Below are 50,785 nucleotides of genomic sequence, written 5' to 3'. Positions count from 1 at the left end.
AAAAGGATGTGGGATTTCTAAGACAACTAGGATGTTGGCTTAGAAGCAGCCACTCATTAAAAGAGTGCGTAATAGCTCACTAGTCAAGAGATCCTGCGCCGAAAATGTCCGGGGCTCAAACTTACCACCGAAGCTACGGGTTCACGCTTATGCGTGAGCGGTAGAGGAGCGTCGTAATCGGGCTGAAGTCGTACCGTAAGGAGCGGTGGACTGATTACGAGTGAGAATGTTGGCATTAGTAGCGAGATGTAGGCGAGAATCCTACAGGCCGAATATCTAAGGTTTCCTGAGTAAAGTTTGTCTTCTCAGGGTTAGTCGGGACCTAAGGCGAGGCCGAAAGGCGTAGTCGATGGACAATTGGTTGATATTCCAATACCACTACAATCGTTATTATCGATGGTGTGACGGAGAAGGATAGGATGTGCTAGCTATTGGATGCTAGTCTAAGCGTTTAGGGAGTTGGGATTGGCAAATCCGTTCCAACAATTCTGAGGCGTGATGGGGAAGGTTCTACGGAACCGAAGTATCTGATTCCATGCTTCCAAGAAAAGCATCTAGAGAGAGAAGTAGTGCCCGTACCGCAAACCGACACAGGTAGATGAGGAGAGAATCCTAAGGCCGACGGAAGAATTGCAGTTAAGGAACTAGGCAAATTGACCCCGTAACTTCGGGAGAAGGGGTGCCTGAGAAATCAGGCCGCAGAGAATAGGCACAAGCAACTGTTTAACAAAAACACAGGTCTCTGCTAAAGCGAAAGCTGATGTATAGGGGCTGACGCCTGCCCGGTGCTGGAAGGTTAAGGGGAACACTTAGCAAAGTTTTGCGAAGGTGTGAACTTAAGCCCCAGTAAACGGCGGCCGTAACTATAACGGTCCTAAGGTAGCGAAATTCCTTGTCAGGTAAGTTCTGACCCGCACGAATGGCGTAATGACTTGTGCACTGTCTCAACTGCAAATCCGGCGAAGTTGTAGTGCGAGTGAAGATGCTCGCTACCCGCGATTGGACGGAAAGACCCCGTAGAGCTTTACTGTAGCTTAGCATTGAATTTCGGTATTGTCTGTACAGGATAGGTGGGAGACTGGGAAACTAGGGCGTCAGCCTTAGTGGAGTCGTTGTTGGGATACCACCCTGATAGTATTGAAGTTCTAACTGGATGCCATGAAACTGGTGACAGGACATTGTTAGGTGGGCAGTTTGACTGGGGCGGTCGCCTCCTAAAATGTAACGGAGGCGCCCAAAGGTTCCCTCAGAACGGTCGGAAATCGTTCGAAGAGTGTAAAGGCAGAAGGGAGCCTGACTGCGACACCTACAAGTGGAGCAGGGACGAAAGTCGGGCTTAGTGATCCGGTGGTACCTCGTGGGAGGGCCATCGCTCAACGGATAAAAGCTACCTCGGGGATAACAGGCTGATCTCCCCCAAGAGTTCACATCGACGGGGAGGTTTGGCACCTCGATGTCGGCTCGTCGCATCCTGGGGCTGAAGTAGGTCCCAAGGGTTGGGCTGTTCGCCCATTAAAGCGGCACGCGAGCTGGGTTCAGAACGTCGTGAGACAGTTCGGTCCCTATCCGTCGCGGGCGTAGGAAATTTGAGAGGAGCTGTCCTTAGTACGAGAGGACCGGGATGGACTGACCTATGGTGTACCAGTTGTTTCGCCAGAAGCATAGCTGGGTAGCTAAGTCGGGAAGGGATAAACGCTGAAAGCATCTAAGTGTGAAGCCCACCTCAAGATGAGATTTCCCATAGCATAAGCTAGTAAGACCCCTTGAAGACTACAAGGTTGATAGGTCAGAGGTGTAAGTGCGGCAACGTATTTAGCTGACTGATACTAATAGGTCGAGGGCTTGACCAATATAGTCAAGTTGTAAATACATTAAAGAAACTGTGTGCAATTTTGAAAGAACAAAGTTTTTTCAAAGGAATAATTACAGTAGTAGATTCATGTAAATGTAGTATAAGCGTAAACTAAGAGTCTTTTTTCAAAGGAAACTCGACTCACATTCGTTCGCTGAGTGCTAATTTACACGAAATCGAAGATTTCTGTAAATTATGCATCTCGTGATGATGGCATAGAGGTAACACTCCTTCCCATTCCGAACAGGAAAGTTAAGGTCTATAGCGCCGATGGTACTGCATGGGAGACTGTGTGGCAGAGTAGGACGTTGCGAGGTAAGATGGCTCGATAGCTCAGTCGGTAGAGCAGAGGACTGAAAATCCTCGTGTCACTGGTTCGATTCCAGTTCGAGCCACCATAATACGGCTCAGTAGCTCAGTTGGTTAGAGTGCCGGCCTGTCACGCCGGAGGTCGAGGGTTCGAGCCCCTTCTGAGTCGCCAATTTAAATAAAACTTAATATGGCTCCTTGGTCAAGCGGTTAAGACACCACCCTTTCACGGTGGTAACAGGGGTTCGATTCCCCTAGGAGTCACCAAGTTGAAAAATAAGTTCTAGTTTATCTAGAACTTATTTTTTTTCATATAACAAAATATTTGAAGATTAAAGCATTTGTTAGCCAACAAAGTGATTAACATGAATAATCGGATAAATTATTAAAATTTCTAGACTTTTGACCTTGCATAAATGATATATTCAATGCTAAAATCCAAGTTGATATATATTATAAAAGTTGATTTTAGCAAAATTTTAAAAAATTACGTTAAACAATATTATATATTGCAAAAATAATTCTTCATCATAATTCTAAAAATATTGCAAGAATTTTAGCTGTAATTGTGAATTGCAACATATATATTAATTATACTTTATTATGTAATCCGAATTCTATATTTAGATACAATGTTAAAACAACTGATAGTGGTAGTGTATATAAATATAGGTGACAGTATATGTAATATAAACGAAAGAGTTAGGAGGCAGGTCTATGACTAATAAGGAAAAGATTAGAATAAAGTTGAAAGAACTTTCTCTTAAAATAGATGGAAGCATGGAATACGGAATAAATGCTCTTACTATAGCAGATAAACTTGGGCTTCAAAGAAATTTAGTAAGTCATGTATTAAATGAGCTGACTAAAGAGGAAGAAGCAATAAAAGTAAATAAGAGACCTGTCTACTTTATAAGCAAGGAAGTGTATGAAGAAGACAGTGATAGATTTATGCTGATTTCTGATTATATTAAAGAAGTTAGCTATTCAAATACTAATAATGATATAGATAATTTTAAGGAACTTATAGGGGCAAGCAGCAGCTTAAAGGATGTCGTTCAGCAGTGTAAATCAGCAGTTTCATATCCACCAAATGGGTTACCGTTTTTACTTATTGGAAGTTCAGGAGTTGGAAAAAGTTTTTTAGCACAAAAGGTATATGATTATGCGAGAAATTGCAGCTATATAAAAGAAGAAGCTCCTTTTGAAATATTTAATTGTGCGGAATATGCAAATAACCCAGAGTTATTTTCAGCTATACTTTTTGGATCGGCCAAAGGTGCTTATACAGGTGCTGATAGTGATAGAATAGGTCTTATAGAAAAAGCAAATGGAGGTTATCTATTTCTAGATGAAATTCATAGATTACCACCAGAAGGTCAAGAAAAATTATTCTTATTTTTAGATAAGGGGATATTTAGAAGGCTTGGTGAAACGGAGAAAAAAAGACACGCAAATGTAAGGTTGATTTTTGCGACTACAGAGAATCCTGAGAATAAATTTCTTCAGACATTTTTAAGGCGTATACCTCTAATTGTAAAGATACCAAGCTTTAAAGAGAGACCCTTAAAGGAAAAGCTAGATCTTATAGATAATTTTTATAAGAGAGAAGCCTTAAATATAAATAGGGATATTATTGTTAATAGTCAGGTTATAAATATACTGATTAATAGCAATGCTCATGGCAATATTGGTAAACTTATAAATGCTATAAAGCTCAGCTGCGCCAATGCCTTAAATAATACTCAGGAGAAAAGAACAAAAGTATTAAAAGTAAAAATAAATAATCTTCCAAAGGATATAATAGAGCAGGACGAGGATATTAGTTTAAATAACTTAAATATAAATGACCTGTTTATAAGCTGTTCGGAAAAAAATGGTCGAGATTATTTAAATACTCATATAAATAAGGCATCAGGAATTACAGAAGAATTAAATGAAGCTATCAAGGAATTAGAAAAAGGCAAAATAACAGAGGAAGAGTTTTTTATTAATGGAACTAAAATATTTAATGATTTAATTGATCATATAGTTTTTAATGAGAAATATAGAAACTCAAAAAATGTTATTTATAGGTCAATAGAAAAAACAGTTGAAAGTACTTTGCATTTTATGAATTTAAATTATGGAATCGATTATTTAACAAATAGTTCAGAAATTATGGCTAATCTTATAACATATTTTGTTGAATTTCAAAACGAAGATTATATTAAAGAAGAGATTTCATTAATCAAACAATTGAGTAAAAAGTTCCATAAGGAGTATAAGCTGGTTTTAAAGCTAATTGAAGATATTCATAATAACTTAGATTTAGAAATAAATAAATCAGTAGAAATTTATTTACTAATATATATAAGATCATTGGATAAATCCATTCAAAATAATGTTAATGCAATAATAATAGCTCATGGCCATTCAACTGCAAGCAGTATTGCAGGCGTGGCTAACAGGCTGTTTGGTAAATATATTTTTGAGCCATTTGATATGCCTATAGAAAGCTCACCTTTAGATGTAAGTAATAAGATCTTAGAATATGTAAAAACAATAGATACTTCAAAGGGACTTTTAATACTTGTAGATATGGGTTCGCTTGAGACTATTTATATATTATTAGAAAAAGAAATATACGGAGATATAGCTATAGTAGATAATGTTTCTACTAAATTAGTTTTAGATATAGGAAGCAGGATTCTTAGCTTACAGCCCTTAAAACAAATTGCAGAAGAAGCATCTAAGAAAAATGTAAGTAAAGTAAATTATATAGAATCTAGTAAAAAGAAATCAGATGTAATAATAACAACTTGTATAACTGGTATTGGAACAGCAAGTAAAATAAAAGATTTGTTAAATAATTGTTTTAACGAAGATGAAGTAAAGGTTGTCGCTTATGATTATGAGAGTTTAAAAGAAAATGGAAAGAAGATTTTGTATTTAAACAATATAATGTAAAACTCATAATTGGTACAAATGATCCAAAGATAGAGAATATTCCTTTTATATCACTAGAAAACCTTATAATGAAAAAAGCTGATTCAGTACTATCTAATACCTTAAAGGGAATTGTAGATGATAACATTATTGAAAAGATAAATAAAGAAGCTGTCAAGTTATTTACATTAGAAAATGTTTTAAATTATCTTACAATATTAAACCCAGATAAAATAGTAGATCAAGTAGAAGATGCTCTTACTAATTTAGAAAGAAGCCTAGGCTTTAAATTAGAAAATGATTTAAAGATAAGTTTATATATACACATAAGCTGCATGATAGAGAGATTAGTAATAAAAGATCCTATTATGAATTACAGAGATTGTGAGGATTTCGAACAGTGTCATGTACACTTTATAAAAATGACGAGAAAAGCTTTTAGTGTAATAGAAAATTTCTATAGAGTAGAGATTCCTATATCAGAAATAGGTTTTATATATGACAGTATTAAAAATAAAGTTAAAAACTTTGATCTTTAATAAAGTTTTTAGAAACATTAGAAAATAAGCAAACTTGAGGCTTTATTCTGTATTAATATATAAAATGAATAAAAGGATAGATGCATTCTTATAGAAAAGCCCCATGTTAAGTAGTAATATGTACACTACTTGGCATGGGGCTTGCTTTATATATAAGCATAAAGATTAAGGAGGAATTAAATATGCCAAATATATTAATGACAAGAATTGATAACAGATTAGTTCATGGACAAGTAGGTGTTACTTGGACGACATCCCTAGGAGCTAATTTACTAGTAGTTGTAGATGATACTGCAGCATCAGATCCAGTACAACAACAATTAATGTCAATGACAGCAGAATCTTCAGGGGTTGGAATCAGATTTTTCACTATTCAAAAAACTATAGATGTTATACACAAAGCATCTCCAAGCCAAAAGATTTTTATAGTATGTAAAACACCAGAGGTAGCAAGAAAATTAGTTGATGGTGGAGTGCCTATAAAAGAATTAAATGTTGGAAATATGCACTTTTCAGATGGTAAGAGAGCTATTACTAAAAAGGTTTATGTAGATGATAAAGATATAGAAGATCTAAAATATATTGAATCAAAGGGTGTAAAAGTATTCGCACAAGATACACCTGGAGATATTAAAACAAATATTGAATAAATGGAGGAATTATAATGCATAGTATAACGTTATTACAAGGTGTCCTTCTTGCAATTATGGCAATGATAGTTGGATTTGATTTCTGGTTAGAGGGATTATATATATTTAGACCAATAATAGTATGTACATTAACAGGAGCTATTTTAGGAGATATAACAACGGGACTTATCGCAGGAGGACTTACTGAATTAGCATTCGCTGGACTTACTCCTGTAGGAGGAACACAGCCTCCTAACCCAATACTAGCAGGTATTATGACAACAGTTATTGCGTATACAACCGGAGCAGACGTTAAAGCAACAATAGGACTAGCACTACCATTTAGTTTCTTAATGCAATATGTAATTCTTTTTTACTATTCAGCATTTTCAGTATTTATGAATAAAGCTGATAAGTATGCAGAAGAAGGAGATACTACAGCATTTACAAGATTGAATATAACAACAACTCTTATAGTTGGAATAACTTATGGTGTGATTGTATTCCTTTGTACATATGTTGCCCAAGAACCAATGAGAACTTTAGTTGAAAGTATGCCAGAATGGTTAAAACACGGATTCGAAATAGCAGGTGGAATCTTACCAGCAGTTGGATTTGGATTATTACTTAGAGTAATGCTTAAGATAGAATATGTTCCATTCCTTATTATAGGATTTTTAGTAGCTTCATTTGTACAATTTACAAATTTATTACCAGTAGCATTAATAGGAGCAGCTTTTGCTTTATATGGATATGTAAATGACAAAAATAAAGCTCAAGTTGTAAATGTAGTAAATTCAAATCAAGGGGGAGAAGATTATGAAGACGGAATCTAATAACCAATTAACCAAGAAAGATCTTAGAAAACTTGCATTTAGATCAGTTTTGCTACAAGCAAGTTTCAACTATGAAAGAATGCAGGCAGCTGGATGGACTTGTGCTTTACTACCTTTCTTAAAGAAGATTCATAACAATGATAAAGAGAAAGTATCACAATCTATGAAGGATAACTTAGAATTTATAAATACTAATCCAACTTTGGTAGGATTTCTTATGGGATTAGTTTTATCGCTAGAAGAAAATAGTGAAGATAGAAGTCTTATAAAATGTTTGAAGGTTGCTTTATTTGGACCGCTAGCAGGTATTGGAGATGCACTTCTTTGGTTTACTCTATTACCAATAGTCGCAGGAATCAGCGCATCATTTGCAAGTCAAGGCAGTATTGTGGGACCTATACTATTCTTTGGTGTTTATGTATGCGTATTCTTATCTCGTATAATATGGACAAGTGCAGGGTATAAGCTAGGAGTAAAAGCTATTGATATTTTAAAGGAAAATTCAAAATCTATTTCTAAAGCAGCAACAACTCTTGGAGTTACTGTAATTGGTGGGTTAATAGCATCTTATGTGCATATCACTTTACTTCCAAGCATTTCAATAAGTGCAGATCATGCTATATCATTACAAACTGATTTTGTTGATAAAATATTACCTAATATACTACCTATGGGATATACATTACTTATGTTTTATTTCTTAAAGAAGAAAAATGTTAATCCAACTATCCTAATTTTAGTTACCTTTGCATTAGCAATATTGCTATCATTATTGGGGGTATTATAATGAAGACTAATATAATCATAACTGGACATGGAAATTATGGCACAGGAGTTGAAAGTTCTATAAGGCTTTTAGCTGGGCACAATGAAGGCGTTGAATTTATTGATTTCTTAGAAGAAGATACAGATGTAACTTTGAAGGACAAGGTAATTAATGCCTTAGCTAATAATAAAGCAGATCAAAATTTATTTGTCTGTGATATTTTAGGAGGGACACCTTTTAAAGTATGCGTTGAACTTTCTTATGAAAAAGAAAATATGGAAGTTGTAGCCGGATGTAATATAGGTGCAATACTAGAAGGAATTTTACTGAAAGATTCTATGGAAATTGCTGAATTAGCAGATAGTGTTGTAAATAGTACTAAGGATACAGCAGTAAGATTTACAAAAATTAATTCAGGAAATTCAGCAGATAATAATGACTCATCTATGGATGATGGGATATAAAATGATAAAGAAGAATTAAGAACTTTAGAATGATGACTGTTACAAAATCAAATGAAATAGATTATGTAACAGTCCTATTTTATAGACATGACTTTTATTATTAAGCTTTTTTGAAAGATATATTTTAACAAATGATAAGATTAAAAAGTTGTGAAGGATTAGATCTATAAATGCAGAAAAATAGATTGAGATTAAGGAGTGATTATTAATGAGAATTTTAGGAATACAAGAAGATGAATTAAAGAGAATTGATGGATATAATACAGCTTTAGAAATGGAAAGACAATTAGAATTATGGGAAGAGGGAATAGAAACAATAAAAAGGAATACAGATAAAATAGGAGCTTTTCTAAATAAGATAGAAGAAGTAGAAGGACTTAAGATATACCTAGTTGGAGCAGGAAGCTCTGCAAAAGCGGCTGCAATAACAGAAAATTATTTAAGAAGAATTACTAAAAAGGAAGTTATATCAATAGCTTCAACAACTTTCATAGAAAATGAAGATAGTTATATTTTGGATAATTCACCAGTGCTTTTAGTATCATTAGGAGGATCAGGAAATACAATTGAGGGTTTAGAAGCAGTTGAAATTTTCAAGAAAAAAGGAATTGAATTATATCAACTACTTATAATTTGTAATGGAAAAGGGGAAATTATAAGTAAATATGGAAAAGATAAAAATAGTTTATATATTCCTATTCCTCCAAGGACGAAGGATAAAAGTATTGCTGCAACGGGAGAATTCACACTTCTTATAGAGTATCTTCTTTTAATTTTTGACATTAATAATTATGATTATTATGAAGAGATGTTTAAAAATATTATTGAAGATGCTGGCAGATTTTTAAAAGAAGATATTTATAAATCTCATGCTGTAAGTAATAAAATATATGATACAGTAGCAGCACTTGGAACTGGAGCTTTGAATCCATTAGCATCAGAAATGTGTTTAAAGATAAGTGAATTATCAACGGGGCTTCAACGTACAGAATTCCACTCAATGTTAGAATTTAGACATGGCCCAAAGCTTGCAATGAATTCAAAGTGTTTAATATCATTTTTCTTTAGCAATGATTCTCAGAGTATAAAATACGAATTAGATGTTTTAAAGGAATGTTATAGTAATAAAATAAATAGTACTATAGTTGCTATTTCTATGGATTATGATGAAGAAATAGATAAAAATTGTGATTATTATTTCTACTTCAACAAAAATAATTTTAAATATAGTGATGATAGTCATATAGTATTTCAGTATTCACTATATCTTCAAAGCTTTGCAATACTAAATGCTATTAGAAGAGGTTCTAAGACAGATTTAATTTGTGAGTCAGGAATAGTTAACAAAGTAGCACAAGGTGTGGTAATATATAAAAGATAATTAATAAACATATCTTGAGGTGTATTAAAATGGTTGGTATAATAGCAATTTCACATGGAAGCTATGCGAAAGCACTAATAAATTCAGTTGAGATGATATATGGTAAGCAGGAAAAAATAAGAACTATCTGTCTTGAAGTCGATAAAAGTATAGAAAGTCTTAAAGATAAGATAGATAGGACTATTGAAGAGCTAAATGTGGATGAAGTTTTAATGCTTGTAGACATCTTAGGCGGGACACCATATAATGCGGCATGCTTATTTATGGACAGAAAAAATGTAAATATAATTACAGGTATGAATATGCCAATGATTTTAGAAATAATACCATATATGGTTCAGGATTTAGAGAAAATATCTTCTTTAGCTGAACATTTTGGTCAAAACGGTGTAATTAATATAAGGCAGCGTTACAATGATATACAAAAGTAAAATGAAAGGAGCGGTATAGTGCTAAAAATAGTTAGATTAGATGATAGGCTGGTACATGGTCAATTAATAAATAATTGGTGCACTTATGAAGATGTAACGGAAATAATAGTTGTTAATAAAGAAGTTGCAGAAAATGATATAAGAAAAACTTTTATAGAATTATCCGTTCCTGAAGATATAAAAATAATATTTTGTGACACTTTAAAGGCTTTAGAACTTTATGAAGAGGAATGTGAGTATGAAGATGTAATAATGGTCTTTGGAAATCCTTTTGAAGTTCTTGAGTTTATAGAAGGTGGAGGTAAGATAAAAAGTCTAAACTTAGGCGGAATGTCATTTAAGAAAGATAAAGAAAAAATAAATACCAATCTTTATTTAGATGATAAGGAGATAGAGGCATTGAAGAAAATTGCAGATTCTGAGGTGGAAATAGAGATAAGGATTCTACCAACAGATAAGAAGACAGAGTTTTTTAATACTCTAAAAGCAAGGAGAAGGTAATAATGTCATTAACACAAGCCTTACTTATATTTTTATTTGCTTCAATATGTGGTATTGGATCTGCTTCAGAGGAATTTCAAACTCATAGGCCCTTGGTTACGGCTACGCTTATTGGAATCGCTTTAGGAGATATAAAGACAGGAGTTATAATTGGAGCCCAGGTAGAATTAATTGCTCTTGGGTGGATGACTATTGGGGTTGCAACTCCACCAGATTCAACTTTATCTTCCATAGTGGCAGTCATACTTTGTGTGCTTGGAAAACAAAGTATAGGAGTAGCAATAGGGATTGCAATTCCATTAGCTGTTGTAGGACAAATGCTTTTTATACTGCAAAAAGGAACTATAGATGTTGGTATAATGCATTGGGCAGAAAAGGGTGTAGATAAGGGTGAGCTTTGGAAGGTGACAGCAGCACATTTTATAACAGCCATTCCAAGTGCTTTAAGGATGGCTATTCCAGCAATGTTAGTTGCATTATTTGCTGATGCAAATATATTGAATAGTATTTTAAATTATGTTCCAGAGGCAATAACTAAAGGACTTCAGGTGTCTAGTGGCTTTTTAGTTGTAGTTGGATATGCAATGATTCTTAGAATTTTAAATGTAAAAGAAATGATTGCATTTTTCTTAATGGGATTTTTAGTAATGACATTTTCTCAGATGACCTTAGTTGGATTAACTTTTATGGGAATTAGCTTAGCACTAATATATTTACAAATTTCAAATATGATTGAAAAAGCAAGTAATAAGACTAGAACAAAGAGAGAGCAATTTATTGAAAATGAAGAAAACATCATAAAAGTTAAAGTTACTAAAAAGGATTTAATGAGAGTTTTTTGGAGAAGTCAATTTTATCAAATATCTTGGAACTATGAACGGCTTCAAAATCTTTGTTATTGTTATTGCATGATGCCTATTCTAAAAAAACTATATAGAACCAAGGAGGAGTTACAAAAAGCTGTAAAGGTTCACTTAGAGTACTTTAATTGCCAGCCATTTATTTCAAATGTAATACTTGGAGCTAATATTGCAGTTGAAGAAAGTATGCAGGAAAAAGTAGATCAATCAGGAATAGTTCAGATTAAAATAGCACTAGCCGGGCCGCTTGCAGGTATAGGAGATCCAATTATATGGGGAATTATAAGACCTGTAATAGCAGCGGTATGTGCCGGAATATCACTTAGTGGAAATGTCGCAGGGCCAATCTTATTTTTTATAATGATTAATATTGTGAGATTAATAATACGATATAATGGACTTATGATAGCTTATAGAGAAGGAACGAGTATAATTAATAAACTTAAAGGTGCGGTGCCAAAGTATAGAAGTGCCTTAGTAGTACTTACTTATACTGTAATAGGAGGATTAGTTGCAAAGTGGACTATAATAAAAGTACCATTCGTCCTTTATACTTTAACGCAAGGAAGTTCATTAACATCCTATACAATTCAGGAGCAGTTAGATAACATAATGCCTAATATACTACCATTGATGCTGACTTTTCTGATTTATTGGTTACTCCAGAAAAAAGTATCTCCTCTTATATGTATGGTTGGTTTAATGATATTTGGAGTTATAGGATACTCAATAGGTATTTTAGGTATATAGGGTTTGATAAAAGTATGTTTATTCTTTGTTTCAAACTAAAAATTAAGAAATCCTCGATAGTAATTTCGAGGATTTCTTAATTTTAGATTTAATTCAACATTCAATTTCAAGATTTTTGTTGTATATGGTAAATTGATTTTTTCCATTTTCTTTAGAACTGTATAATGCTATATCTGATTTATGAATTAAAGATTCTAAAGTATCTCCATGTTTAGGGTAAAAGGCAACACCGATGCTCGCAGATACAGTTATTTCAGTATTATTGCCAATATATGTAGCATTAAGATTATTGCATAAAATACTAATTTTATCTTTTATAAATGAAATAGAATGACTTGGTTTAAATACACAAAATTCATCTCCGCCAAACCGTGAAATAATAACATCTGTACCGTTAAAGACGTCACAAATTTTATTTGCGGTATCCTTTAGCACTTCATCACCAACCATATGTCCTAAATTATCATTTATAGATTTAAAATTATCTAAATCTATAAAAATCAGCATACAGTTATCATTTTTGTTATCTATAATATAATTTTTAACTTTTTCATAGAATGTAGATTTATTATATATTTGTGTGAGCTGATCATATTCAGATCTTAGCTTTAGCAGAGAATGTTCTTTTACGATATGATCGATATCAGTAATTTTGCCTATCACTCTGACAATCTTATTCTCTCTTTGTATATAGTTTAGTTTTAGCTCACACCAAAGATAGTCCCCATTACTCTTCATTAGTCGGATTTCTTTTATAATTGACTGTTTGTTTAAAGCTTTCATGTCATCGGTGATTTTATTAATTAATATCTTATCATCAGGATGTATTTTCAATTCATTTAAAAAACCTTTATTATAATCTTGAATATTTAATGTCCATCCAAAGGTTTCTTCAAACTTAGAGGAACTTAAGATTTTTTTCTCAGTTATGTCAAAATCAAATATAATATCATTTAATTGTTCAACAACTATAAAATATCTTTCGCGTTCTAAATCTAAGTCTTTTAAATATTTTGACTGTTCCCTTGCTTTTATGACAAGGCAGTAAAAAGCATCTAATAATGATATACAAATAATACCTAAAATAATGAATATGAAAGTTTTGTAATTATTATAAATATAGCTAGTAAAATTTATGAAAGTGTATAAAGGGGCGTCTTCGCTTATACTGTTTTTTACTGCAGCAAAAGCCGTAGTATTGAAAGTAAAATTAATTATGGCTATAAAATTATATATAAAAAGTAGTTTGTTTTTTCTTATATTCAAATCATTCACCACTTGATTATTAATTGAATATTGTTATCAATTAGTCTACTAATTCATTTTATATAATATTTTTATAAAAATCAATAAAAATCCAAATTATATTCAACTTGGATTTTTGTGTAAGCTAAATAATATAAACTACATTGTATCTTAATACGAGGAATTAGCTGTAAAGTTAGGAGATATTTAATTTGTTTGCTATAATAATTCTATATCTAATACAAGATTGAGTGAAAATAATATATATTTGCGTAAAAGAAAGGTAAAACTAATAATCGATTTAAAGGTTATTAAGAAAGATATTTTAAGTAATGCGTGGAAGTGAAGGAGGAGTTATTATGTCGAAAGAACATCTTGTTTGGTTAAAAAGTTATTTAGAGGAAAATTATAATAAATCTATACTTGAAAATTTTCTTGATCCTCAAATTGTTGAAGTCATAGAGGGAAAAGTTATATACGAAATGAAAATTATAGATAGGCATTGTAATATATATGGATACATACACGGAGGAACCTTGGCTTCAATTGCAGATGTTGTAATGGGAGTTTCTTGCACAACTCTAGGAAAGCGTATAGTAACTACGGATTTAAGTATTAGCTATATAAAAAACGTAAATGCAGGAAGCACAATTACGGCAGTGGGTAAGGTTGTCAGCGATGGTGAAAATATAATGAGATGTACATGCAAAATATTTGATGAGCATGAGAAGATCCTTGTGCAGGCTCAGGCTTCATATTTTGTTATTGGAAGTTTTGATGAGGTAAACCCACCAAAAGTTAAATGATTATCTTTAATAAGCTAAATAAGAATGCTAGTTACGAAATTTTTGTTAAGTAACTAGCAGTTTTGCTTTTGTTCTTTTTTAAATACCACCTTTTCTACAGCAGTATTTGTATTTGATAAATTAGGGGAAGCATTAATGAATTAAGCTTTCCATAACTTATATATAGCTAAAAAAATAAATTTGAAAGAAGTAAGAAAGTTAAACTGATTCCAATAAACCTTTTTTACAATTAAAAAAGGAAAAAAATTAAGAATATAAGAAGTTACAGTGTTACTTTCTTATATTTTTAACTTTTTATGAGAAGAATTTTAAGTTGTACGGTTGATTGATAGTAAAATAATGGAATATAATGTAAGTATTAAGTTAAAATAATGAGACACAATTAAATAAATAAGAAGACCATTTGTAAGCCTATGTTCCATCATGCTACATTTACAAATTCTCCCAATAGATGGGTACCATGAGGGTAATATATCGCCTCGCCTTGTCTAAGGAAAAGAATTCAAAGAAACTTTGGACTTGCTATTTATTTTCATGTGTCTAAAGAGTGGTGAATTATAAATAATGAAATTTTTTAACAATGCTACGAATACAATTAGATATTTTTTGAATTGGAAACGTTATAGTATAAAAGCAAAATTGTTAAGCATATTTATAATTATTTCAATTATACCAATGGTTCTTAGTCAAGTTTTTTTATATAAGCTGTCACAACATTATCTCGAAAAGAAGATTACAAATCTTACGGATAGGAATTTATTTTACATAAAAACTAACATAGAAACTGATATAAATTATTATAAGGATATTTTATACAGGATTGCAGCAGATAATGATTGCTTGGAATTAGAGAAAAAGTTTAACGACGGAAATGAGTTTGAAAAGGCAGCTTCTATTAATAAAATCAGAGATGCCTTTGGGTCTTATTCTTATTCAAGAAATCAAATTAGAGCTATAACCTTTGTTGGGAATAATGGAAGAAATGTATATTATGATAAAGGTAATCAGGGAATTAACAATAGAATATGGGAAGAATATAGTAATTCTGACAAAAGTAAAATTTATTCTGAAATCTTAAATAGTAATACTCCTGTAATATTACCTACAACTTGTAATAGCTTTATTCATGGAAAATCTGAGTATATGTTTCACATAGGACTAAAAGTTAGAGATATCAGAACTAAAAGTGAAATCGGCATAATTATTATGAGTTTTGATGAACAAATTCTATTTGATGTTTGCAATGTTGAGATGGATAAGGAAGATTTTGAGGAAGACAAGCTTAATATGTGCTCTGTAATAGTTGATAATGATGGGAGAGTTATATCATTTCAAGATAAGAAGTATATTGGGACATATGTAAAAGATTATTCTAGCAGTGAGATTAATGATATGGATAATATGGAAACACTAAATCAATTAATATATTCAATACCGAGTTTTAAGAATAGAAATATATCTGTTAGCAGTATTCCTATAGATAGTGTTGGCTGGAAAGTAATTAATGTTGTTGATAAAGATAATTTATTTTATGAAGTTAAGTTATTAAGAAATTTAACTTTTGTATTTTTAGGATTGATACTTATAATCTTAGCAATAGTTGTTATAATATTCTCAAATAAATTATATGAGTCAGTTAAAATTATTGTCAGTGGAATGAAGGAAGCTAAGAAAGGAAATTTCAATGTAAAAATAAAGCTAAGCACAGAAGATGAAATGTCATTTATAGGAGACGAATTTAATGAAATGTTGTCTACAATAAATATCTTGATAAGGGACATAAAAGATCAAAGTAATTTTATTGTTGAATTATCAAATAAAAGACGAGAAGCTGAGATAAAGGCAATTGTTGCTCAAATTAATCCTCACTTTTTGTATAATACTTTAGATTGTATAAACTGGATGGCAATTAAAAATGAGAATTATGAAGTTAGTGATACTATTGGAAATTTTGCGCAAATACTAAGATATAGCATAGGCGATATTAATAAGGAAGTTACTATTTATGATGAAGTTGAATGGTTGAAGAAATATGTATGTTTGCAGCAGCTTAGATTTAATAATAGCTTCGTATTGGATTTAGATGTAGATGAAAATGTCTTAGGGGCTAGAATTCATAAATTAATATTACAACCCTTAATTGAAAATTCAATTATCCATGGATTTAAAGGATATGATAGTGAAAGAATATTGAAAGTTAGCATAAATAGATTTGAAAATAATTATGTAAAAATCGTAGTAAAAGATAATGGGTTGGGTATAGAAGATAGAGATCTTCAAGAAATAATAAGTAATATGAAATCAGGAAAAGATGAAGATGAAAATATAGGTATAAAAAATGTATATGACAGGATAAAGATTTATTATGGTGAAGATGCTAAGTTTAGTATTGAAAGTGCTAAAGGACAAGGAACTACAATAACTTTGATTATTTCATTGATATTTTAAGGGGGATATTCATGAAAATTTTAATTGTAGAAGATGAAATTAATGCCAGAGAAGGACTGGGGAACTTATTAGGAAAGATTAATAAAAATTACATCGTTTGTGGAAAAGCATCTGATGGAGAGCAAGGGTTACTTTTGGCTAAAGAGTATAAGCCAGATCTTATTTTTACTGATATTGAAATGCCGAAAATAAATGGATTAGATATGCTCCAAAAAATTAAAGATTGTGGTCAAAATCCATATATTATTATACTTAGTGGATATTCAGATTTTAAGTATGCACAAAAAGGTATAAAACTTGGAGTGAATGAATACTTATTGAAACCTATAACTTATACTGCTTTAAAAAATACCATGGAGGATATTGAAAAAAAGCTTAATTTAAGTAAGGAAAAAGATGCACTTTTAGAAGAAGGTATACTTAAGGAAGAAATATTAGGACAAGTACTACTAAATAAAGGACAAAATTTAGAGCATTTTTACAAAATAATTGAAAGTAAAGTAAAGCAAAATGAAAATATATATGTTGTTAATTTGCATCTTAGAGATAAATACGAAAATAAGGTTGAACTTATAATAAAAGAGATTTATGAAGCTATGAAGAATTACAATATCGTAAATTTCTATTACTCTATCTTAAAAGAGTACAGTTATTTACCTATTCTGGTAATTACTAAAACACCTTACTTGGAATTTATAAAAATGCTAAAGCATAAGATATTATTTTCACTTAGGCAGAAGGGATTCTTAAATACTACTATTAGTATTATTAATCTAGATGAACTATCTGAAATTAAAAGTTCATTTAAAAGGCTACAAGGATTGTCTCGATGGCCTATTTCATTTGGAAATAATGAAGTGATCTATGAAGAACTAATATCTAAATTAAAAATAAATCGTTGTAATTATCCAAGAGAGATTGAAAAGGAAGTGGTAAGGGCCATAAAAAACAATGATCAGAAAAAGTTAGCTGATATTAATAAAAGATTTATATCATATTTGAAAGAAAACATCTACGACCCATGCGAGATAATAGATGTTAGCAGCAAGTATATTTTTTCAATTTTAACTGCGTCTAAAAGCTATAATAGCAATCTTTACACTGAGTTTAATAATGAAGGCGTTTTAGATTCAATTAAGAATAGTTTTACATTTGATGAGTTAAAAGAACGGCTAAATTATGTAATCCGTAAGATGTGTGAAAGAAATGATGAGGGAACTAAAGTAAATTCATTGATTGTAAGAAAAGCTATAAATTATATAAAAGAGTATTATAGCGATAAAATTTCTCTTGAGGAAATAGCAAGTGGAATGAATATAACTCCAGAATATTTAAGTAGGTTATTTACAAAGGAACTTGGAAAAAGTTTTTCAGATTATTTAAAAGAGTTTAGAATTCATAAAGCAAAGGAATTATTAGGAAGTAATAAACTAAAAATTTATGAAATTGCGGAGAAGGTAGGCTATAGTGATTCTAAATACTTTTGCAAAGTTTTTAAAGAATCAACAGGTATGTCTCCAAAAGAATATATGAAATTTTATTAAGAGATGATAAAGAAAGAATAGGTCAGTATGCTTGCTATTTTATTTAATAAGCTTAAATGCAAAGTGTAAAATTAATATCATGATTTTACACTTTTTTCATGATAATAGAATATTAGAAGTAACTTAGAAGATGTAATATTAAGTTATAGAAAACGTTATTATTCATAAGAATTTAGGAGGTAAATAATATGAAAAAAACTAAAAAGTTACTGGCTTGTTTGACAGCTATTGCAATGTCGGCGACTATATTTATTGGATGTGGAAGCAGTGGTGGGGGCACAACTCAAACTAAAGCTGATCCGGCAGGAAAGACAACGATTACAGTATGGCACTATTTTGATGGGCAGCAACAACAAAATGCAATGCAAAATCTTGCTGATAAATATAATAAATCTCAAGATAAGGTAGAAGTTCAAGTGGAATTTGTACCAAGAGCTGAACTCACTAAGCAGTTTACAATAGGACTTGTTGCTGACAAACTACCTGATATAGGTTTAGTTGATAATCCAGATATGGCTTCATTTTCGGCAATGGGATTATTTGCAGATATTACAGACAAGATGAATTCCTATGATGGTAAAGATCAATTTTACCAAGGTCCGATTTCATCATGTCAATTAGATGGGAAATACTATGGAATCCCACTTGGAAGCAATGATTTAGCTTTATTTTATAATAAGGACATGTTAAGTGCAGCAGGAGCTGAGCCGCCTACAACTTTTGATGAATTAAAGACTGTAGCTAAGAAATTGACAAAAGGAGATACTTATGGTTTAGCTATAGCTGCACCAAAGAATGAGGAAGGAACATTTCAATATCTTCCATGGCTTCTTTCAACAGGAGCTAAATTTAATGAAATTGGAAGTGAGGCGGGAATAAGTTCGCTTCAATATCTCACCGATCTTATAAAGAATGGATCAATGAGTAAAGAAGTTATAAACTGGACACAAAATGATTTAGAAAAACAATTTGTAACTAATAAAGCAGCCATGATTACAGATGGTCCATGGATTATAGATACAGTTAAGAAGGATGCACCAAACCTAAATTGGGGAGTTGTAAAAATTCCTAAAGATAAAGTATTTGCATCGGATTTAGGTGGAGAAAACTGGGGCATCATTAAAGGTCATCATGAAGCTGAAGCTTGGGATTTTATTAAATATACTCAGCAAAAAGATAATATGACTGAATATTGTGCTGATTTTGGTTACATTCCATCTAGAAAAGATGTTGCTGAAAGTGATGATAAAATTACTAAAGACCAAGTTATGAGTGTATTCCTAGATGAATTGCAATATGCTATGCCAAGAGGACCACATCCAAAATGGCCTGAAATATCAGATGCAATGTCTACTGCAATGCAGGAAAGTTTTACAAATGCAAAGACACCAGAGCAAGCAGCAAAAGATGCACAGGTCAAGGTTGATGCAGTATTAAAATAAATTTATAGATACCCAACTAAGACCTAAACTTGTGCATATATCTCGCCGAAATGAGAATTATGCTGTTGTTCCAGTTTCTAAGGAAATTATGATGGATGATTCTAAGATTACAAGTTGCGCCCAAGATGCTAGCCTCAAAGGCGAGCTTTGAACTAGCATACTTGGAACAACTTTTAATCTAAGAATCAGAGCCATCAAATTCCTAATGAAACATTTCACAAAATCATAATTCTTATTTCTAGTTGGGATATATTTCATAGTGTAAATCTCACTTATAGTTGGGGTATCTATATATAGATAAGCAATTTAAGAATTAGATTTGTTAGATGAATATATGTATAGAGTTGCTAAAACTTTAAGTTCATATCTTCACTAGAAATCATAAATATTTTTCTGGTATATCAATATATTCTAAGTGTAAGTCAAATTCTTTATATTGGAAATCTATAAAAAATCTAAAGGTGCCTAAAACTTAGTGAAGGAGACCTTTAAATTGAAGCAAGGTAGGTGAAAATAATTTTGAAAAATAAATATAGCAGTGAATTTATTAAGGAAGAAAGAAAAGGGTACATATTTGTGCTCCCAGCACTAATATTTATGCTGGCTTTTGTGGGATATCCGATTATATATAATTTTATTTTAAGTCTTCGTGATGTAAATGTAACGACTTTTAGTCAGCCTGTTAAACCATTTGTTGGTATTGAAAACTATATTGAAGTGTTTAAAGACCCAGCAATGCTAATAAGTATTTGGAATACTTTAGTTTTCACTATTGGAAGTATATCAATTCAATTTATTATAGGACTCGGACTAGCTTTGCTTTTCAATTTAAAATTTAAGCTTTCAGAACCTCTTAGAGGACTTATGGTAGTCAGTTATCTTGTACCGATGACAGTAACTGCATTATTGTTCAAATTTATGTATAGTACAAGCGGAGGTATAATAAACGAATTACTTATGAAATTTCATCTAATATCACAGCCAATAGGATGGATTATAGACAGTAAAACCTCAATGTTTTCAGTTATATTAACAAACTCATGGGTTGGAATTCCGTTTAATATGTTGTTATTAACAACTGGGTTAAGTAATATTCCGTATGATTTATATGAGGCAGCTAAAGTTGATGGGGCTAATGTAATTCAGAGATTCTTTAAAATAACTCTGCCATCATTAAGACCAGCGATTTTATCTGTATTAGTTCTTGGATTTATTTATACATTTAAAGTTTTTGATTTAGTATTTGTTATGACAAATGGAGGTCCAGTTAATAGTACCGAACTAATGTCAACTTTTGCATATAAACTTTCATTTACGCAATTTTCATTTAGTAAAGGTGCCACTGTTGCCAATGTATTATTTGCTATTTTATTCTGCGTAAGTTTAGGATACCTCAAATTGATAAAGGAAGATGAGGTGATTGGATAATGAAGAAGGTTATTCTTAAGGATAAACAAAAAAATATAATATTATGCTGTGTATCAATTTGCATAGCTTGTATTATGCTTTTTCCAATATATTGGATTATAGTAAGTTCATTTAAAACCAATGCTGAAATCTTTGCATCACCTCCAACTTTTATACCTAAAGATTTTACATTAAGTAGTTATACAGACCAATTTACAGGAAAGAGCAGCATAATAGTAACACTAGGTAATAGCTGCAAGGTTGCATTCGCTTCAATGATCTTAGCATGTGTATTGGCTATTCCAGCTGCATATGGCTTGGCAAGATTTAGGATGAGAGGGAAAAAGGTATTTATATTGATCTTCTTAGTAACTCAGATGCTCCCAGTAGCACTATTACTTACACCAATGTTTTTAGTTTATAAAAATTTACATCTATTAGATACTCTTTGGGCTCCAATTTTATCAGATGCAACAATATCTGTTCCTTTTGTAGTTCTTATTCTTAGAACTTATTTTCTTGCTTTACCAAAAGAACTTGAAGATTCAGCAAAGATTGATGGATGCAATACATTTACGGCATTTACAAAAATAATGCTTCCAATATCTTATCCAGGGCTTATAATGACAGGAGCATTTTCCTTCTTATATGCTTGGGGAGATTTAGCTTATTCACTAACATTTTTAACCAGCCCTGAAAAGAGAACTATGACAGCTAGTATATATAATTTCATGGGCAAGTATGGAATACAGTGGAATTCCATAATGGCTTATGGAGTGCTTTTGGTTTTGCCTGTTGTTTTAATATTTATATTCCTTCAAAAATATATAATTGGAGGATTGACAAATGGTGCTGTTAAAGGCTAAGCATGAATTTAATTATTTAAAGATTGGAGAGTTCATATTATGGAATCTAATAAGGAAATTAATTTAGATGATAGTGTTTTTGAAGCTTACGGAAGTGTATTAATTCGCAAATATGACTGTGAAACGTTACGAATTGAGCCTTGGGGAAAAAATAGTTTACGTATACGTAGCACTAAGCAAGCAGAATTTATATATAATGATTGGGCCTTATTGCCACAAGAAAATTGTGAAATTAAGATTAAGATTGAAAATAATGAAGCATATATAGAGAATGGAAAAATTCGTGCAAGGATTGATAAGGAAGGAAAAATTACATTTTATAACGCTAAAGACGATGTTCTTTTAGAGGAGTATGTAAGAAATAGGAAAAATGTAAATAGATTTTGCAGTGCCTTAGAGATAGAAGCACGTGAATTTAAGCCTATTCTTGGTGGAGATTATACTTTAACTATGAGATTTGAATCAAATCTAAAGGAAAAGTTATTTGGAATGGGGCAATATCAGCAGCCAAATTTGGATTTAAAAAACTGCGTACTTGAACTTGCACATAGAAATTCTCAGGCTAGTGTTCCATTTGTATTATCCAGTTTAGGATATGGAATGCTCTGGAATAACCCAGCCATTGGAAAAGTTACTTTTGGAAAAAATATTACAGAGTGGGTAGCGAATTCTACTAAGCAATTAGATTATTTTATAACAGCAGGTGATACTCCAGCCGAAATAGAAGAAGCTTATGCAAAAGCAACTGGAACAGTGCCAATGATGCCGGATTATGCTATGGGTTTTTGGCAATGTAAATTGAGATACCAAACTCAAGAAGAGTTATTAAGAGTTGCTCGTGAATATAAGAAAAGGAACCTTCCAATTTCAGTTATAGTGGTTGACTTTTTTCATTGGCCAAAACAAGGAGAGTGGAAATTTGATTTAGATTATTGGCCTGATCCTGATGCTATGATTAAAGAACTTAGAGAAATGGGCATTGAATTAATGGTTTCTATCTGGCCAACCGTAGATAAGACAAGCGAAAATTATGATAAGATGCTTAAAAAAGGTTATTTAGTAAGAGTCGATAGGGGAATTAGAACAACTATGGACTTTTTAGGAGATACTGTTTTTTATGATCCAACAAATCCAGCGGCTCGTGACTTTGTATGGAAAACTGCTAAGAAAAACTACTATGATAAAGGCATAAAAATATTTTGGCTTGATGAAGCTGAACCAGAATACTCGATTTACGACTTCGAGAATTATAGGTATCACTTAGGTCCAAATGTACAAATAGGTAATATGTATCCTGCTATGTATGCAAAAACGTTTTTTGATGGCATGAAGAAAGAAGGCCAGGGAAATATAATTAATCTTCTTAGATGTGCATGGGCAGGAAGTCAACGTTATGGAGCACTTGTGTGGTCTGGAGACATTGATTCTAGTTTTGAATCTTTAAGAAATCAATTTGCAGCAGGTCTTAACATGGGAATTGCAGGTATACCATGGTGGACAACTGATATAGGAGGATTCCATGGTGGAAATCCAGATGATCCAGACTTTAGAGAATGCATAATTAGGTGGTTTGAATATGGAGCATTTTGTCCTGTATTTAGGTTACATGGCGATCGTGAACCACATTCAAAGCCACTTGGAACTAGCGGTGGAGGACTATGTGCAAGCGGTGCAGCTAATGAAGTATGGAGCTATGGTGACGAAGCATATGAAATATTTAAGAAATATATGTTTATCCGGGAAAGGATGAAACCTTATATTACTAAAATCATGAAGCAAGCACATGATAAGGGAACTCCAGTTATAAGGCCGTTATTTTATGACTTCTCAGAAGATGAGATTTGTTGGGATATTACAGATGAGTATATGTTTGGACCAAATGTTCTTGTTGCACCAGTACTCCATAAAGGAGATAGGTCAAGAAAAATATATTTACCAAAAGGTGCAAATTGGAAAGATGTAAATTCAGGGAAGATATTTAGCGGCGGACAAGTAATAGACTATAGTGCCCCATTAGAAATAATACCGTTATTCCTTAGGGATGAAGCAGAAGTTTCAATTATTTAATGAGAAAGATAAGTAATAAGAGTTTATGCTAAGTAAACTCTTATTTTTGTTTAAAAAACGAATTCTATGTTTAAAATTTGCTATTTTATAACAAAATAGTAATAGTACATTAAACATAGAGGTTTCATTTTATTTGATACATCTTGTAGTATATGACTCAATAGTATTTTATAAATTTAAATGACATTTAAAGGAGGGCAACATGAAGAAATTATCGAAAAAAGTATTAATTTTGATTACTATTATAAATTTTTTTGGAATGATTTTTGAAGGCAGTGCTGGAAGATATGATAGTAGAGCTATAGTAACCAATGTATCAGAACAAAAGGATAGATTACAGTTGATAAAAGAAAAAGGAGAGATAACTGTTGCTTCACCACAAAATGATGTTTCATATTTTTATATAGATCCAAGTACAAAAAAGTTAGACAGAACTGAGGCTGATATAATAACCGAAATTGGAAGCAGACTTGGAATTAGTAAAATTGAAACCAGGAACTCACCATTTGTAAATTTATTAGATAAATTAAATACTGATGACAGTATAGATATCGCGTCAGGTGGAATATTTATAACTCCGGAACGGGAAAAGATAGTAGCCTTCACACAGCCAATATACAAAGCCACAGAAGCTGTTGTAGTTCCAACATTTTCAAATATAAATTTTAAAAGCGATCTAAAAAACGCAGTAGTTGGAGTTGAAAAGGGCACAGTATATGAGAGCATGGGTGAAAGATGGAAAAATGATAAAATAATAAAGGATATAACAATCTTTGAAAATTCAACTGAATTATTGGATGCTATATATAAAAGAAAGATAGATGCAGGGTTCGATAAATTAAATTTGGGGGACATATGTATTTTTTTTCGTAATAAATGGCTAAATGAAAGTATTATGACAAAATAATATTTATATTTATATAAATTTGCTATAAAAAGCAAGAAAACATTGCAACTTTGTCAAAAGTGTATTAGTATTTAACAGTGAAAATTAAATTTTTAGAGGAATATATTGGGGAAATAATAGCTACAAAAATTCGCATGATTATAAAATACTTAGAACAAAATCGCAGGCGACTGTGGAGCCGAAGATTTTTTCACGCATCTGCCTTTTCGAACGTATGTGAGAAAAATTTGGCAGGCGAATAAGATTCCTTTTTTATTCGTTTTAAAATATAAAAACTAATTAATCTACCTTTTTTAAGTTATCCACAGATTTTATTGGAATATAAATTTCTAAAGAATAAAAAAGCATTTATCTATGTGCTTTGATAAATATGGAGGAATAAAATGGATAAATCAACATCAGAAAATCAAAATTTATCGAGAGGGCTAAAAAATCGACATGTTCAATTACTTGCTATAGGAGGTGCAATTGGAACAGGACTATTCCTTGGTTCAGGAAGATCAATTCACTTAGCTGGTCCATCTATCTTATTTGCTTACATAATAACAGGAATAATATGCTTCTTTGTTATGCGTGCTCTCGGGGAATTATTACTATCGAATTTAAATTATCATTCATTTGTAGACTTTGTATATGATTATTTAGGGAACGGAGCAGCATTTATTACTGGATGGACATATTGGTTTTGCTGGATTTCAGTTGGAATGGCTGATTTGACTGCTGCGGGGTTATACATACAATACTGGCTTCCTAATATACCTCAATGGCTTCCAAGTCTTATTGTTCTTGTAATTTTACTAATTATGAATCTTACAGCAGTAAAATTATTTGGTGAAATGGAATTTTGGTTTGCTTTAATTAAAGTTGTTGCAATCTTAGCACTAATTGTAATTGGTATATTTATGATTATTACAGGATTTTCAACAGATGCTGGTGCATCTAGCTTTGCAAATCTTTGGAGCCACGGCGGGTTATTTCCAAATGGAATAAATGGTTTTATTCTTTCATTCCAAATGGTAGTGTTCGCTTTTGCTGGAATTGAATTGGTTGGCCTTACAGCTGGTGAAACCGAAAAACCAGAATATGTTATTCCAAAAGCTATTAACAATATTCCAATTAGAATTATTATTTTCTATATAGGCGCACTTATTGTTATTATGAGCATATATCCTTGGAACTCAATTAATCCAGATAAAAGTCCATTTGTTCAGGTGTTTGCAGCAGTAGGAATTGCAGCAGCAGCAAGTATTGTAAACTTCGTTGTATTAACATCAGCAGCATCTGCTTGTAATAGTGCTATCTTCAGTACAAGCCGTATGGTTTATTCGCTTGCTAAAGAAGAAAATGCACCTGAATCAATGAAAAAGCTGACTTCTAGTCAAGTACCTTCAAATGCTACAATGTTTTCAGCAATTGTCATTTTGATTTCAGTTATTTTAAATTTTGTTATGCCTGAAGGAGTATTTGTGCTTATAACAAGTATATCGACATTTTGTTTTATATATATTTGGGCAGTCATAGTTATTTGCCACATGAGATATCGCAAAACTAATCCTGAACTTGCTGCAAAGAGCAAATTCAAAATGCCACTTTATCCAATAATAAACTATATAATTCTAGCATTTTTTGCTTTCATTCTAGTTGTATTGGCACTTAATAATGAAACTCGTGTTGCTTTATTTGTAACACCTGTATGGTTTATAGTACTTGGTATTATTTACAATATACTTAAAGCAAAAAAGAAAAATGAAGAAAATACTTAGTAGCATTTATATATAGTTCTGAAATTTTAATAGAAAGAAAAAAGCTATCTTTTACAGGATAGCTTTTTTCAGTGTAATTATTAATTATTCTATAAAAGTAGCATCTAATGGATTTCTATCAACTAATCTATTATAACTATACTTTGAATATCCAACCATAACGGCACCTACGACTTTTTTATCTTTAGGAATATTGAATGATTTAAGCAGTGGTGAGTCTTCAATGGCTATGCAATGCTCGAAAATTCCAGCCCAGCATGATCCAAGTCCTAGGGAAGGGGCGAATAATTCAAGATAAGTTAACTTGACTATTACTTGCAGTAGGAGCCAATCTTGCAATATCAATTAATTTTGTCAATTTTTCTCTTGATACAGGTTCAGTTTTGTAATTTCTTATGGAACGGCGAGATCTTAAGAAATATTCTGCCTGCTTTTCGTTTAGTTTAGCAAAATCTTTTAAATCAATCTGATCTTCTAAAGGTGATTTTTTATTATCTATCGCACTATTAGGACATATAGCAGTGCAATGTCCACAGGGAAATACAATGATTGTTTTCAATTTCTTCTGGTCCATGTGAACCCATCTTTAGAAGAGCCACAGGACATTCTTTAATACATAATTCACATTTTATACATTTTGCTTCATTCACAGTAATAAGATTCATTTTATTCAAATTCAAAATCACCACATTTAAATAAATTATTTTGATTTTCCATTTCCATCACCAATATGCATATATCAAGAAATTTATTTATGCAAATTATCATTTAGTAATGATATGAATGCGCAGTAATCTTAGTTCTTGCAAGAAATATAGCTAATCAATCATGGTAATTTTATCATAATCCTAGGTTAATATAACCTAAAATATATTCATAAAAAAATTTTTATATTAGGGATTGAAATATCTGGTACCATGTGTTAGAATTTACTTGTGAATTGGTAAGACCAATTTACGATATCGTATACAAAAAATAAATTAGCGATAGTATTTATTTGATGGTGATTTTTACCACCAAGATACAGAATGGTTTTATCAAAAAACAATTTAGCAATTTAAAAGGATAAAGGAGAGGGAAAGTATGCAGATTCTGTTATGTGTAAAGCAGGTTCCAGATGATTCAATTGAAATCCATTTGGATAATGAAAAGAAAAAACCTAAATTAAATGGAGTCAGTTTGGTTGCAAATGCATTTGATACATATGCATTAGAGCTAGCGGTTCGTTTTACCGAGGCTCATGGAGGAAAAGTTAGTGTATTAACAGTTGGAGCAGATGATTCTTTAAACACATTAAAAAATTGCCTTGCTGTAGGAGCTAAAGAAGCATTTTTTGTAAAAGATGACTTATATGCAGATTTAGATGCTATGGGAACAGCTGATGTTTTGGCAGATGCTATTCATAAGATTGAAGCAGATAAAGGTGAAAAATTTGATTTGATTCTTTGTGGAAAAGAATCTACAGATGAAATTACTGGTCAAGTTGGAGCTATGCTCGCAGAAAAATTAAAGACAGGCTATGTCAGCAGCGCTATTGAAATCGATTTAAAAGATAATTCTATGGAAATTCATCAAGAAACTGAAGAAGGATATAATTTAGTTTCACTAGAATGTCCAGCTGTAGTAACAGTAAGCAAGCCAGATTATGATCCACGTTATCCTACTATAAAAAGTAAGATGGCAAGCCGTAAGGCAGTAATCCCAACTTATTCAGCAGCAGAAATTGGAGAGGTAAAACAAGCAAAAGTACGCTTAATAGAATATGTTGCACCTCCTAAGAAAGAGGCTGGTATCAAGATTCAAGAGAAGGATGCTACTTTAGCAGTAAGTGCTGTTATGGAGCAAATGAAAAAAGATAAGGCAATCTAATTAAGGAGGAAACGAAAGTATGAAAGCATTATTATTCATTGAAACAGATGGAGAAAAGGCATTAGGTGGAAGTATTGAACTTATTAACGCAGCAAAAGCATTAGATGCAGAAGGAACAGCTCTTGTAGTAGGAAATAAAGCTATTGCAGATACAATAGCAGCATTTGGAATTCCAGTTATTTTTACTGATACAGCTACAGATTGTGATACTTTGACAGAATTATTATCAGAAACTGTTAAGGAAGAAAATCCAGATATTGTTTTATTAGCTAATACAACACTTGCTAAAGATGTTGCACCACGTATTGCAGGTCGTATGAATTTGGGATGCGTAAGTGACGTAATAGGAATGAGTAAAGCTGATGATAAAGTTATATATACTAGACCAGCTTATGGCGGTACAATCTTAGAACATATTGAAGTAGAGGGAACAGCTGTAGTAACAGTTAGAAATGGAAGTTTCCCTAAGCCAGAAGCCACTTCAAATGCAGACGTTACAGAAAAGAAAATAGAAATTCCAGCTGATGCTATTAAGGCAAAAATTATTAATACAGTAAAAGAAATTTCTGAATCTGTTAATTTGGAAGAAGCTGAAGTTATTGTTTCTGGTGGACGTGGAATGGGAAGTGCAGAAAACTTCAAACTAGTTGAAGAATTAGCACGTGTACTTGGAGGCGTAGTAGGCGCAACAAGACCAGCAATTGAAGACGGTTGGATTTCTCGTGCACACCAAGTTGGACAATCAGGAAAAATCGTAGCACCAAAACTTTATATTGCATGCGGTATTTCTGGAGCAACACAGCATACATCAGGAATGACAGGTTCCAATTATATTGTGGCAATTAATAAAGATGAAGAAGCTCCAATCTTTGAAGTTGCTAACGTAGCAATTGTTGGAAATGTAAATGAAATCCTTCCAATTATGATTGAAGAAATGAAAAAAGCAAAAGCAGAATAAATACTTTTTCCAGATAAGATAAATGGTTATCCCACCAAAAAGTTGGTGGGATAACCAAAAAAATAAATCTCAATTCACAAGAAAATGAAATTATATATAAATTTCACACTTGTATACTTGGAGAATTATTAAAAAACATAATTGAATAAGAGACGCAGCATATAAAAAACAACTAAATCCGAATATATGTAAAAATAGTATTGAATCAACAAGTGGGAAGCTATGTAATTAAGACCAAAATAGTAATAACAATTTTTAAAAGGTTATACCATTTAAAAATTGTATGAGGAGGATAAAAGAATGTTGTTTTTTAAATTCTTAATGGCGATATTACCTATCATTTGGCTTATAGTTGCACTCAGTGGATTAAAAATGCCAGGTTATAAAGCTTGCTCTATTGCACTTGTTCTTACAATGTTTTTAGCTATTTTTTTCTGGAAATTAAATGTGGTTTATACTGTGACAGGAGTATTTGAAGGAGTACTCAACGCATTGTGGCCAATCTGTTTAGTTATCGTTGCAGCTTTGTTTACGTATAATTTAATTTTACGTACAGGTGCAATGGATTTCATAAAGGAAATGTTGGCCGGAGTTTCTATGGATAAAAGGGTTTTAACATTAATTATTGGATGGGGATTCGGTAATTTCATGGAAGGAATGGCTGGGTTTGGAACAGCAGTTGCTATTCCAGCATCTATGCTTGCTGGTGTTGGATTAAATCCATTTTCAGCAGTTCTAGCATGTTTGGTTGCTAACAGTACACCAACAGCATTTGGTTCAGTAGGAATACCACTCGTGACACTTTCAGCAGTAACCGGAGTTGGGTCAAACACATTGGCAGTAAATACAGTAATAATTGAAGGAATTCTTTGTTTTATAAGTCCATTTATTATGGTATGCATCGTAGGTGGAGGAATAAAGGCATTGAAGGGGGCATTTCTTGTTACATTAGTCGCTGCATTATCATTTACAGTACCTGCTTATATTACAGCAACAGCAGTTGGAGCAGAACTTCCAGATATAGTAGGATCTATCTGTTGTATGGTATGTACGGTTGTAGCAGCAAAAATCTTTAATAAAAAGCCTCAAGACGAGTATTGCATTCAAATTAACAAGAAAAAAGAAGAAACAGCTTTATCATTTGGTAAAGCAGTACAAGCATGGTGTCCATTTATCTTAATATTCGTAATGTTAATGGCTACATCAACATTATGTGCACCAGTTCATGATGCAATTGCAGTATTTAAAACTAGTACAAGCGTATATGCTGGTAAAGGTGGAAATACTCTAACTTTCAGCTGGATTAATACACCAGGTGTTATCATTCTTGTTGCAGCAGTCATTGGCGGTCTCGTTCAAGGCGCAAAAATATCAACAATACTTGATGTACTGCGTAGCACATTAAAAGCAAACTGGAAAACAATCGTTACAATTTGTGCAGTTATGTCAACAGCAAAGGTAATGGGGTATAGTGGAATGATTTCAGATATTGCAAGTCTTTTAGTTGTAGTAACTGGAGGAGCATACCCATTAATTTCTCCATTAATTGGAGCAATTGGAGGATTTGTAACTGGATCAGGTACATCAACCAGTGTTTTATTTGGAGGATTACAAGTACAAACCGCACAAAATCTTGGACTTTCTGGTGCATGGATGGCAGCAGCAAATACTCTTGGAGCAGGTATAGGAAAGATGATTTGCCCTCAAAGTATTGCAATTGGTGCAAGTGCAATTAATCAATCAGGTTCGGAAAGTAAAATTTTAAAAAGCGTATTTAAATACTTTGTGTGTTATGTAGTTATAGCTGGAATAGTATGTTTTGTTGGAACACTTTAAGGCAGTTGATATATATTACAGGTGACCGTTTAAAGTTTACCAGGAAAATTCAGTAGTTTTTAGAAAATTAAAGAACTTTATTCAAAAGCCTACATTTTATACCCTTAGGGTATAAAATGTAAACTGAATTAGTTCGGCGTAGTAATTTGCTAAAGAAAGATAAAGTGAATTTTACATCTAATATCTTAGAAAGGAATGAATATTATGGCTGAGTATAATCAATTGACAGAGGAGATAATCTCAAAATTACAGGAGGCAGCACCAGGGCATATTTTAACAGGAGCTGATATAAACGATGACTATAGTCACGATGAAATGCCTATCTACGGAAAAGTAGCTCCACAAGTTGTGTTTATGGCACATTCTACAGAAGAAGTTGCTGCAGTGGTAAAAATATGTAATGAAAATAAAATACCAGTAACTCCAAGAGGAGCAGGAACAGGACTTACAGGTGGAGCAGTTCCACTACTTGGAGGAGTTTTAATCGATATTACAAAAATGAACAAAATAATTTCTTATGATTTAGAAAACTTTGTTGTTAATGTAGAAGCTGGAGTTCTATTAAATGACCTTGCAGAGGATTGTTTAAAACAAGGATTATTATATGCTCCAGATCCAGGTGAAAAATTTGCATGCCTCGGTGGAAATGTTGCAACAAATGCTGGTGGAATGAGAGCCGTTAAATACGGTGCGACACGTGATTATGTACGTGCAATGACAGTTGTTCTTCCAACAGGAGAAATTACTAAATTTGGTGCTACAGTATCAAAAACAAGCTCAGGTTATAGCCTTTTAAATCTAATGATTGGTTCAGAAGGTACACTTGGAATTATTACAGAACTAACATTGAAAGTAATGCCAGCGCCAAAGGTAGTAGCAAGTTTAATTATTCCTTTTGAAAATTTAGATGATTGTATTTCTACTGTTCCAAAATTTAGAATGGAACACATGAATCCACAAGCGATAGAATTCATGGAAAGAGAAATTGTTTTATCTAGTGAAAGATATATTGGAAAGAGTGTATTCCCACAAGTAATTGATGGAGTTACTGCAAATGCTTATTTACTCGTTACTATAGATGCAGGTAATGAAGATGAATTAAATAATCTTATTGAGCAAGCAAGTGAAATAGTATTAGAAGCAGGAGCAATTGATGTTCTTGTAGCTGATACACCTGCAAAAATAAAGGATGCATGGGCAGCGCGTTCAAGTTTCTTAGAAGCTATTATGGCAGAAACAAAATTATTAGATGAATGTGATGTTGTAGTTCCAGTAAATAAAATCGCTCCTTATCTTGCTTTTGTAAATAAAACTGGTGAAGAGTGTGGATTAACTATTAAGAGTTTTGGACATGCAGGGGATGGAAATCTTCACATATACCAATGTAGTAACGATTTAGAAGAAGAAGAATTCAAGACAAGAGTTGACAAATTCTTTAAGATTATTTACGAAGAAGCAATCAAATGCGGTGGACTTGTTTCAGGCGAACATGGAATTGGTAGTGGAAAGATGGCTTATTTAGCTGATAGCGTTGGAGAAATAAATATGGAATTAATGAAAGGTATTAAGGAAGTATTCGATCCAAATTCTATTATGAATCCAGGTAAGGTATGTTGTCCGATAGAAAATTAAGCTCATAATTAAAAAATTTATATATATATTAACATCCCATGAAATAAAAAAGGAAAAGATGAAAAAAAGAAAGGTAGGAAATTAAAATGGATTTTAAACAAGATGAAAATCACCAACAATTACTAGAAATGTATCGTGAATTTGCAGAAAATGAGGTAAAACCAATTGCAAAAGAAATCGATGAAAGTATGCGATTTCCAGAAGAAAATGTAGCAAAAATGGCTGAAATGGGCTTGCTTGGAATTCCATTTCCTGAAGAATACGGCGGAGCTGGAATGGACACATTAAGTTATATACAATGTGTAGAAGAATTATCTAAATGTTGTGGAACAACAGGTGTTATAGTTTCAGCACATACAAGCCTTTGTGCAACACCAATTTACACATTTGGTACAGATGCTCAAAAAGAAAAATATTTAAAACCACTTGCTTCAGGTGAAAAATTAGGTGCCTTTGGATTAACTGAACCAGTAGCTGGAACTGATGCTTCAATGCAAAAGACAACAGCAGTATTAGATGGAGACAATTATATATTAAATGGAAGCAAAATCTTCATTACTAATGCAGGATATGCAGACACATATATTGTATTTGCTATGACAGATAAGAGTAAAGGAACAAAAGGTATTTCAGCATTTATCGTTGAAAAAGACTTCCCAGGATTTTCAGTTGGAAGCCATGAATTAAAGATGGGAATTCGTGCATCTTCTACATGTGAATTATTCTTTGATAACTGTATAGTTCCAAAGGAAAATCTTTTAGGAGAAGAAGGAAAAGGATTTGGTATTGCAATGGCAACTCTTGATGGAGGCCGTATTGGTATCGCTGCACAAGCTCTTGGTATTGCAGAAGGTGCAATAGAAGAAACTGTAAAATATGTTAAAGAACGTGTTCAATTTGGAAAATCTATTGCTCAATTCCAAAATACACAATTTGAACTTGCTCAAATGCGTGCAAATACAGAAGCTGCAAAACTTTTAGTATATCAAGCTGCATGTGCAAAAGATGATCATCAAAAATTCACACATTTAGCTGCTATGGCAAAATTATTTGCTGCTAGAAATGCTACAGATGTAACAAATCGTTGTTTACAATTATTTGGTGGTTATGGATACACAAGTGATTATCCAATTGAAAGAATGATGCGTGATGCTAAGATAACAGAAATCTATGAAGGAACATCAGAAGTTCAAATGATGGTACTTTCAGGATGGATGCTTAGATAATATCATAAAAAACTAGTTAAAATGCCCTCACATTAGGCACATGAGAAAATAATAAATCAACCTGCATACTGATTTATTATTTTCAGATTGTGAATTAAACCTATTTAAATAAACTATATGAAAAAGACTAATTAAAATGCCCTCACATTAGGCACATGAGAAAATAATAAATCAACCTGCATACTGATTTATTATTTTTGGATTGTGAATTAAACCTATTTAAATAAACTATATAAAGATAACAAGTTTTCTACAATTGTAGGGAACTTGTTATTTTTTATGCCTTTATATAGATAAGCTAACTGTAAACTTTCAACACTAATTTAAAATACAGACTAAAATATACATATAGTTCGAAGTACGACCACAGAATAATTGGAAAACATTATCGATTTCCGTATGCATAAAAAATTGTAACATAGTTAATAATTTCTTTAACAAAACAATTATCTATATCGTAACAAATAAATATTTTTGTAGCCACAAGGGTCATAATATGGAGAATGGAATTTGAAAATGAGCTGCTAAAGATATTTAGCTTATGGTTGTTACACTTTGACTTGTCACACCCAAGGCGGGAGCATGTTTAAGTGACCACAACCGTGAGTTCACTATCTTCAGCGATATTTTTATAGCCATTCCAAGCAAACATATTTATTGATCTCTAGAGAAATTTTAAAAGGAAACTCGACTTACATACGTTCGCTGAGTAAGCGATTCACACCGAATCACAGATTCGGGTTCTCTGCTTAAAAGCCAAGGTCTTCTCCAATTAGTATAACCTTTATCTTTTTTGCGGGCCTGCTAGTTCTTGTTGTTACCATTTGCGAACAAATACAATCTGGGCTTAGACAGTCTCCACAGCTGCCATTTATATAGCATGGAGTCTTCATATCTTGAAAATGCTGCATATTTGATGGTGCAGCAATTGTTCTAGCTCTTTGAATTGCATCATCAAGAGTTTTCACAACTTTATTCATTCCAGCTACAACTATGACGCTTTTAGGTCCAAAAATCATGGCTGCTACACGATTCCCATTTCCATCGATATTAAATAGCTGACCGTCTTCGCTTATAGCATTGCTGCTCATTAAAAATGTATCACATAAAAGTGCTTTTCTCATAAGTTCTGTTCGTTCTTCAGGACTCTTTCCAGTATCTCTATCTATAACTTGATAGCATTTTTCTTTTACAAGTTCTTTTATGCCAATTTCAGTTAAGGTTTCAGAGCCACCCCAAGACACAACATGGTTTTCTGGAATCAAATCCAAAATTTGCTGAACTGCTTCGTCCTTAGTCTTGCAATAAAAAGCATCAAAATGACGCTTTTTCAAAGCCTCAATTACCTTTGTGCTTAACTTATCATAACGTTTTATTAATAAAGATTGTCTTGTCATTTTAAAGGTCCCCCTTAATTCATATATTTTATTTTATTCCTTGCGGAGAAAGTTAAATTGATATTTCTATAATATATTTATAACATAATCAACCAGTTTATATAAGAGCGCACTTTTCTGTAACATAGTATAAAAAATGATACTAAAAGATAAGTGAATATAATAATTTATTAGGAATATAATTAAGTAATGAAATCAAAGGAGATATGGATTTGAAGCTTGATTTAGATAAAAAAGATTTAATTTCTTTAGTTAAAGGAACGGACCCAAATTTAAATGTAATGGAGCATCCTAAAATAAGTTGTTGTGGAAATTATAGAGTGCAAAATAGTAGATGGGATTGGAATCAACATGTTTTTGAAAAGTATACTGATGAAGAAATATATGAAATATATAAGATATGCAAAAATAGTTGGGGTGAATAGATATCCAAATTTAAAGCTAGATTTATGTGGTACTTACCGAAATCATAAATATTTTGTTCCGAAAAGCTATGAAAATATCACTTAAAATTCTAAGTTGTAGGTTTCACCACTTTAGCATGCTCCTACTTTCAGTATGACAAGCTAAAGTGGAACAACCAACAACTAAGAATATTAGCAGCTCATTTTCAAATGTTTTCTCCATATTATGACCCTTGTGGTTACAAATATATTTATGATTTCTAGTGAAGATATGAACTTAAAGTTTTGAAAACTTTATAAACATATTTATCTAATAAGTCAAATTCTTAAATTGGGTATCTATAAGCGTGGAGGAATACACCTCTAAATATAACGTTAAGTAAATAAGTAGGTTTTGATTCTTGGAAGTCTCTGAAAATGCGGCGTTAACTTCGCGTAAAATGAACTTAGTATTGCAATCAAGAAGTTACTTTTTCATTTTAGGGGTAGAGTGAAAAAATACTTGACTTAGAGTCCACTCAAAGTAGTAGAATTTAGTTTGTAATAAGAAGTACTTAAATATTTAATTCAATTTATGAATGAGGGCATGAAAATTACAATTTAATTTACTATTTTAAAAGAGTTAAGGAGAAACGAAGAGATGGAAAAGAAAAAATTAGGATTTGGATTTATGCGTCTTCCGCTAAAAGATCAAGAAAATCAAGAAAGTATCGATTTTGAAATGTTAAATAAAATGGTAGATACTTTTTTGGAAAGGGGCTTTACTTATTTTGATACAGCGTATATGTATCATGCATTTAAGAGTGAAATTGCTTTGAGAGAATCTTTAGTAAAACGTCATAAGAGAGATAGTTTTACAGTAGCATCAAAACTACCAACTATGTTTTTGAAAAAAGAGGGAGATCAAGAAAGAATTTTTGACGAGCAATTAGAAAAATGCGGTGTGGATTATTTTGATTATTATCTCCTTCACAACTTAGGTGTATCAAATTATAAAAATGCTCAAAAGTTCGATAGCTTTGCATTTGTTCAAAAAAAGAAAGAAGAAGGAAGAGTAAAAAATATGGGCTTTTCTTTTCATGATAATGCAGATTTATTAGATGAAATCTTAACTGCTCATCCAGAAGTAGATTTTGTTCAATTACAAATTAATTATATTGATTGGGACAATGAAAGTATTCAATCTAGAAAATGCTATGAAGTTGCAAGAAAACATAATAAGCAAGTTGTTGTTATGGAACCAATTAAAGGCGGGACTCTTGCAAATGTACCAGAAGAAGCAGAGAAATTGTTTAAAGAATACCATAAAGATATGTCTGTGCCATCATGGGCAATAAGATTTGTAGCAAGTCATGAAGGAATAATGATGGTATTAAGTGGAATGTCAAATATGGAACAACTTCTTGATAATACAGGTTATATGCAGGATTTTGTGCCTTTAAATGATGAAGAAAAAGAAATTATTAAAAAAGCTACAGATATTATTAATAGTAGCATTGCAGTTCCATGTACTGCATGTCAGTATTGTGTAGATGGATGTCCAAAGAATATTCAAATACCAAAATATTTCTCTCTATATAATAACTATAAACAATTTGGACCTGGGATTTCACAGGTCTACTATAATAATTTAACTCAAGAGCATGGAAAGGCTTCTGATTGCATAGGATGTAAGCAATGTGAAGGACATTGTCCACAACATATAGAAATTACAAAATGCTTAAATGATGTAGCGGCTGTATTTGAATAAGAATTGGATTAAAATGAAATAAATTTTTAAGAGCCAAGCAAAAAACAATTTTAACTATTGTTTTTACTTGGCTCTTTATTTTATCTTTAATTGAGAGGATATTTAAAAAATATATAAAGAACTAAGCTCTATCAATGTCCTTAATTAGTCCTAAATGTTCTGGCTTCCATCCAAGTCTTTCTTGAGTTAAAGCATTGGATGCTGGAATATCTGCAGCAATAAGCTGCCCTAGAGCTCCAAAATGGTTAGTTGCCTCTTCTAGAGATATTGATTTGGTTGGTACACTAAGACGACGGCCGATAGCTTCTGCAATTTCGCGCATAGGTACACCTTCGTTAGCTACTGCATGAAATATTGATCCGGTTGATGCTTTTTCTAGTGCTAGTCTATAAAGTTTTGCAGCATCAAGTCTGTTAACAGCTGGCCAACGGCTAGAACCATCTCCTACATAAGCCGAGAAGCCTTTGCCATGGCTATCTGAATAAAGTGTACATTTAAGGATTCTTTTCTCTATTTAATTTTAATAGTTTCTTTATAAGGTAAATTTTGTATTGACTAATATTATTTGTAAGAATATAATAATATTAATGAATGACATCAGTCATTTGCAGGAGGATAAAAAATGGTTAGAGTAATTAAAGATCCAGAAGAGAGAAAAAATGATATATTAACAGCTGCAATGGAACTATTTAAAGAAAAAGGTTATGGGAAAACAGCTGTAAGTGACATTGTAAAAGCAGCTGGTATAGCTCAAGGAACTTTTTATATTTATTATAAAAATAAGGAAGATGTTTTTATATCAGTAATTGAAAATACAAGAGAAAAAATCATTCAACAGCTCATTGATGTACAAAAGAGAAATGATTTAAATGCAGTTGAGAAAATGAATTTAATCATAAAACATGAATTCGATATAAATCGTACAAAGGATGACTTGATTCTGCAGTTACACCTTGAAAAAAAATCAGGAATTCATTTGCAATTCATTATCAATACAATACACAAGCTTGTTCCAATTTATACTTCAGTTATTGAACAGGGAGTAAAAGAAGGATTATTTGATATCAAATATCCTAAAGAAGCTGCAGAATATATGTTAGTAGCTACTAAATTTTTGTTTGATCCAGGAATATTTAGCACCAATTTGGAAGAGTTACAGATAAAAGCTAAGGCAGCAGAAGATATAAGCGAAAGAATACTTGGATCTTCTAAAAATAGCTTAAAGTCGCCAAATATTATGCATTTATTGAAAGGAGAAATTTAATATGAAGGTAATTTTTAAAGACAATCAATTTTCATTTCAGATTTTGAGACTTCTTGGAGGTGCTACTTCTGGTAGCGCAGATATAGGTGAAGTTATTTCAACTGCTCAAAAAATCAAAGAAGGGGATTTTGAAAGCTGGTGTAAAGAGTGGACAGTACTTGCAAAAAGGATTGAAAATTTTGCTGAGGAATGTTATTCAAATGGGCATTTAACTAGTGCGAGACAGGCATATCTTAGAGCATCAAATTATTATAGAACCGCTGAATTTTATTTACATGAGAATCCAAATGACACAAGGATAAATGAACTATATAATAAAGGCATACATTGTTTTTCATATGTTATGAAGTTAAATAATCCTGTTATTGAGGCTGTTGAAATACCATATGAAAATACAAATCTTCCAGGTCACTTTTACCATACTGATAATAATCCAAGACCAACTTTAGTTCTAGTTAATGGGTATGATGGTACTAAAGAAGAATTTTATGGACTAGCGATGTCGGCACTTGAACGTGGGATGAACTTCTTTACTTTTGAAGGACCTGGACAGGGAGAAACAGTTCGTAAACAACATCTATTTTTTAGATATGACTATGAAAATGTCATATCTCCTGTTTTAGATTATCTTCTTTCAAGAAATGAAATAGATCCAAATGCAATAGTGTTGATGGGAGAAAGTTTTGGAGGATATTTGGCTCCTAGAGCAGCAGCTTTTGATAAACGTGTTGCTGCTTGTATTGCTAATGGAGGAGTATATGATTTTATGGGATTCAGGAGACCTTCTGATTTTTCAAGAGAAGAATTTTTTGCATACGTACGTAATAATCAAGAAGAAGTTAATGCTATTAATTATGAGGAAATGAAAAGGAATCCAGATATGAGATGGGCAATTTCACATGGAATGTACGTATCTGACGCAAAAACTCCTGCTGAATTCATTTTAAAAACTGAAAAATATTATCTTAAAGGAATAGCGGACAAAATTAAATGTCCTACACTTGTCATTGATACTGAAAATGAACACTTTTTTCCAGGACAAGCTAAAGCACTTTATCATGAACTAAAATGCAGAAAAGATTTTATGCTATTTACTAAAGATGAATGTGCTGAGGAACATTGTCAGGTTGGAGCTAAATTAATTGCAGGTGAACGCATTTTTAATTGGATTGAAGATACTATAAATAATCATATAAATGTCAGCTCATAATAAAGCGTGCTTATTTCAACTAAAAAACTATAAGGTATTAGCGCTTTATAGTTTTTTATACAATAAACAAACATTAAAAATTATATTTTCTGATACACTTAAAATATCAAGCATTGTTTTATAACCAGGAGCGGTACAAGCGTCGAAAATTCGATAAAGCAAGATCAAAGAGCGATTTAAGAATCATAAAATTTAACATAAGCTAGTGATATGTACTAATAATTGAATAGCTTTAAATAAACCACGTAGTTTAACTTGTATTACTTGCGAGTAAACTACGTGTTTTGTTTATGACATAGAACCTATAATGATATTCTTTATACAGCATAGAAGAACACCATCATATGAAATCTTATTTTCAAATAGCAAGAGATTTTTACAAAAGGAGGAAAAATTATTTGATTTTATTTAAAAAATAATGTTCAATTCCAATAAAACTTTTTAACAATGAAAAAAGTTAAAAAGTTAAGAAGTTACAAATAAAGAAATTTAACAATATAATAATTTATATTAAACAAGAACCGCATTGCTTTATGAAATGTAGTATCTTTAGATTATAAGAAATAATAGATTTTAAATGAATATACCTATATTTGTTTATCTATATACATAATATTGGAATTAATATTATAATTATTATATGACAATAGTGTAATCGAGCATACGATAATGTGCTTACACAAATGTGAATTTGGAAGAAAAAAATGGATGAGCTTCGTCTAGTATTTATATTGGGTTTCCCCCAATAACAAAACTATATGAATTTATTATATTTTGAGGATAAAAAACAGCTGAACCAACATTTTTAGAAGCTAATAAAAAATGAATTTTATTTTAATAAGAAGTTTCTTAATGAAGATAGTATTTTGGAATTCATAAACTTATATATATTCAGGGGGAATAATATGTGGGAAATATTTAAAGAGCCAAATAAGCGCAGTAAATATGTTAAGAAGATAGTTCAGATGTTAAATGACTCTGAGACTTTGTATTATTTAAATATGGCTACTGATAAGCGTAATAGATATGATAGAGAAGCTATGACGGATCTATTCTTTTTTAAGACTAAAATTCTTATTGTGATGATTACGTTAATAGCACTTTTAAATAAGTTAGGATTGCCTGATATTATTAAGTGGTATCATAATGGAGGAGAATTTCCAATAAAATCTGCTTTTTTAGTTGGTCTAAGTTTTGTAATAATTATTATTCATATTTTAAAGCTGGATGATTATTGCATTAATAATCTTATATACAATAACGAGATGAATAAGAAAAAGAAGAAAACAAATGAATTTATAAATACAATAAAGAAAGATCCTAAAAATATTTCTTATGCTTTTCTTAGAAGCACTGTAAAAGAAGCATTTTCTAAGGTAATTGAGTCATTGGAACGCATGAATTTTGAAATGTGCCAAAAATATATGAGTACCGAGTTTTATGATGGGCTGCAATCACAATGTAAAAGATACTCTTTTGAGAATATTGGAAGGATAATTGAAGAACTTGAATTTATAGAAGCAGAGCCAGTTGGACTTATTCATCATCATGATAGCTATAAAGATATAGTCTGGTTCGTCATTAAATATAATGCAAAGGATTATGTTGTAGATGAAACAGATGGAGAGATTCTCTTTGGAAATAATAAAGTTAAGGAGTTTGAACAATATTGGAAGTTTCAAAAAGCAGAGGAAAATACTTGGCTGCTAAGTGATGTGGTAGCAAAAGGAGAGCGTGATATAAAAAAATGCTTTAATATTGTTGAAGAGTTTTAATTTTGGCTACAATTTTAACACTCTATGTTTAAGAATAGGAATGATCAATGTAAAGTGAAAACTGTGCATAGTTTCTTTAGAAGTGGAAGAAATTATGCATAGTTTATTAAGTATAATGTTTTAGCTAAGTATGTCTGCGTTATATTAATTTTTTATATTCAAATAGTACGCCTTTTGTAACCATTGTCCAAAGTATATCGAATAATTCATCTATTTCAATTTCTTTATTGTCATACCAATGGATTATGGTTGATATTACTGCAGAAAAACAAAATTCACAAAGATACTCAGCGTGAATATTATCCTTGGGTAAGTTAAATGCATTAAAGGCAATTGGAATAATTGTCTTTTTTAGTTTGCCTTTAAATTCGGGGGCACCATTTTCACTGAGTAAAATTTTCAAATGTTCACTTTTGGCAAAGAAATATAGCTCAGAAGCTTTAGGTCTTAAACCTTTAATTAAGTGAGGAAACAATATTTTGCTTGCATTATCATGTATATAATGAAGTAAAATATTTTCTTCTTGTTCAAGTATATCACTTACACTTGTGAAATAAGCATAGAATGTACTTCGATTATAGCCGGCTACATCGGCTATTTCTTTTACTGTTATCTTATCTAATCTTTTCTTTTTTAAAATCTTCCAAAACGCCTCTATAATATTTCTTTTTGTTTGTTCGGTAATTTCAGGTTGTTTATTCATATTATCTCCTTCTTTCCAACACTTGGGTATCTTTTGTTGATTGATGAAAGTTTCATATCAGTTATAATTTAATTATACAACACCGTGTTGTGTGATTAAAGATGTAATTTGATTGAAAGATTGAAGATGCAATCAAGAAAATTTAAAAGGGGTGCTTTACAATGAAAATTAAGATGATAAAAAAGTTTTTACTGGTTATTGGAATAGTGGCTATTTGTTTTTTTGTTTTTAAGATAGTGAAAACAAATTCAAAGAAAGAGGAAACAGTTTTGCCACCTCCTATGGTAAAAACTCTAACGATCTCAACATCCAATAAGGATTCAGAATATGTTTATTCAGGAGTAGTCCAACCTCATTATAAAAGTCAACTGGCATTCCAAGTAGGAGGAAAGATTATTAAAAAAAATGTGTCAGTTGGAGATAATGTAGAACAAGGAGCAGTTCTAATGGAACTTGATTCTAGAGATATTGAACAAGCAGTAAAAAATTCTGAAGCGGCAGTTTCACTAGCAGAAGCCAAATATAAACTGGCTGAAGATAATTTGAAACGATATGAGCCACTTTATCAATCTAAATTTATATCTCAGGCAGAATATGATAATTATGTAAATGCTGATGAAACAGCAAAGGATGCATTAGAACAGGCCAATGCATTGCATACTCAAAGTTTGAATCAACTGGATTATTGTAAATTATGTGCTGATAAATCTGGAGTAATTAGCAGTGTTGACGCTGAAGAAGGACAAGTTGTCACACCTGGGCAGAAGATTATAACACTAGTTCAGAATAATCAATTAGAAGTAGAAATTAACGTTCCTGAAAATAGAATTGACCAATTAAAAAGTGCTAAAGAAATCAATATAAGCTTTTCGGCTTTATCAGATGTTAAATTGAAAGGCTCTTTAGGAGAAATTTCTCCAGTAGCTAATGATGCATCACGTACTTACAGAGTTAGAATAAATCTTATAGATCCACCTCCTAGCATAAAAATAGGAATGTCTTCTAGTGTGTCTATTAACGAAAATAACTCATCAAGTCAAATATGGATACCAATTGGAGCCGTATATCAGCCAGATTCATCTCCTGCTGTTTGGGTTGTTAAAGATAATGCAGTCACCCTGAAAAATATTACAGTAAAGGATTTCGGTAGTGATCAGGTTACAGTAAGTGATGGCTTAAGCGAAGGAGATGTAGTGGTGACAGCTGGCATTACCAAACTACGCGAAGGTCAGGACGTAAGAGTAGGGAGTGATAATTAATGAAGGGTTTCAATCTGACAGAGTGGTGTCTTAATAGAAAACAACTGGTTTATTTTTTAGCTATTACAATAATTGTGTCTGGGATTTTTGTTTATCCTAAACTTGGAAGAAATGAAGATCCTGAATTTACTATTCGTGAGATGTACATAACTGTCGTTTGGCCAGGTTCAACTGCAAGTCAGGTTGAAGAGCAGGTTACAGATAAAATAGAGAGAAGACTTCAAGATATACCTAATAAAGATTATATAAAAAGTTATTCCTTTGCTGGAAGATCAGTTATTTTCATTGATTTAAAAGATGACGTGGCTTCAGATAAAATTAGAGACACTTGGGTTGAAGTTCGTAATGACATTAATGATATGAAAGGTAATTTGCCATCTAATATAGTTGGTCCTAATTTCAATGATAGATATGATGATGTGTATGGTTGTGTTTATGCATTAACATCTGATGGTTATACTTATGAAGAAATGAGAGAAAAGGCAGAGAATATTCGTAGGACTTTATTAAATGTAAAAGATGTTAAAAAGGTTGACTTAATAGGTGTTCAAACAGAAAAAATATCTATTCAGATAGAAAATACTAAAATGGCGCAACTTGGTATTAGTCCGAATACAATCAGCAGTGCTCTACAGACACAGAATTCTGTTATACCATCTGGAATGATTCAGACATCAACAGATAATGTTTATCTTAGAGTAAGTGGAATGTTTGATAATGTTGATAATATCTCAAACTTACCAATCAAAGCAGGTAATCAAACCTTTCGTTTAGGAGATATAGCAAGTATTACACGAGGTTATTCTGATCCTCCAGATCCTAAAATGTTTTTTAATGGAAAGGAATCAATAGGAATTGCAGTTTCTATGGAAAAGGGAGGAAATGTTCTAAACTTAGGTAAAAATTTAGATAAAACACTAGATGAGATTAAAAACGATTTACCTCTTGGCTTAAATATAGATCAGGTAGCTAATCAGCCTGAGGCTGTTACAGATTCTATTAATAATTTCTTAGAAACTTTTGTTTTAGCGCTTGTTATTGTAATGGTAGTAAGTTTTGTAAGCTTAGGTTTCAGGACAGGATTAGTAGTTGCAATATCAATTCCACTGGTTATTGCAGGAGTGTTTGTTGGAATGTACTTTTTAGGGATTCCGCTTCATAAAGTATCACTTGGAGCTTTAATAATTGCACTTGGACTACTAGTTGATGATGCAATTATAGCAATTGAAATGATGTCAGTTAAACTTGAGGAAGGATGGGATAGGTTTAGAGCAGGTTGTTTCGCATTTACATCAACAGCTTTTCCTATGCTTACAGGTACATTGATCACTTGTTCTGCTTTTACACCAATAGGCTTTTCAAAGGGAAGTGCATCTGAATATACTGGAAGCGTGTTTACCGTAGTTACTATATCATTGCTTTTTTCATGGGTTGTTTCAGTTTGCTTTGTTCCAGTATTGGGTTTTGATTTGATAAAGATTAAGAATAATGAAAATAGAAAATCTGATGTATATGACACCAAGTTTTATAATAAATTTCGTGGCGTTTTAAATTGGTGCTTAAATCATAGAAAATTAGTAATAACAACAACAATAATATTGTTTTGTACTTCTGGTTATGCACTTTCACATTATGTTCAAAAAGAGTTCTTCCCAGCGGCAACAAGGCCTGAACTTTTAGTAGATATGACTTTACCTCAGGGTTCATCAATTAGTGCAACTCAAGAAGCTGCAGATAATCTATCAGAAGCTTTAAAAGGAAATAAAGACATTGTTAATTATTCTTATTATGTTGGGAGAGGTGCTCCACGATTTGTTTTATCTTTAGAGCCTGCATCGCAGAATAGCAATGTTGCACAGTTTGTTATATTGACGAAAGATATTGCAGCAAGAGAAAGGGTAAATAAGAATGTTCAGCAATTGCTTGATAGTGGGTTTGAAAATGTTCAAAGTCACATAAAGGTTATTCAAAATGGTCCTCCTAGTAATTATCCTGTCATGTTTAGAGTTACAGGTTATGATAATGACAAAGTACGTGAAATTGCAGGAAAAGTACGAGATGCCATGGCCTCTAATCAGAAATTATACAATATTAATTTCGACTGGTTTGAAAAAACAAAAGCAATGTTTATTGAAGTGGACCAGGATAAAGCTAGGGCACTTGGTTTAGACAGTCAACAAATTTCATTATTCTTGCAAGGACAATTATCTGGCACTACAGTATCTCAATTTAGACAAGATGATAAGACGGTAGATATAGTAGTTAAAATGGATCCAGTTAATATTAATGATCTTGGTTATATAAAGAATATAAATATTCCAATACCAAGCGGTGGTTTTATACCAATGGATCAAATTGCTAAAATAAATTATAATGCTGAAGATGGCTATATAGTAAGAAGAGATTTAAAACCTACTATAACAGTCCAAGCAGAAGTATTACCGGGCATAACAGGAAATGATGCAGAAACCAATATATACAATCAGCTTGAAGATTTACGAAAGACCCTCCCTTCAGGATACAGCATAGATATGGGGGGAGCTCTTGAAAGAAGTAATAAAGGATTGGCTCAGGTTAGAGATGTTGTTCCTATTATGATAGTTTTAATGGTAATTCTCTTAATGCTTCAACTCCAAAACGTACCAAAGATGATAATGACCTTACTTACAGCACCACTTGGAATAATTGGGGTAACATTAGCTTTACTTATGCTTAACAGTCCAATGGGGTTTGTCGTAGTGTTAGGTATTTTAGCACTAATGGGTATAATCATAAGAAATTCTGTCATCTTGGTTGATCAAATTGCAAATCATATCAAGACTGGAGAATCTATCCGTGAAGCCATTATAGATTCAACTATCTTAAGATTTAGGCCAATTATCTTAACCGCTGTAGCTGCAATTTTAGGGATGTTACCATTAATTAAAAATACTTTTTGGGGCCCTATGGCAGTGGCAATGAGTGGAGGACTATTTGTCGCAACTATCTTAACCTTGTTTGTACTTCCAGTTATTTATGCTTCTTGGTACAAAGTAGACAAAAAGCCTGAAAATAAAATTATTCTAGAGAATAAAGAAGTAGAACTACAGGAGGAGGAAATTATTAATGAAGGCGAGAATGAATAATTTGTATTAAATATATAGATAACCAAACTAAGACCTGAACTTATGTGTATGCCTCATCGAAATGAATAACATACTTTTGTTCCAGTTTCTAGGTAATTCTGATGGGTGATTCTAAGGCTATAAAGTTGCACCCAAAGTGCTAGCCTCAAAGAACAAGCTTTGAACTAGCAAATTTGGAACAACTTATAGCCAAAGAATCACATCCATCAAAATTACCAATGAAACATTCCACAAAAGTATATTACTCATTTCTAGTTGGGAAATACTTCATAGTCTACGTATAGTTTATGATTGTGTTATCTATATAGGGTTCCTCAATGAGAAGTGAACTTATGTGTATCCAATTTCTCTGTTTGGGATATTTCTAATTTTAAATATTTAACTCATTAATGAGTGCTTCTGGGCAAGCTATAGACATGAAAAAATTGAGTACAAGAAATATGAAAGAGTAACAAATCAAATTATTAATTAAGTGGGTGAATAATAATGAATAAGAAGATAAATAAAGTAATTGCAGCTGGGATTACAGTTAGCATGATTAATGGAGGGATTATTCCTGCTTTTGCAGCTGAAAATGCGAAAGCGGTGACAGATAAAAGTAATTCTATTGTATTAAATTCAAGTACATCAGGTGAAAATACAAATACTTTAGGCGGACAAACTACTAAAACAAAGAAATTTATCACTTTAGATGAGCTTATAAAATCTGCTGTTGATAACAGTGATAAGTTAGCATTGAAAGAAAAAGAATTAAAACTGTATGATGATAAGTTGGATCTTCAGGATGAAAAAGATGATTTCTCCGATGATAACAATTTAAAGACCGGCAATGATACAGTAGATGATTTTCCAGCTGATAAGCTTAAACTTCAAAAGAAACAAACTGCTCAGTCTGAAGCTTTTTTGCAGGATCAAATAACAAATGATGTTACAAAGAGATATAATGCAATCATATTAAAAAAGATTGATATAGACAAATTGAAAACAGGTTTAGAAATCAAAAATAATGATTTAGATGCTTTAAAAATGAAAGTTTCAGTGGGGCTTGCGATTCCTAATCAGTTGGATGACAAGCAGATTGAACTGAATAAGGCACAAGATGAGATAAAGGCTAAAGAAAACTCATTAAAAAATAATTTAGATTATTTAGGAGTATTAACAAATCTAAATTTATCAGATTATACATTGGATTCAAGTATTAGTTATGAAATATTAAAAATAGATGGCTCGCTAAATGAATATTTAGATGATAAAATAGATAGTTATTTAAAGTATAATGATGAAATTATTAAACTTACTGATGATTATATGCATGGGTTAAGAGAAGAGGATATGAATAAACTTAGTTACTATGAAAATAAAGTAGTGAAGGTTAATAAAAATGATTATTATGAGATTGATGGTGATGGCAACAAAACTTTTAATACTCAGGAATATTGTTTAGCCATTGTTAGCTATGTGCAGCAATACTTAAATGCATTTAATAATTATCAGTCCTATTTAGAAGGTAGATACAGTTTAGCAGAAGCTAAGGTTAAATTAGATGACTCAAAGAAAAGTCTTAAAAATGTCTTAAAAGAGAATTATTCAACATTGTGTGACTTAGAAAATCAGATAAAAAGATTAAAAGAACAGATTATATCTAATAATACAAAGCTTAGGTCTCTAAAAGCAAAAGTAGATTTAGGAATAATAACTGAAAATGACTTCAAAGCTGAACTTTTAAAGAGTAAGGATTTAGATAATTCACTAATGAATCTTATCAATACTTATAATATATTAAAAAATAGTATTGAAAAACCTTGGGTACTTAGCAGTAACTAATAGTAGTGGCGGTACTTTGAATTATATAGATAAACAATATATAGCTTAGACTTATGCAATAACCCGCCGAAAGTCGAAACATTGTTATTTCACAGGACTATGAAAATTTCGCTGAAATTGCTAAATTGCAGGTTGCACAACTAATGCTTGCTCCCAATTTAATTGTGACAAGCATTAGTTGAACAACCTACAATTAAGAGCTTTTAACAGCTCATTTTCAATGCCTGCTGCATAAAAATGTTTCTACTTTCTAGTATGGTATTTATTGCAAAGTATAAATCAAATTCTTAATTTGTTTATCTATATATGGAAATGTAACTAAATAACATAGGATTAGTTTAGAAAGTAGTTGGAATAACTTAAAAAATAATAGGTTATTCCAGCTTTTTTTCTTGTTTTAGTAATATATAGATATCTATATATTTTAATCTTTGTGAATTATACTAGAAATTAGATACAAATTTGTTCCTGTTTTGCTTGTCACGAGCTTGCTCGGGAACATGCTGAAATGGTGCAACTTATGATGTTAGAAAGCCTCAGCATATTCTCAGTAACCGAAACAACAGAGTACCTTTACTTTCGGTAAGTTATTGCACAAGTCTAAGTTTTGTTTTGGATATCTATATGCTGAAATTCTTGCAATATATTACGGAAAATAACCAAGTTAATAAATTGTAATATTTTTGTTACAAATAATTAATTATTTTAAACTAAAATATTAATATGGCTTATGGAGGTGTTGGTTTTTGCACGAAATGAAAAAAATATTTTGGCGATTATTGTTATATGATACAATTTTCTTATATAATGAGGTATAATTTTTAGTAGTTAAATGATAATTGTGGAAAGATATTATATATGTTGCAATTCACAATGCACAGTTCACAGCTTATAATTACGGCTAAAATTTTTGTGATATTTTTAGAATTATGATGAAGAATTATTTTGCAATAAATATATTAGGAAATACGAGGGGATAAGGAAATGAGAAACAATTACAGATATAGCAGATATAATAGAAATGTTCGCATAAGAAGAAAGAGAATATTGATTTTAACTATTATAATTGTGGCATTAGGAGGTTTGGCTGCCTCTATAATAGATGATAAATTTTTTTCAAAGAATAAAAATGTACAAGCACTTGCATCTAATGAGGCTGTTGAGTCAAATCAAGATGATGAAGCTAATAAAACCAAAGAAGATGATACAAACGCTGAAGTACAAAGTGATTCTAATGTTGATGATGTTGCATCTGTAGAGAAATTTTTAATGAAAATGAAAAAAAGAGGATTAAAATTATTTTTAGCGTCATTAATGTGTTGCACTCTTGCACTTTCTGTTGTAAACGTAAACGCATATGCAGCAGCAACAGACTATTGGCAAAATTGGACAGACGGTGGTGGAACAGTAAACGCAGTTAATGGATCTGGCGGTAATTATAGCGTTAATTGGAGTAACTGCGGCAACTTTGTTGTTGGTAAAGGCTGGAATGCTGGATCATACACTAGAGTAATAAACTATAATGCTGGTCAATTTGCACCTTCAGGTAATGGTTATTTATCATTATATGGATGGACAAGGAACTCACTTATAGAATATTACGTTGTTGATGACTGGGGAACTTATAGGCCGACTGGAAATTACAAGGGTACTGTAACTAGTGATGGAGGCACATACGATATATATACTGCTACTAGAACTAATGCACCTTCTATCGATGGAGTTACAACTTTCCAACAGTTCTGGAGTGTTAGACAATCTAAGAGATCAATTGGTACTAATAATACCATTACTATGAAAAATCACGCTGAT

38 protein-coding genes, 3 tRNA genes, 2 rRNA genes and 1 pseudogene (2 of these 44 cut by a window edge) are annotated in these 50,785 nt (G+C 31.7%); 38 read left to right on the top strand and 6 right to left on the bottom strand.

Features of this window, described 5'->3' with window-relative positions:
* From AXY43_RS02565 to AXY43_RS02500, 15 genes are all read left to right on the top strand, one after another.
* Positions 1-1,850: ribosomal RNA gene (locus tag AXY43_RS02565) — 23S ribosomal RNA — on the top strand; it begins 1,062 nt to the left of the window's first position.
* Positions 1,851-2,052: 202 nt separating this feature from the next.
* A 5S ribosomal RNA gene (rrf, locus tag AXY43_RS02560) occupies positions 2,053-2,169 on the top strand.
* A 5-nt stretch (positions 2,170-2,174) separates the two neighbouring features.
* Positions 2,175-2,250: transfer RNA gene (locus AXY43_RS02555), tRNA-Phe, on the top strand.
* 6 nt (positions 2,251-2,256) lie between these two features.
* Positions 2,257-2,333 (top strand) — tRNA-Asp (locus tag AXY43_RS02550).
* Positions 2,334-2,353: 20 nt separating this feature from the next.
* Positions 2,354-2,428 (top strand) — tRNA-Glu (locus AXY43_RS02545).
* A gap of 450 nt (positions 2,429-2,878) precedes the next feature.
* Positions 2,879-5,110 carry a sigma 54-interacting transcriptional regulator gene (locus AXY43_RS02540; protein WP_243099160.1) on the top strand — a complete coding sequence of 744 codons (2,232 nt, stop codon included), beginning with the start codon at positions 2,879-2,881 and terminating at the stop codon, positions 5,108-5,110.
* A gap of 68 nt (positions 5,111-5,178) precedes the next feature.
* Positions 5,179-5,628: a PRD domain-containing protein gene (locus tag AXY43_RS27465; protein ID WP_243099159.1), complete on the top strand. Its 450-nt coding sequence runs from the start codon at positions 5,179-5,181 to the stop codon at positions 5,626-5,628.
* Positions 5,629-5,810: 182 nt separating this feature from the next.
* A complete protein-coding gene (agaB, locus tag AXY43_RS02535) occupies positions 5,811-6,278 on the top strand; it encodes a PTS galactosamine transporter subunit IIB (RefSeq protein ID WP_206608176.1) in 468 nt (155 codons plus the stop codon).
* Between the two features lie 14 nt (positions 6,279-6,292).
* Positions 6,293-7,093: a PTS galactosamine transporter subunit IIC gene (agaC, locus tag AXY43_RS02530; RefSeq protein ID WP_105410929.1), complete on the top strand. Its 801-nt coding sequence runs from the start codon at positions 6,293-6,295 to the stop codon at positions 7,091-7,093.
* Complete coding sequence (agaD, locus tag AXY43_RS02525) at positions 7,077-7,880, top strand: PTS galactosamine transporter subunit IID (RefSeq protein ID WP_105410928.1); 804 nt, start codon at positions 7,077-7,079, stop codon at positions 7,878-7,880. Before agaC ends, agaD begins: the two co-directional genes overlap by 17 nt.
* Complete coding sequence (locus AXY43_RS02520; RefSeq protein ID WP_017212919.1) at positions 7,880-8,323, top strand: PTS sugar transporter subunit IIA; 444 nt, start codon at positions 7,880-7,882, stop codon at positions 8,321-8,323. Before agaD ends, AXY43_RS02520 begins: the two co-directional genes overlap by 1 nt.
* Before the next feature lie 208 nt (positions 8,324-8,531).
* Complete coding sequence (locus tag AXY43_RS02515) at positions 8,532-9,704, top strand: SIS domain-containing protein (protein ID WP_105410927.1); 1,173 nt, start codon at positions 8,532-8,534, stop codon at positions 9,702-9,704.
* 29 nt (positions 9,705-9,733) lie between these two features.
* Positions 9,734-10,135, top strand: a complete 402-nt coding sequence (locus AXY43_RS02510) for a PTS sugar transporter subunit IIA (RefSeq protein ID WP_012059101.1) — start codon at positions 9,734-9,736, stop codon at positions 10,133-10,135.
* Between the two features lie 18 nt (positions 10,136-10,153).
* A complete protein-coding gene (locus AXY43_RS02505; protein ID WP_012059100.1) occupies positions 10,154-10,636 on the top strand; it encodes a PTS sugar transporter subunit IIB in 483 nt (160 codons plus the stop codon).
* 2 nt (positions 10,637-10,638) lie between these two features.
* Positions 10,639-12,246 (top strand): mannose/fructose/sorbose PTS transporter subunit IID, encoded by a 1,608-nt coding sequence (locus tag AXY43_RS02500; RefSeq protein WP_051144768.1) that lies wholly within the window; start codon positions 10,639-10,641, stop codon positions 12,244-12,246.
* A gap of 93 nt (positions 12,247-12,339) precedes the next feature.
* Here AXY43_RS02500 and AXY43_RS02495 read toward each other — a convergent pair whose 3' ends face one another.
* Positions 12,340-13,521 carry a sensor domain-containing diguanylate cyclase gene (locus tag AXY43_RS02495; RefSeq protein WP_242986257.1) on the bottom strand — a complete coding sequence of 394 codons (1,182 nt, stop codon included), beginning with the start codon at positions 13,519-13,521 and terminating at the stop codon, positions 12,340-12,342.
* Between the two features lie 302 nt (positions 13,522-13,823).
* On the opposite strand from AXY43_RS02495, the gene AXY43_RS02490 reads away from it, so the two are divergent.
* The 4 genes from AXY43_RS02490 to AXY43_RS02475 all read left to right on the top strand — a co-directional run bounded on the left by AXY43_RS02490 (position 13,824) and on the right by AXY43_RS02475 (position 19,731).
* On the top strand, positions 13,824-14,297 hold the full coding sequence (locus AXY43_RS02490; protein ID WP_012059097.1) for a PaaI family thioesterase: 474 nt from the start codon (positions 13,824-13,826) through the stop codon (positions 14,295-14,297).
* A 564-nt stretch (positions 14,298-14,861) separates the two neighbouring features.
* Positions 14,862-16,745, top strand: coding sequence for a cache domain-containing sensor histidine kinase (locus AXY43_RS02485; RefSeq protein WP_105410926.1), 1,884 nt, complete (start codon positions 14,862-14,864; stop codon positions 16,743-16,745).
* An 11-nt stretch (positions 16,746-16,756) separates the two neighbouring features.
* On the top strand, positions 16,757-18,289 hold the full coding sequence (locus AXY43_RS02480) for a response regulator transcription factor (protein WP_077869064.1): 1,533 nt from the start codon (positions 16,757-16,759) through the stop codon (positions 18,287-18,289).
* Between the two features lie 188 nt (positions 18,290-18,477).
* On the top strand, positions 18,478-19,731 hold the full coding sequence (locus AXY43_RS02475; protein ID WP_105410925.1) for a sugar ABC transporter substrate-binding protein: 1,254 nt from the start codon (positions 18,478-18,480) through the stop codon (positions 19,729-19,731).
* Positions 19,732-19,788: 57 nt separating this feature from the next.
* On the opposite strand, the gene AXY43_RS02470 is transcribed toward AXY43_RS02475, so the two are convergent.
* Complete coding sequence (locus tag AXY43_RS02470) at positions 19,789-19,989, bottom strand: hypothetical protein (protein WP_105410924.1); 201 nt, start codon at positions 19,987-19,989, stop codon at positions 19,789-19,791.
* 261 nt (positions 19,990-20,250) lie between these two features.
* On the opposite strand from AXY43_RS02470, the gene AXY43_RS02465 reads away from it, so the two are divergent.
* The 5 genes from AXY43_RS02465 to AXY43_RS02445 all read left to right on the top strand — a co-directional run bounded on the left by AXY43_RS02465 (position 20,251) and on the right by AXY43_RS02445 (position 26,741).
* The gene (locus AXY43_RS02465; RefSeq protein WP_105410923.1) at positions 20,251-21,159 is read left to right on the top strand and encodes a carbohydrate ABC transporter permease; all 909 of its coding nucleotides are present in this window, start codon (positions 20,251-20,253) and stop codon (positions 21,157-21,159) included.
* Positions 21,159-22,004 carry a carbohydrate ABC transporter permease gene (locus AXY43_RS02460; protein ID WP_023975407.1) on the top strand — a complete coding sequence of 282 codons (846 nt, stop codon included), beginning with the start codon at positions 21,159-21,161 and terminating at the stop codon, positions 22,002-22,004. Before AXY43_RS02465 ends, AXY43_RS02460 begins: the two co-directional genes overlap by 1 nt.
* 39 nt (positions 22,005-22,043) lie before the next feature.
* On the top strand, positions 22,044-24,071 hold the full coding sequence (locus AXY43_RS02455; RefSeq protein WP_105410922.1) for a TIM-barrel domain-containing protein: 2,028 nt from the start codon (positions 22,044-22,046) through the stop codon (positions 24,069-24,071).
* 202 nt (positions 24,072-24,273) lie between these two features.
* A complete protein-coding gene (locus AXY43_RS02450) occupies positions 24,274-24,978 on the top strand; it encodes a transporter substrate-binding domain-containing protein (protein ID WP_238893100.1) in 705 nt (234 codons plus the stop codon).
* Between the two features lie 383 nt (positions 24,979-25,361).
* Positions 25,362-26,741 (top strand): amino acid permease, encoded by a 1,380-nt coding sequence (locus AXY43_RS02445; protein WP_039768779.1) that lies wholly within the window; start codon positions 25,362-25,364, stop codon positions 26,739-26,741.
* Between the two features lie 84 nt (positions 26,742-26,825).
* Here the strand turns inward: AXY43_RS02445 and AXY43_RS02440 are convergent.
* Positions 26,826-27,406, bottom strand: a pseudogene (locus AXY43_RS02440) (nitroreductase family protein).
* Between the two features lie 418 nt (positions 27,407-27,824).
* Here AXY43_RS02440 and AXY43_RS02435 point away from each other — a divergent pair.
* From AXY43_RS02435 to AXY43_RS02415, 5 genes are all read left to right on the top strand, one after another.
* The gene (locus AXY43_RS02435; protein WP_105410921.1) at positions 27,825-28,610 is read left to right on the top strand and encodes an electron transfer flavoprotein subunit beta/FixA family protein; all 786 of its coding nucleotides are present in this window, start codon (positions 27,825-27,827) and stop codon (positions 28,608-28,610) included.
* Positions 28,611-28,629: 19 nt separating this feature from the next.
* Positions 28,630-29,568: an electron transfer flavoprotein subunit alpha/FixB family protein gene (locus tag AXY43_RS02430; protein ID WP_039768777.1), complete on the top strand. Its 939-nt coding sequence runs from the start codon at positions 28,630-28,632 to the stop codon at positions 29,566-29,568.
* A gap of 300 nt (positions 29,569-29,868) precedes the next feature.
* Positions 29,869-31,404: an L-lactate permease gene (locus AXY43_RS02425; protein ID WP_038457654.1), complete on the top strand. Its 1,536-nt coding sequence runs from the start codon at positions 29,869-29,871 to the stop codon at positions 31,402-31,404.
* A 204-nt stretch (positions 31,405-31,608) separates the two neighbouring features.
* Entirely contained in the window at positions 31,609-33,036 is a 1,428-nt protein-coding gene (locus tag AXY43_RS02420; protein ID WP_012059084.1) for an FAD-binding oxidoreductase, read from the top strand.
* An 86-nt stretch (positions 33,037-33,122) separates the two neighbouring features.
* Positions 33,123-34,262: an acyl-CoA dehydrogenase gene (locus tag AXY43_RS02415; protein WP_012059083.1), complete on the top strand. Its 1,140-nt coding sequence runs from the start codon at positions 33,123-33,125 to the stop codon at positions 34,260-34,262.
* 749 nt (positions 34,263-35,011) lie between these two features.
* On the opposite strand, the gene AXY43_RS02410 is transcribed toward AXY43_RS02415, so the two are convergent.
* On the bottom strand, positions 35,012-35,659 hold the full coding sequence (locus AXY43_RS02410; RefSeq protein WP_023975401.1) for a lactate utilization protein: 648 nt from the start codon (positions 35,657-35,659) through the stop codon (positions 35,012-35,014).
* A 212-nt stretch (positions 35,660-35,871) separates the two neighbouring features.
* Between AXY43_RS02410 and AXY43_RS02405 the strand changes: the two genes are divergently transcribed.
* A complete protein-coding gene (locus tag AXY43_RS02405) occupies positions 35,872-36,084 on the top strand; it encodes a hypothetical protein (protein WP_017212936.1) in 213 nt (70 codons plus the stop codon).
* A gap of 619 nt (positions 36,085-36,703) precedes the next feature.
* On the top strand, positions 36,704-37,813 hold the full coding sequence (locus AXY43_RS02400) for an aldo/keto reductase (protein ID WP_105410920.1): 1,110 nt from the start codon (positions 36,704-36,706) through the stop codon (positions 37,811-37,813).
* A gap of 121 nt (positions 37,814-37,934) precedes the next feature.
* Here AXY43_RS02400 and AXY43_RS27460 read toward each other — a convergent pair whose 3' ends face one another.
* Positions 37,935-38,135, bottom strand: a complete 201-nt coding sequence (locus AXY43_RS27460) for a hypothetical protein (protein WP_242986255.1) — start codon at positions 38,133-38,135, stop codon at positions 37,935-37,937.
* Between the two features lie 300 nt (positions 38,136-38,435).
* On the opposite strand from AXY43_RS27460, the gene AXY43_RS02390 reads away from it, so the two are divergent.
* From AXY43_RS02390 to AXY43_RS02380, 3 genes are all read left to right on the top strand, one after another.
* The gene (locus tag AXY43_RS02390; protein ID WP_105410919.1) at positions 38,436-39,077 is read left to right on the top strand and encodes a TetR/AcrR family transcriptional regulator; all 642 of its coding nucleotides are present in this window, start codon (positions 38,436-38,438) and stop codon (positions 39,075-39,077) included.
* Position 39,078: 1 nt separating this feature from the next.
* Complete coding sequence (locus AXY43_RS02385; RefSeq protein ID WP_105410918.1) at positions 39,079-40,287, top strand: alpha/beta hydrolase family protein; 1,209 nt, start codon at positions 39,079-39,081, stop codon at positions 40,285-40,287.
* Between the two features lie 905 nt (positions 40,288-41,192).
* Entirely contained in the window at positions 41,193-42,062 is an 870-nt protein-coding gene (locus AXY43_RS02380; RefSeq protein WP_012059079.1) for a Tim44 domain-containing protein, read from the top strand.
* Positions 42,063-42,201: 139 nt separating this feature from the next.
* On the opposite strand, the gene AXY43_RS02375 is transcribed toward AXY43_RS02380, so the two are convergent.
* Positions 42,202-42,765 carry a TetR/AcrR family transcriptional regulator gene (locus tag AXY43_RS02375; RefSeq protein ID WP_065417983.1) on the bottom strand — a complete coding sequence of 188 codons (564 nt, stop codon included), beginning with the start codon at positions 42,763-42,765 and terminating at the stop codon, positions 42,202-42,204.
* Positions 42,766-42,926: 161 nt separating this feature from the next.
* Here AXY43_RS02375 and AXY43_RS02370 point away from each other — a divergent pair, with 161 nt between their 5' ends.
* The 4 genes from AXY43_RS02370 to AXY43_RS02355 all read left to right on the top strand — a co-directional run.
* Positions 42,927-44,024, top strand: coding sequence for an efflux RND transporter periplasmic adaptor subunit (locus AXY43_RS02370; protein WP_105410917.1), 1,098 nt, complete (start codon positions 42,927-42,929; stop codon positions 44,022-44,024).
* Positions 44,024-47,149, top strand: a complete 3,126-nt coding sequence (locus AXY43_RS02365; protein ID WP_105410916.1) for an efflux RND transporter permease subunit — start codon at positions 44,024-44,026, stop codon at positions 47,147-47,149. Before AXY43_RS02370 ends, AXY43_RS02365 begins: the two co-directional genes overlap by 1 nt.
* A gap of 486 nt (positions 47,150-47,635) precedes the next feature.
* Positions 47,636-48,973 carry a hypothetical protein gene (locus AXY43_RS02360; RefSeq protein ID WP_065417980.1) on the top strand — a complete coding sequence of 446 codons (1,338 nt, stop codon included), beginning with the start codon at positions 47,636-47,638 and terminating at the stop codon, positions 48,971-48,973.
* A gap of 1,275 nt (positions 48,974-50,248) precedes the next feature.
* On the top strand, positions 50,249-50,785 hold the 5' portion of the coding sequence (locus tag AXY43_RS02355) for a glycoside hydrolase family 11 protein (RefSeq protein WP_012059233.1). It continues 108 nt past the right edge of the window; only the first 537 of its 645 coding nucleotides appear in the window; the start codon lies at positions 50,249-50,251; its stop codon lies off the right edge, out of view.

The sequence above is a fragment of the Clostridium sp. MF28 genome (genome assembly GCF_002969175.1).
In the GTDB taxonomy this organism is placed as follows: Bacteria; Bacillota; Clostridia; order Clostridiales; family Clostridiaceae; genus Clostridium; species Clostridium beijerinckii.
This window is presented reverse-complemented; position numbering and strand designations above follow the sequence as displayed.

Excerpts from the sequence above, each read along its gene's own strand:
- AXY43_RS02380 (WP_012059079.1), top strand. The coding sequence starts at position 41,193 with ATGTGGGAAATATTTAAAGAGCCAAATAAGCGCAGTAAATATGTTAAG.
- agaC (WP_105410929.1), top strand. The coding sequence starts at position 6,293 with ATGCATAGTATAACGTTATTACAAGGTGTCCTTCTTGCAATTATGGCA.
- AXY43_RS02365 (WP_105410916.1), top strand. The coding sequence starts at position 44,024 with ATGAAGGGTTTCAATCTGACAGAGTGGTGTCTTAATAGAAAACAACTG.
- AXY43_RS02375 (WP_065417983.1), bottom strand. The coding sequence starts at position 42,765 with ATGAATAAACAACCTGAAATTACCGAACAAACAAAAAGAAATATTATA.
- AXY43_RS02455 (WP_105410922.1), top strand. The coding sequence starts at position 22,044 with ATGGAATCTAATAAGGAAATTAATTTAGATGATAGTGTTTTTGAAGCT.
- AXY43_RS02425 (WP_038457654.1), top strand. The coding sequence starts at position 29,869 with ATGTTGTTTTTTAAATTCTTAATGGCGATATTACCTATCATTTGGCTT.
- AXY43_RS02360 (WP_065417980.1), top strand. The coding sequence starts at position 47,636 with ATGAATAAGAAGATAAATAAAGTAATTGCAGCTGGGATTACAGTTAGC.
- agaB (WP_206608176.1), top strand. The coding sequence starts at position 5,811 with ATGCCAAATATATTAATGACAAGAATTGATAACAGATTAGTTCATGGA.
- AXY43_RS02520 (WP_017212919.1), top strand. The coding sequence starts at position 7,880 with ATGAAGACTAATATAATCATAACTGGACATGGAAATTATGGCACAGGA.
- AXY43_RS27465 (WP_243099159.1), top strand. The coding sequence starts at position 5,179 with ATGAAAAAAGCTGATTCAGTACTATCTAATACCTTAAAGGGAATTGTA.
- AXY43_RS02370 (WP_105410917.1), top strand. The coding sequence starts at position 42,927 with ATGAAAATTAAGATGATAAAAAAGTTTTTACTGGTTATTGGAATAGTG.
- AXY43_RS02415 (WP_012059083.1), top strand. The coding sequence starts at position 33,123 with ATGGATTTTAAACAAGATGAAAATCACCAACAATTACTAGAAATGTAT.
- agaD (WP_105410928.1), top strand. The coding sequence starts at position 7,077 with ATGAAGACGGAATCTAATAACCAATTAACCAAGAAAGATCTTAGAAAA.
- AXY43_RS02435 (WP_105410921.1), top strand. The coding sequence starts at position 27,825 with ATGCAGATTCTGTTATGTGTAAAGCAGGTTCCAGATGATTCAATTGAA.
- AXY43_RS02410 (WP_023975401.1), bottom strand. The coding sequence starts at position 35,659 with ATGACAAGACAATCTTTATTAATAAAACGTTATGATAAGTTAAGCACA.
- AXY43_RS02420 (WP_012059084.1), top strand. The coding sequence starts at position 31,609 with ATGGCTGAGTATAATCAATTGACAGAGGAGATAATCTCAAAATTACAG.
- AXY43_RS02430 (WP_039768777.1), top strand. The coding sequence starts at position 28,630 with ATGAAAGCATTATTATTCATTGAAACAGATGGAGAAAAGGCATTAGGT.
- AXY43_RS02500 (WP_051144768.1), top strand. The coding sequence starts at position 10,639 with ATGTCATTAACACAAGCCTTACTTATATTTTTATTTGCTTCAATATGT.
- AXY43_RS02445 (WP_039768779.1), top strand. The coding sequence starts at position 25,362 with ATGGATAAATCAACATCAGAAAATCAAAATTTATCGAGAGGGCTAAAA.
- AXY43_RS02470 (WP_105410924.1), bottom strand. The coding sequence starts at position 19,989 with ATGAAATATATCCCAACTAGAAATAAGAATTATGATTTTGTGAAATGT.
- AXY43_RS02510 (WP_012059101.1), top strand. The coding sequence starts at position 9,734 with ATGGTTGGTATAATAGCAATTTCACATGGAAGCTATGCGAAAGCACTA.
- AXY43_RS02385 (WP_105410918.1), top strand. The coding sequence starts at position 39,079 with ATGAAGGTAATTTTTAAAGACAATCAATTTTCATTTCAGATTTTGAGA.
- AXY43_RS02515 (WP_105410927.1), top strand. The coding sequence starts at position 8,532 with ATGAGAATTTTAGGAATACAAGAAGATGAATTAAAGAGAATTGATGGA.
- AXY43_RS02485 (WP_105410926.1), top strand. The coding sequence starts at position 14,862 with ATGAAATTTTTTAACAATGCTACGAATACAATTAGATATTTTTTGAAT.
- AXY43_RS02475 (WP_105410925.1), top strand. The coding sequence starts at position 18,478 with ATGAAAAAAACTAAAAAGTTACTGGCTTGTTTGACAGCTATTGCAATG.
- AXY43_RS27460 (WP_242986255.1), bottom strand. The coding sequence starts at position 38,135 with ATGCGCGAAATTGCAGAAGCTATCGGCCGTCGTCTTAGTGTACCAACC.
- AXY43_RS02480 (WP_077869064.1), top strand. The coding sequence starts at position 16,757 with ATGAAAATTTTAATTGTAGAAGATGAAATTAATGCCAGAGAAGGACTG.
- AXY43_RS02450 (WP_238893100.1), top strand. The coding sequence starts at position 24,274 with ATGAAGAAATTATCGAAAAAAGTATTAATTTTGATTACTATTATAAAT.
- AXY43_RS02390 (WP_105410919.1), top strand. The coding sequence starts at position 38,436 with ATGGTTAGAGTAATTAAAGATCCAGAAGAGAGAAAAAATGATATATTA.
- AXY43_RS02400 (WP_105410920.1), top strand. The coding sequence starts at position 36,704 with ATGGAAAAGAAAAAATTAGGATTTGGATTTATGCGTCTTCCGCTAAAA.
- AXY43_RS02490 (WP_012059097.1), top strand. The coding sequence starts at position 13,824 with ATGCGTGGAAGTGAAGGAGGAGTTATTATGTCGAAAGAACATCTTGTT.
- AXY43_RS02460 (WP_023975407.1), top strand. The coding sequence starts at position 21,159 with ATGAAGAAGGTTATTCTTAAGGATAAACAAAAAAATATAATATTATGC.
- AXY43_RS02540 (WP_243099160.1), top strand. The coding sequence starts at position 2,879 with ATGACTAATAAGGAAAAGATTAGAATAAAGTTGAAAGAACTTTCTCTT.